Below are 57,671 nucleotides of genomic sequence, written 5' to 3'. Positions count from 1 at the left end.
AAATTCATTGACGATCTGCTGCCGGGTCAGGATTGGCCGCTGATTCTGATTGCCTGCGTTGCCCTGCTCGGGATTTATGCGCTCAATACAGCGATGAACTACGTGGTTACTTACTGGGGGCATATGCTGGGTATTAATATTGAAACCAATATGCGCAAAAAAATGTTCGATCATATCCAGAAGCTCAGCTTCCGCTTCTTCGACAACAACAAAACAGGTCATCTGCTCGGCAGAATTACCAATGACCTGAACGATATCGGGGAAGTCGCGCATCACGGGCCGGAGGATGTGTTCATTGCCGTCATGACGCTGGTCGGCGCATTTGTGCTGATGGCCGATATCAATCTCCAGCTGGCCGTGATCACCTTCATCATCGTGCCGATTATGGCCTGGGTCATTATCCACTTCGGACGCAGCATGACCGAGACCTATCACCGTCTATTCGGCAACGTCGGGAACTTCAATGCCCGGATTGAAGACAATGTCGGCGGAATCCGCGTGGTCCAGTCTTTTGCCAATGAAGAATTCGAGAAAGAGCTGTTCGCCGTGGACAACCAGAAGTTCCGCGAGACCAAGCTGATGGCTTACAAGCTGATGGCCAAAAGCTCGTCGGTCAGCTATATGATGACCCGTCTGATCACCATTGTCGTGATGGTCTGCGGCGCGTGGTTCTTCATCAAGGGAGAGCTGGAAATCGGGGAATTTGTCGCTTTCATTCTGCTGTCCAACGTCTTCTTCCGGCCGATTGAGAAGATTAATGCTGTCATCGAGAGTTATCCGAAGGGGATTGCCGGCTTCAAACGTTATCTGGAAGTCATTGATACCGAGCCGGATATCGCCGACAAACCGGATGCTGTAGAGGTTGGAACGCTTCGCGGGGATATCAGCTTCAGCAAGGTCAGCTTCGGCTATGAAGACGACCGCAAGGTGCTGGAGGATATCAGCCTGAGCGTTAACGCCGGTGAGACGATTGCTTTCGTCGGACCTTCCGGTGCGGGTAAAACAACCATCTGCAGCCTGCTCCCCCGGTTCTACGATGTGACCGGCGGCGCGATCTCCATCGACGGGATCGACATCCGCGATATGAAGCTCAGCTCGCTGCGCAAGCAGATCGGGATCGTGCAGCAGGATGTATTCCTCTTCTCCGGTACGATCCGTGAGAATATTGCCTACGGCAAGCTTGATGCAGAGCTGCCGGAGATCTGGCAGGCTGCCCGTCAGGCCCGGCTGGAGGAGCTGATTAACAGCCTGCCGAAGGGTATGGACACTGTGATCGGCGAACGCGGCGTCAAGCTGTCCGGCGGACAGAAGCAGCGCCTGGCAATTGCCCGGATGTTCCTGAAGAATCCGCCGATTCTGATTCTGGATGAAGCCACCTCGGCGCTCGATACCGAGACGGAAGCGGCGATTCAGCAATCACTGGCCGACCTGTCCGTGGGCCGGACTACACTCGTCATTGCCCACCGCCTGACGACGATCAAGAATGCTGACCGGATCGTTGTCGTCAGCGAGGACGGCATCTCCGAGGAGGGCCGCCACGAGGAGCTGGTCAATGCCGGAGGCACTTACAGCCGCCTGTATCAGGCGCAGTATAATGCTTAGGTGTTTCTATTAATGCCGGAGTGAACAAGTCAGATGCTCATATGTCTCAAAGCTTCAAACGTTAAAAAAGCAGCGATTTTCGTTATTTGAGAATCGCTGCTTTCTGTTTTTGGTTAGAAAGATATGAAGAACCTTTTTCCGCTTAAACAGCGGAGAGGACGGAACGATTGTGGAAAAGCGAATGCGTTCGCCTTGGTCTCCGGATTTTCACCGCTAAGGGGAATGAAAAAAATCTGGAGACCACAGCGATTGTAACAACGGTCCGTTCGCGCAGCGTCCACCCAGGCGCTCACGTTGATGATTGTTCTATCGTATTCCGCTAATCCATTCCTCAGCACGGTCTGCCATTGCCTGGACCTCGTTCATGAACCATCCTGCATGATAGCCGTCACAGACAGCGTGATGGACCTGCAATGACAGCGGCAGGTATATGGAATCGCCTATGGTCGTGAATTTCCCTGCGGTAATAATGGGCAGAAGGTAATTCCCGTTACTGCTGATATTCAGGTTGAATCCGGTAAAGGAAGTCCACGGAATCATAGATACAGAAAAGGTATGCTCGGGTATCGGTGTCTTGGGGAACAATTGCCCGGAATCCTTATAATTCTCCACATCCGACAGGTAAGAATCGTGGAACGCTTGGAAATCCTTCGTGCCAGCCGTCCAAATCGCCGAGAAGGATTCCGAGACACTGTCAGCAATCGTATACAGCGGGTCAAGCTTGTCCCAATACCCTAACTCCCCCGCACTATTGTACCCCGTTCTGAATGCAGTATTGGAGTTGACCACACAGGTCATCAAGAATAGCAGGGCAGGATACAGCTTATATTCCTGTTGTTTTATCTTGCGGTATAAACTGCTAATCTCAATTTCTGCTGTCAGGCTAAAGGTCGTACCCTGGTTCAGGTAATGAGTAAAGATCTCTTGTCTCTTCCAGTTATCCCTGTCAATCAGATTAAATTTCATTGGCTCTGCCTCCTAAATGTTTGTGTAAACCGGATTTAGGAGGCTGACTTGTCTGACTTTTTCATATAAAGTCCATCCTTTAAAAAGAGTTCATATTATTGTATCATACATCACTATTTCAAAAAACGCTGCCACCCCGGCCTTGTTGCCCGTGTGACAGCGTTCGAAACCCGGCTGCACTAGCAGCAGCTCCGGCTTATTTTTTGGCGATATGGCACTTCAGCAGCTTACCCTTCACGGTCGTCTCCTTCATCGCCTGCAGCACAAGTGATCCCTTGCCGTTCAGAATATCGACGTAGGTGACGTTATCCTGGATCGTGATGATTCCGATGTCCGCCGCCGTAATGCCCTCAAGCTTGGCAATGGTGCCGACGAAATCAACTGCGCGGAGCTTCTTTTTCTTGCCGCCGTTGAAATAGAGCTTCATGATGTCCTGGTTCATGACCTCGGTTTTGCCGGCTTTGCGGACCTGCTGCTTGCCCAGCTTCAGATCGAACGCCGGTTTGGCATAAGCCACCGCATCCTCCGAAGGAGCCTTCATGATTGGCAGACTGAAGCCGATATAGCCTTCGATTTCCCTGACCCATTTGTGTTCATTCGGCGTAACGAAGGTGATCGCTTTGCCGCTTTTGCCGGCACGGGCGGTGCGGCCGGTGCGGTGGACGTAGCTCTCTTTTTCCAGCGGGATATCGTAGTTAATGACATGGGTGATGTTCTCGATATCAATCCCTCTAGCAGCAACGTCGGTGGCGATCAGATAACGGAATTGTCCCCGCTTAAAAGCATTCATCACCTCAAACCGCTCGTCCTGCTCCATGCCGCCGTGGATCTTGTCCACTGGATATTCGAGGTCGGCCATCCCGCGGAAGAGGGAATTCACCTGCTCCTGGGTCCGGCAGAAGATAATGCAGCTATCCGGATTCTCCACCGTCAGCAGATCGCTGAGCAGCCCGAACTTGGCAGCTTGTACGACCTCAATCAGGGCATGTTCGATCGACGCTGTCGTAATTCCGCTGGCTTCAATCTCAATATCCACCGGCTCCGTCATATACTTGCGGCACAGATTCTTGATCACATCCGGCAGTGTTGCCGAGAACAGCATCGTTACACGTTCCTTGGGCAGTTGCTTGATGATCTTCTCGATCTGCTCAATGAAGCCCATGCTGAGCATCTCGTCCGCTTCGTCGATCACCAGATATTGTATCCGGCTAAGATTCAGTGTCCCGCGCTCGATATGGTCGAATACACGGCCCGGCGTGCCTACAACCACATGCGTCTTCTGTGTTAACTCGATCTTCTGCGGGGCAAAAGGCTGCTTGCCGAACAGTGCTACCGCCTTGATCCGCTTGAAGCGCCCGATGTTCGTAATATCCTCTCTCACCTGCTGGGCCAGCTCCCGGGTCGGTGTCAGCACCAGCGCCTGGGGTTTGTTCTCCGCCCAATCGGCCAGCTCGCAGAGCGGGATGGCGAATGCTGCGGTTTTGCCGCTGCCGGTCTGCGACTTGACGATCAGATCGCGCGCCTTCAGCGCCACCGGAATCACCTTCCGCTGCACCTCCGTAGGGTCCACGTACTTCAGAACCTCCAGCGCACGGGTAATCTCCTCACTCAGACCATAATCACTAAACTGTACTTGTACTTCACTCATATTATATTCTACCTCTTCTATGCCGATTGTTCCGGTTCAGGCGGGGTCTCCCGCGTTCCATCCATCTTACGCATTATTTCATTATAACACCTACTCTGCCCCTTGATTCCATTCCTTATAAAATTGCTCCAAAAAAACCAGCATAAACTGATGGCGCTCCTCCGCCAGTTGCTTCCCGTACGAAGTGTTCATAAGATCCTTCAGCTTCAGCAGCTTCTCATAAAAATGGTTGACCGCCGTCCCTTTGGAATAATCACGGTATTCTTCCTTCAGCGACTCGTCCCGGGGAGGGATCTTGGGATCATAGACCGGACGTCCCTTCGCTCCGGAGAAAACCATTGTCCGCGTAATGCCAATTGCCCCCAGTGCATCCAGACGGTCCGCATCCTGCACGATTTGTCCTTCCAGTGTAGACATCGGAGCTCCCCCGCCGCCGCTGAAGGACATCGTCTCGATGATCTCCATGATCTGCTTGCAGACAGCTTCATCCGGCAAATGTGCGGCCAGCCAAGTCTGGACTTTGAGCAGGCCTGCTTCCTTGGAGGGATTCAGCTTCTCGTCAGCCACATCATGCAGCAGCGCCGCTATACTGCAGATTACCACATTGGCTCCCTCCATCCCTGCGATCAGAGCGGCTGTATTCCGTACCCGGTCGGTATGAAACCAGTCGTGGCCGGTGGTATCCTGGCCTAATTGCTCTTTGGCGAAATTCTCTGCCGCCGTTATGAGATGTATATAATCCATTCTAATTGCTCCTTTATGACTAATAATGCAGGTCTTGCGCTGCTGCTCCTGATCCGCTATAATGTGCTGTAATCAAAAGCTGAAGGGATTGATTCACATGAACCGCCTGTCCATCATACCGAATCAACTTCATCATCACAAGCAGCGTTAGCACACCTGAATTCATTCAGGGAGGGCTAGCGCATTTCGCGTTTGACCTCCCTGCGGCATATTGAAGCGCGCGGGACCACGGGGTCCGGCGCGTTTTTTATTATACCGAAACTATAGACCAAGGGAGCTGCTAACGATGCAAAATATTAGAGGAACCTACGATTACTTCGGCCGCGAACAGGCCATCCGCCAGAAGGTTAAGACTACCCTTCAGGAGCTGTTCGAGCTATACGGATTCGAGTCGATGGATACGACACTGCTTAATGAGCTGGAGCTGCTGACCTCCAAATATGCCGGGGGCGATGAGATTCTGCGCGAGATGTACCAGCTTACGGATCAGGGCGGGCGCAGGCTGGGGCTGCGTTACGATCTGACGATCCCTTTTGCCAAGGTGATTGCCCTGAATCCGGGGATTACGTTCCCATACCGGCGCTACGAGATCGGCAAGGTGTTCCGCGATGGTCCGGTCAAAAAAGGCCGCCTGCGCGAGTTCCTGCAATGTGACGCTGATGTGGTCGGCATCGCCGGTCCGCAGGCTGAAGCCGAGCTGATGCAGCTGGCTGCGGAGGTCTTCAGCAGACTGGATATCCCGGTGGTGCTGAAGTGGAACAACCGCCGCTTCCTGGGCGAGATTCTCGGAGCGGTCGGCGTTCCGCCACAGGAGCAGCTCTCCGTAATGCTGACGCTCGACAAGCTTGCCAAAATCGGCAGCGGCGGGGTGCTGGCAGAGCTGACGGACAAGAAACTGACTGCTGAGACGGTTCGGCTGATTTCGGAGCTGCTGGAGCTGGAGAATCCGGGGTTCGCGCAACTGGTGGAGAGATATAAGCTGGACGGGCATCCCGGTACGCTTGAGGTAGTAGCCTTGCAGCAGCTGATTGATGCGGTTGGCCTTGCGGATGTGTGCGTCTTCGATCCTTTTTTGTCACGCGGGCTGTCGTTCTACACGGGGACCGTCTATGAAATCTTCGATGCTTCAGGCAGCTATCCCTCAAGTCTCGGCGGCGGGGGCAGATATGACGCTATCATCGGGAAGCTCGTCGGACGCGACGATATAGAGTATCCTACAGTCGGCATCTCCTTCGGGATGGAGTCGATCATGGCCCTCCTGGGCGAACGCCCGGCGGATACGACGGAACGTTCCGGTGTCCTGATTATTCCCGTCGGCGGATATCTGCCGCAGGCTCTGGTTGCTGCCGCTGCCCTGCGGGCCGCAGGCATCCGCACAGGCGTGGACACCGGCACGCGCAAGCTCAAAAAAACACTGGCCGCAGCTTCAGCCAAGGGCATCCGCTATGTCATTATGGTTGGGGAGAACGAAGCCGCTGAGGAGAAGCTGCGGCTGAAGGACATGGAGCTGGGGAGCGAGAGGCTGGTTACAGTGACGGAGGCGGTTCAGCTGATTACGGGGTGACTCCGAGGCCTCTCACCAGTCTCAAGTTATTGATGCCGATAGCTAAATGTTGTACTTTTTGCAGGATGTTTCGTAAGTTTGGCCCCGGGCACGCACATTGTTGCACTTATTGCAGGAATCCCATCCAATTAGTACCTGTGGAACATACATTGTTGCAATTTGGGCAGGAATTCCATCAGATCAGCACCGGGGAATGTTCAATGTTGCATTTTATGCAGGAATCCCATTAGCTCGGGCCCGGGGAATGTGCAATGTTGCATTTTATGCAGGAATCCCATTAGCCCGGGCCCGGAGCGCGTGCATTGTTCCACTCCCCGTTCAAATTCACCCGGTTGCCGCTGATAAATTACTGACCCGGATATTCGCACGTTGTAAATTCCTTATTTAGATCATGCTCTATTGCTTCATCTTAGGTTTCAGCGCCCTTGCTATCCATTGAGGCCGCTTGCACCGCCCGTGTGCTGTCCCTGTATTCTTTGGGCGAGAGACCGCTGCTGTTCTTGAACACGCGGTTGAAGTGGCGCACATTGCCAAAGCCCGTCTCTTCCGCGATGCTGTGGATCTTCTCATCGGTAAAAGCCAGCTTCTTACGGGCTTCTTCCATCCGGATATGTGTCAGAAATTCGATGAAGGTGACACCGGTTCTCTGCTTGAAGAGATTGCTGAAATACACCGGGCTCAGAAACACTTCATCCGCTACCTCCTTGAGGCTAAGCGGACGGTAGTAATGAAGCGAAATATAGCGCTGGGCGGCGGTTACCGGATCGATATCCTTCGCTGCTCTGGATGCCGCTATGCAGCCGGTCAGCGTGATTAACAATCCGCGGCATTTCTCGGCCAGCTCCTGACGGGAAGAGAGGCTGCATACGTCGAACAGCACTTTGCGGATATCCTTGGACCCCAGCCATGACTCGGTAACATCAAGCTCCTCGGACAATTCGTAGTAGTACAGCAGCAGCTTGCAGATTTGCTGGTGAATGCTCTCCGGTGATTCCGCCATGCTGCACAGCTCTTCAATCAGTTGCTCGACAATCGGTCCTATACTGGCGGCCCTGCCGCCGGTAATCGACTTCTCCAGCAGCTCCCAGGACCACTTCAGGGGTCCGCTGCCGGAGTGGGGACGCTCCGTCATTTTAGCATAATCCAGCAGCCTGTCACCGCCTTCGATCAACCGGTACAAGAGCGCGATTCCGGCTTCGTTGTATGCCTTCGGAATCCCCGCAAGCCCTTCCGCCGGATTACTGACCCCGATGGTCACCGTCAGGTTGGACAAGGAACGGATCTGCCTGCGGATCATGTCGCCCAGGCTTCCCGGTGCGGATAAGAACTGCTGCGGGTCTGCTGTATTCAGCACAGCCACCACCTCGGTGTCTGACTGCACGAAGCTAATCCCCTTGGTCTGGCGGTCCATCATTTCCTGGACGACCTGCTGGATATACAGAAGGAACAAAGAGGCATCTCCCCGCAGATAACGCTCCTTCTCCACCGAATATTTATCCAGCTTGATCACCATGCAGATGAAATAGGGGGAGCTGAACAAGAAGCCCATCTCACGTAGCAGCTCAAGGTCACTATCTTTCGTTTTGCCTTTCAGCAGACTCTCCGTCAGATGCGCGGCCACATGCCGCTTCAGCAGGGGCTGAACCTGCCAAGGCTCCTCATTGCGCACCGGTTGCGCTTTACGTTCGGCCAGCTCCCGCCCAAGCCTCTCCAGTACACGGCCCAGCTCCTCCCGTTCAACCGGCTTCATGAGATAATCCTTCGCCCCCTGGCGCATCGACTGCTGCGCGTAGGCGAATTCATCATAACCGCTGACCACGACGGTCATCAGATCCTTGAACCGCCCCCCGGCCAGCTGCTGCAGCTGGATTCCGTCCATTCCCGGCATGCGGATATCGGTGAGCAGCACTTCAGGAGACAGCTCGGCCAGCTTGTCGAGTGCATCATAGCCGTCGCTGGCTTCACCGACTACCTCCCAGTTGCCGTCCAGGCTGGTAATCATTTTGCGCAGTCCTTTGCGGAAGACCGATTCATCGTCAACAATCAGTATTCTAGGCAACTCCGTCATCCCCCCCTGCTCTGCCCTGATGGTTAATGACCGGCAGCTTAAGCACTGCCTTGAAGCCCTGATACGGCATACTCTCCAGGGACAGGCCATATTCCTCCCCGTAATGCAGCACAATCCGGCGGTGAACATTCAGCAGCCCGTTGCCTGAACGTCCGCCGAGCTCCTTCGTATTCCGCAGATGCAGCCGGAGCGCCTCCAGAGCTTCCGCATTCATGCCGATCCCGTCATCCTCCACGGTGATTCTGAGGACCCGGCTGCTGCTGCTTGCGGTCAGCGTAATCTTGCCCCGGCCAATCCCTTTATCCAGCGCATGGTTAATGGCGTTCTCTACCAGCGGCTGGATCATCAGCGGGATAACCTCACAGCCCAGCAGGGAAGGCTCAATGGTCATGCTGAATTGAATCCGTTCCTCATAACGCATCTGCTGGATGGCCATATACCCGCTGACATGGTCCAGCTCATCCTGAAGAGTCACATGCTCCTTGCGTCCGCTCAGACTGTAACGCAGCAGCTTGCTCAGATTGTTGGACATCGTAATAATCTCCGGACTGCCCTCAAGCTCGGCATACATACTGATAGAGCCCAGTGTATTGTATAGAAAATGCGGGTTGATCTTACTCTGGAGCGCGGCAATCTACGCATCCTTCTCCCGGATCTCCGTCTCATAGAGCAGATAGCCCAGTTCGCTCAGCTTGGCAATCATGCCGTTGAACGAATGGCCCAGCAGTCCCACTTCATCCGTACCGCTTACCGGAAAAGCCTTGCTGAGATCTCCCCGCTCAACACCCCGCATCAGCCGGCTCAGCTTGCGCAGCGGCTGGGTGATCCGGTAGGCGATGAAGACATACAGCAGCAGGGCCAGACCTACACAGAGGATGCCAATGAGAATAATGTAGGTGCGCAGAACCTCGGTATCCTGCATTAGACTGGACACAGGCACAACGCCCACTGTAGTCCAGCCTGTAACCTCAGAGGTCACATGAGCGACCAGCAGCCCTTCCCCCTCTGACTTCACATGGCTAACCCCCTCGCCGGCTTGGCCGGGAGTGACGGCAGACGCCTCCAGGGGGAGCCCATGCTCCTTGCCGGTGACAAGATTGCCGGAGTCATCCGTAATATACAGCAGCTCTTTGGCATCCAGCTTGACGTTGGACAGAATCTCCCGGATGAACTTGGGGTCCACATCAATGACAATATACCCCAGGGTCACGCCGTCATCGAAGCTGCGCAGCTCCCGGACAATGGAGAAGGCCTGGTAGACATTCCCGCCGCTTGCACTTAAGTCATGCGTGGCAACATACACCGGCTGCCCGTAGTGACCCTTGAACTTATTCAGCCAGCTAACCTTCTCATCCAGCTTATAGGTTGTCACATACTGGCTCTCGGGCATGACCACATAGGAGGCTCCGCCGGTCCCGTATAGGGAAACACCCAGAATATCCACCCGGCCGTTCAGAAACACCTGAGTGACGAAGCTGTTGAGTCCGCTGATCTCATCCAGTGTTAAGGGTTCACCGGGGGCACGCTTCGTGGCAAGATATTCGGTAACCTTCGGATATTGGTAGGGCATTACGGTCAGCCGGTTCAGCTCATTCATATAGGTATCAATGTTCAGGGTAAGCTGCTTCAGCGTCTGAAGCTGATAATCGCCCACCTTGCGCTCCGTGGTTTCAGTGAAACGGGCGAAGGCGAAATAGCCCGTCAGTCCCAGCGGCAGCACAATGAACACCACATTGATCAGAATAAGCTTACGCGCAAGTGCCAGATTCCTGAACCAGCCGCGAAATGATTTCAACCGCATTCTCCCCTTTGATCCCATTACCGTCATTTCTTTAGTTGAAGGTTAATGCTGTCCACTGCCCGCTGCAGCGTCTGCTCCGGACTTTGCTCCTTGTAGATCATCTTTTCAAACTGCCGGATAATCTCTTCATTGATACTCCACTGCTTCATATTTCTCGGCCAATAGACTACCGAGTTGGCGGTATTGGCATAATCACTGCGGAATTTCAGCGCTGAATAAGCTTCGCTCCCGGTTACTTTAAGCGAACTCGGCACATGGCCGGCTTCCGCCCACATCACTCCATGCTCCACGGCCCAGCGGGCGAAGACCATAGCTGCCTTCCGTTTCTCTGCACTCATCTCACTTTTGGCCGGAATAGCCAGCGTATGCGAATCTCCCCAGACTGCAGGATGGTCATAAATGACCGGGACCGGCACAACCCCCAGCTCCAGCTGCTCATCCTTCTCAAAAGCGCCGGTTCCCCACACCCCGGTAATCAGCACCGCCGCCTGACCGTCGTAGAACAGCTTAAAGGCATCATTAATATCCGGGGGAATAAGCTCCTGCTGATACAGACTGTCCACGAACTTCAGCGCCTGAAGAGAGGCTCTGTTGTTAAAGACCGCCTGCGTGCCTTCCGGGTTGTAAAAGACACCGCCGCCCGGCATCTGATTATACAGGCTCCACCATAACCACACGGAATCAATCCGTGTGCTGGGCAGAGCCAGCGGAGCGACACCGGGCGGGACAACCTCCTTCAGCTTGTGCAGGAATGCGGTAAACCCCTGTTCTCCCTGCCCGATCAACGGTTTGTCTTCAGCATCCAGCAGCCCGGCCTCTCTTAAATATTTCTTGTTATAATAGAGCACCAAGGTATGCGTATCCAACGGTACGGCATAATGGGCGTCTTCGTAGACGGTAGACCCGGCGATTTTGGCATTGAACTGGCCCCAGTCCAGCCCGGTATCCGCAGCGAGTCCGTCCAGCGGTTCGATATATCCGTTCTGCACGAATTGCGGCAGATTGGTGGCATGGATAATAGCCAGATCCGGTGCATTGCCGGACAGAATCGCCGTGCGCAGCCGGGAATAATAATCATCCAGCCGGGAGTTGATCTGATCCAGCCGGATCTCCTGATGCTCCCGGTTAAATTGCTCCACCAGCTCAGTCATGAAGATGTTGTCTCCACCGCTGAACGGTGTCCAGTACTCCAGGATTACCGGCTGGGCGGCAGGTGCCGGCGGCTCTTCTTCCCGCGCTGCACCGCAGCCCCCCAGCACCAGTACAACCGCCAGCAGTATTATTGTAAGCGTAACCAGTCCATTCCGTCTGGGTCCGCCAAAGCGTCCTGTCTCTCTCATATGTTCAGGCCCCCGTCTTGCTCACAATCTATGAGTCTGTCATGTTCATTCACTCTTCTGCCATATATCCATATAATCTATACCGAAGCTGCCTTGTCTGTCAAAAAGAATGATCTCATTCTCTCCGCTCTGTAACTTGAGCTTCAGCTCCATGAATGCGGGCTGGTTCCGTTCCTTCCGCCCGGGGAGAGATATCGTCTCCGGCGCCCCGTTCACGGATACCTCCAGCTTCGCATCCGGCGAAGCATTCAGGACTGCTAACGTCACCGTGTAGGTTCCACTGCGCGGGACCTGGATATTGCCGAAGCGCAGCGCTGCCCCGCTGCCGCTTAAGGCTGCCACCGCACCGCCTGAGGCATACGGGTTGTCTTCAGCAGCAGCTTCCCCCTCCAGCGACTGGGCCTCGCCCTCATACCGCGGAATTTCAATCGCCTGCACTTCAGCCCCTGCTCCCTCCGGCCATTCAATAGCAACTGTATTCTTCCCTGCGGCGAACGGCAGACTCAGATAGGCATAACCCGCCTGGCCCTCGCCGGATGGCGGCAGGTGTAGCGTTGACGGCAGCCCGCCGTTCACTGACAAGAGCGCCTCCACAGCTTCTCCGCCCGAATTCACATAATGCACCAGCAGCGGAGTGCCGCTATCCACTGCGGACGGCAGAGACGGGAACTCCAGCCGGTTCCCGCTGCGGACAGCTGACTCCGCCCGGAACACGCCCGTTCCCGAAGGAACGTTAAGCGCTTCGCTCAGCGGCAGCGGCTTGCCGAACACCGGCAGCCCCTCATTGTCCCAGCTAACCCGCTGGGCCCGTGCCTTGCGGTTGTTCCACCCGTCCGCCGCCCCTGTGGTGGCGTGATAGACAATCCACTGCTCGCTGCCATCCGGCGACACCGTGAATGAGTTATGCCCCGGTCCGTACACTCCGGCGGCTTCGTCCATCGCCAGCAGCGGCTCTTCCGACTTGATCCAGTCTGCCGCTTCCAGCGGATTGCCGCCGGGCTTCAGCGCCAGCATGCCCAGACTATAATGCGGAGTCCAGCTTCCCGCACCGGAATAGACTATGAAGACACGGCCGTCACGCTGAAGCACAGACTGGCCTTCATTGATATAAGGCGGGCCTCCGGCCTGCTCCCAGGGAAGCAGCGGTTCACTAATCAGCACCCTCGGTCCGCTGATCGTCAGCGGGTCACTCATCGGTGCAATATAGGTATTCTGCGCAGCGTTCATCTCCCCTTCCCAGCCGGACCAGACGAAATACAGTTCTCCGTCCGCCTCCATCGCCAGCCCGTCGATCGCCCATTTGTTGGTGCTGTCGGTGACCTGGCCCTTGAAGGTATAGCCGCCCAGCGGATCACCGCTGTCACCCTGCAGCACATACATCCGGTGATTCTCGTTCCTTCCGTCATCTGCGGCGAAATAGATATACCAGCTCCCCCGGATATACTGAAGCTCGGGAGCCCAGAGATTAGCAGAATAGGCTGTTTCCGCCGGGGGATACCACACCACCTTCCGCTCCGCCTGGCGGAAATCGAGGGTGCGTGACTTCATCACCATAATATCCGTTCCGTTATGGGTGAAGGTCATATAATAATACCCCTCCCTGTAAATCACGCTCGGATCAGGCGTATCTATCTCAGCCAGCGTGTTCTTAAAGGTTCCGCCGTGCCCTTTGTAGACCTCATCCGTTACGCCATTGTTGTGCTGTAATAACATATATGCACCTCCCGCCAGTATCAATAGCAGAGCCGCCGCGATGGAGCAGATTATTCTACGCGGGTTCTTACCCGTCCATGCCTTCTGCGATTTCGCTGATATCTTGTTCATTTGCTGCTCCTCTCAAAGTTAGGGAACCCGCTATTTCACACCCGAGCTGGTGATCGCTTTAACGAACGACCTCTGCCCGGCGATGAAGAGGATCAGCACCGGAAGCGCTGCGATGGTCGTCATGGCCATTAATTTCCCGTAGCTCTGGGTGTAGCTTCCGGTAGCCATCATGGCAATTCCTGCGGTGATTGTCCGCATCTCCGGCGAGGTGGTCGCGTACAGCGGCCAGACGAAGTCATTATAGATTCCCATGAAGGTGAAGATGCCCAGCGTCATCATGATCGGCACGGCAGAAGGCAGCAGGATACGGGTATACAGCTTCCATTTGTTCACCCCGTCGATCCGGGCCGCTTCTTCGATCTCCTTCGGGAAGGAGACAAAAAACTGGTACAGCAGAAACACCCCGAACGCCCCGGCGGTAGCGGGCAAAATCAAGGCCTGATAGGTATTGATCAGCCCCAGCGTATTGAACTCAATGTACATCGGCAGAAAGGTCAGCACGCTGGGAATCATCAGCGAGGCAATGAACATGGACAGCAGCGTACGGCGCAGCGGCAGATCCGGCAGCCGGGCCAGGGCAAACGCCGCCATCGAATCAATCAGCAGCACGATTGCCGTACCCGCGATGCCCACCGATAAAGAATTGACGATCCAGCGCAGAATCGGTGTATTCATCAGCTCCCCGCTCAGCCCCTGAACGAAATTATCAAGCGTAGGCTTCTGCGGCAGGAAGTTCATCCGCCCGGAGAGGGCTTCGAAGTCATTTTTGAACGCCGTGGACAACATCCAGACCAGCGGCAGCAGCACGAACAGCGCAATCAGACTGGCCAGCAGCAGCAGGCCTATTCTTCGGGTTCTACCCATTTACACCTTCTCCTTCCGGTTCGTAAGACGGAACTGCACGATAGACACCATCATGATCAGCAGCGCCATCAGAATCGCCATCGCGGAAGCCGAACCGATATCCTTACGCACGAATGCCTGGTCCAGCACATTAATCAGCAGCACCTTGGTGGTGTCTCCCGGACCCCCGCGCGTCAGCAGGAACGGCTGGGCATAAATATTGAAGGACGCGATGGTGGAGGTGATCATGACGAACAGCATGACCGGCCGGATCGTAGGCAGTGTGATCGACATGAACCGGTTCCAGGCACCCGCCCCGTCAATGGCAGCCGCCTCGTAATAATCCTCCGGCACCTCGTTGAGCGCATTGACAAAAATAATCATATTGAACCCGATGGTCCACCAGAGTGTCGTGAGCACCAGCGCCAGCCAGACCCATGGAGTAGCCGTCAGCCACGGAATACCGGTCAGCTCCAGCTTTTGCAGCAGGCTGTTAATGAATCCGGCATTCGTATCGAACATCATCAGCCAGATCACGGCCATTACGGAAGCGGACAGCGCGTAGGGCAGGAAGTAGAACGTCCGGAACAGCCCCCGGAGCTTCGCCGGCAGCGCATTGACCAGCATCGCCATACCCAGCCCTGCCACAATTAACAGCGGTACAGAATATAAGACGAACTGGAAGGTGGTCCACAAGCCGCGGAAGAATATGCTGTTCTCATGCGTGCCCGGGGTGAAAATCGTAATATAATTGCGCAGCCCCACAAAGGGATGAGCGTCAGACAGCAGCTCAAAGTCCTGCAGGCTGATCACAACACCGTACAGAATCGGAAACAGCAGAAACATTCCGAAGGCTGCAAGATAGGGCAGAATGAACAGAAATGAGGTGAAGCGTGAAGTCCATGTGCTTTTCAAAGGAGTCCCTCCATTTCCTCGTATAGGGAAAAGCAGGAAGCGATGATGCGCTCCCCGCTTTCGCTTACCAGAATGATCTCATCATCTCGCTGGTTATTTCATCGCCTGACGGGATTTGGAGACCGCATCATCCATGGCCTGCTGCGGTGATTTTTTGCCGAGGATGGCATTGCTCAGCTCGCTCCACACCGGCTCAACAATAGTGCCCCAGTTCAGCACATTCGGTGCAAACTGTACAGAGGAGAAGCTCTGCGATACCGTACTCTGGAACTCCATCGCCTTGAATTCTGCACTGTCCATAACGGTTTTGGAAGCGACCGCCTGACCGGATTCAGCCCAATCCAGCGAGTTGCCGGAGACATATTTCAGGAAATCACCGATGCCGGCCAGCGTATTGCTGTCTGTCACAGCCTTCGGAACCACAAAGCCGTGGGAGCCTGCATAAATGGCCTGCTTCGCTGTGCCGATCTGCGGCATTACGGCTACGCCATAGTTGAGTCCGGCTTCATCGAACTGTGATTTCATCCAGGGTCCGTTGAACTGAATCGCATTCTTGCCCTGCAGGAACAACGTGTTCTCGCCGTCCTGCTGCACATTGGCCGGGGAGACGCCCTTGTCTACCATATCGCGCAGCCATTGCACCATTTCTACTGCTTCAGGAGAATTGTAGGCTACATCCGTCCCGTTCCAGAGTTCTCCGCCATTCTGCCAGACTAGCGACGGGAAGATGAACTGCTGCGGCCAGAGGGTAGGTACTACATAACCGTAGACCCCTTTGCCTTTATCGGTGAGCTTCAGTACAGTGGCGTCGAATTCAGCACGGTTGGTTGGCGGTGCTGTGACCCCTGCCTTCTCGAACAGATCCTTGTTGTAGTACATGACCACCGGATGAATGTCGAGCGGAATCGTGTACAGCTTACTGTCGATGGTCGCGTATTTAACCGGCGCTTCGGCAAAATCACCCGGATTAATGCCGGCTGCCGCCGCAAGCTCATCCACCGGCTGCAGCTGATCCTTGCTCTGATAGGTCGGCACCTGATCCACATGCATAATCATCAGGTCCGGCCGTTCCTTACCGGTGCTGAGCGCAACATCCAGTTGCTTGTAATACTCACCATTGGGCTGGATTACGAAGTTCACTTTGTATTTATCCTGGGAGCTGTTGTATTTATCTACGATTTTCTTCATGAACGGGCCATCCGAGCCGGAGAAGGGTGACCAGAATAGCAGCTCTGTCTTCTTGCCGCTGCCGCTGTCACTTGCCTGCGTCTCCTTGCCGCTGTTTCCGGCATTAACACCATTGTTCTTAGCGTTGTTTCCGCCGCAAGCGGTTACAACCAATGCCAGCATCATAACCATCAGTAATAGTGATGTTACTTTTTGCATGGATCGCTTCATTTGTGTACTCCCCTTTTATCGGTGATTCAAAGCTGGTCGCTCTTTGATGTCTTCATGTTACCGCTTCGGGGGAGATCACAAAATGTCCTCAGACTAGGATCAATGGACATATTTACAGATTACAAGGCAGGTTCAATCCTCTTGAACAGAAAACGGGAGCCGGCCAGATATTCTCTAAGATAGGCCAGTGCATACGGCTGTTCCTCCCGCAAACCGGGAATTTCAGCCGGATGTACGATGTGATGGCTGTAGTTGCCGATCATGATCATGACGAAAAAGCATTCCAGCTTCCGTTCATAATCCGATTCCATTTCCAGTGTGCGCACACTGCGATAACCTTCAATAAGTCTGCTGCGCTGCTTCGTGGACAGCTCCAGCAGAGCAGCAGCCAGATCATACAGGTAGAAGCCGTAGCCGCAGCGGCCGAAATCAATCGCCCGCGGCTTGCCCTCAGCGAACACCACATTGCCGCTGTGCAGATCACCGTGGATCAAGCCATAATTGCCGGCCTGCGGCTGCATGGCTTCGAGTTCATTCAGGATTTTGTCCGCAGCAGCCTGATAGAGCTTCCATTGTTCTTCAGATACCATAGCCGCGTGATGCTTCTCCAGCTTGGTCCACTCCGCCCTGAAGCTGTCAGCCCCCCAGGCCGGACGGGTGAAATCCGCAGAAGGAACAAACTGTTCGCCCGCTTCATGCATCCCGGCCAGCATGGCTCCCGTGGCGAAGACATGCTCATCCGGCAGATTGCCCTCGGCATGTTCACCTTCCACCCAGCGCATTACGGTTACATAGTGAAGCTGTTCCTCTCCACCAGTCTCCAGGATATAGCTGCCGCTGGAGCTCACCCTTCCTTCTGGAACATCCACACCTGCTGTCTGACTGAGATATCTGAGCCATTCCAGCTCCGACAGAATTTCTGCCCGGCTGCTCCGTTCGCCATGAATCCGCAGCAGCAGCTTCCCCGCCGTTTCCGTCTCAATCTTGAAGGTGACACTATCGGATTGCCCGATATATTCAATCTTGGTCCAATCTAATTCATATTCCTTGAGCGCGCGCAGTACAATATTTCTTGCTGCTGCTAATGTAGATTGTGATGAATCACCTTCAATTCTGCTGCTTAAACCCTCTATCCCCATCTTTTCTTGCCTCCCTTAATATAGCTGTCTGCATATATTATAGGTTCGGCCCTGTCAACGGGCATAGATAATAAACAGGTGTAACCTAACTTTTGCACACAAGTGGAAAAGGCGGTCCCAAAAGTCATGAGATGACTAATTGGGACCGCCCCTTCCAATTCATATCCGCTTGCTTCCATATACAATCTTCTTAATGCTGTCGGCCGACAGGCAGAATTGCCCGGCCAGCTCGGTTACGCTTAGTCCGCTGGCATAGTGCTCACGGATGGACTGGTTGCGGGCGGCCAGATAGGTTCTGCCGCCAGAGTTCTCCCCCCACCGCTTGCGCTGGCCCGCGGGCTTCGGGATATAGAGCATCCCGCCCTGCATATATTTCTGTACTTCCTGCAGCAGCCGCTGCGGCAGTACAAGATCCGCATTTACATATTTCATATAGCTCCGCTCCTCTTAAGTATTGAACTTATAAAGGCAGCAAAGTCTATAGAACAGACGCTTATCCGGCAAATCGTTGCAGCGGAGACTTCCTGTCAGCTCTACACAACAACCACTGCGATGTCGTCCATAGACTTTGCGTAGAGCTGAGCATTAATCTTCTCATGAAGTGTCCTCCTTCCATATTTGACCTGTCTTATATTGACTATAGTATACTTGAACCTCCCGTTTCCCGCAAAAATTCTACGGACGGTGTAGCCATTTCTACTATATAAGACGCACTTAAGTTTTAAACTTGCAGCTTCGTCGTCACTGCGGTGAACATTTGGACTTACGGCCGCTTCTTTTGCTTTTTGTTTATTTCTTTAGTGCTTCTTATATAGAAAAAAAAGGACCCCGCCAGCGTCCGGCGGGGTCAAAGATTATATTAAAGGGGGGTATGTGGCTACTATACCCCCCCAAGCTTAAAATCAGATGAAGCCCAGGTAAAGATCTCCTGAAACCGGCTCAGATTTTGAACTTCTCTACCAATAGCTGCATCTCTTTGGCGCTCTGCGTATTCTCATCGGCCATAGTGGCCTCATGGAAGGTCTTCTCCACAATCTCCGCCGTCTTCTCGGCGATATCCTGCACCCCGATTGCCCCTTCATTCACGGTAGCCGCGACTTCATTAACGGCGATAGCAATGCTGGAGACGGTCTCGTTCAGGTGATCGGCTGACTCCTCGAACTGGCTCATCAGCTCATTAATCGTAGATGCATCACTGTTATACTGCTGGCTGACCTCGGTCAGACGCTCATAATCGCCCAGCACATTCTTATCAATGAATGTCAGCACGGCTTCGGAATGCCGGGTCATCTGCTCTACGGAGGAATATACATTCTTGACTACATCCTGAATCCCGGCTGCCGTCTCGGAGGACTTCTCAGCCAGCTTGCGGATTTCACCGGCCACCACTGCGAATCCCCGTCCAGCCTCGCCTGCCCGCGCCGCTTCAATCGCTGCATTGAGGGCCAGCAGATTGGTCTGGCTGGTAATGGATAGAATCGTATCGGCCAGCAGATTAATCTCGTGGATCGCTCCCGATTGCTCGATCGCCTTCTGCATCTCCCCGCGGACCGAGTCATAGATCTGTTTCGCGTTCTCGGTGGATGTCACCGCATCATGCTGAAGGGCCAAGGCCCGCTCCGTAATCTGGCTGGATACGCCGGAGCCTTCTTTTACCTTGCTGGAGATCATGCTGACAAAGTTCTCAACCTCGTGAATGGCCGCCGTCATCTCCTCGGTAGATGCCGCTGTCTCCTCCATGCCTGCCGACAACTGCTCGGTAGTGGCTGAGTTATCATGCGCATTCTCTCTGACTTCGTTCGACAGCTTCTCCAGGGTCTCCGCATTGTCCAGCACCTTGGAGGAGATCCCGATCAGGCTTCCGGCCATCTCCCGCAGGACCGCACGGGTATGGAACATGGCCTTGGCAATGGTTCCGGTCTCATCTTTGTTTTTGGTCAAATATTCATATTGGTTGTCATACTTCAGATCCAGCTCCGCAGTACGGTTCACCAGCTCTGTGAGCTTGATGATCGGTGAAGAGATCCGGGTGGCCACCGCTGTTCCTATCAGCAGGGTCAGCAGCAGGCTTCCCAAGCCGAGCAGCATAATGAAGTTCGTCATTTCATTCACCGGCTGCAGCACCTCGTCCACATCCCCGGTCAATACCAATGTCCAATTCGTCTCTGGAAGCACGGTGTAGGCGGCTTGTTTCTTGGCCCCGTTGAAGGTGTACTGCACATCCCCATCCGGCACCTTCTCCCCCGCCTTCACCCGCTCTACAACTGCCTTAATGGATTCGTTCTCAACGGCTGTACCGATCTTCTCCCCGTCAGGATGGAACAATGTATTCCCGGTTTCGTCTACCAGATAGGCATAAGAGGAAGGGGCATTGGTCACCTTGGCATCAGCCAGATAGGTGATCAGGCTGTTCGCATTGACCGCCGCACCAACGAATCCGATCATCTGGTCCCCGTTTTTCACAGGATGGACAAAGGCCAGTACGTAAGCCCCGGTTGACTTGGATTTCAATGTCTCACTGATTACAGGCGCACCTGTCTTCAACACATTTTTCGTATAATTTCTATCGCTGAAGTTCGCACCGATCAGCTTGGTATCACTGTCCGCTACTGCCGTTCCCTTCAGATCGACTACAAACAAATGCTCAAGGTTGCCTGCGTCCTTCACCAAGCCCTGAAGCTTCACATTCACTTCATTCCGCAGAGTGTCTCCGCCGGGTAATCCGCCCTTGCCCTCCTGAAGCAAAAGCTGCACAATCTCGCTCTCACCCGCAACCAGCTGTATACTGCGCTTCTCTTTATCAATCATGGCCCCAATGGTCTGCGCTTTGTTGGTATTGACCTGTGCCATGGAAGATTCGGTCAAATTCATGATGGTACCGGTGGATTTGGTATACGTAAAAATCCCCATTAATGCTGTAGAAATAAGTGTAACGACAATCATCATAACCGATAACTTCATACGAATCTTCATTATTCTCAACTTCCTTCCGCCCTGTTCTCAACCAGTATATAAGACGCACTTAAGAGTTTAACTTGAAGCTTCATCGTCACTGCGGTGAACATTTGGACTTCCAGCCGCTGTTGTCTCCAGATTAGTGCCTCTTCTATAGCTACGAAACTTAGAACTATACCTTATATTACAATTATTATCGGATTCCCCCCGAAATTAATGAATGTCTCATGTAGAATACCCAGAAATAATATCGAATTTTGTCGAATGATAGATTAATTTGCATACTAAAACCCGCCGTTCCCTTGGGCCGCATATAACGGCATGAACAGGGAAAAGCGGGTTCGCATAACGGGTTCTATTCTAGAGCGTGCCCCTGCTGCCCTGCCGGGGCTGAGGCAACCAGCGGATCTGCTGACTGGCTGCTCTCTTGCAGGCGTCTGGCTCTGCTGCGGATGAACATGCCGGAGCAGGCGGCCAGAATCTGCTGGAACAGCATGCCGGAGATGACGGGCAGACCAACAGAGGGCGGGAAATACTGAACGGCCAGTACCGCACCTGCACTGAGATTGCGCATCCCGGAGTTGAACTGTACGGCCACAGCGCTCGCATGATCGTAGTGCAGGCGGCGCGAGACTACAGCACCAATGACATAGCCGAGCGCGACCGTAACGAAGGTAACCGCGATAATCAGGGCAAGCTTGCCGTCGGGATGCTTCAGATACCGGGCAATGCTGGCACCGTTGATCGACACCACGATGAACAATCCTACCTTGACCAGAGGGGCAAGCGGCGGGCCGCAGGCCGCGCTGATCTTGCCTTTGCTGACCTGATTCAGCAGCATCCCCGCCACCGAAGGCAGCACAACCATCCAGAGCAGGCCCCGCATCATCTCACCGATCTCAATCTGTACGCTGGCCCCCATCAGAACGTACAGGGTACCCGGCACGATCAGCGGTGAGAGCAGCGTATCAATCAGAATAAGCGCGAGTGTAAGAGCGATATTCCCGCCATGCATGGACACCCAGACCACGCTGACCACACCGGTTGGAATCGCAAAAAGCAGCACGTACCCTGTAACCGTATAAGGATCGCCCGGGAAAAACAGCATAGCCGCCAGCCAGCCGATCAGCGGCATCACGATATGCAGAATGATCAACAGAACCAGCAGCTTCTGTGGCTTGACCAGTACAGCGAGCAGATCCCGGAAATTAGACTTCAGGCTGCCAATCAGCGTCATAGCGGCAAAAGTCCATGGCACCAGCCAGGTTAGCGGGAGCAGCGACGCCTCATTAAGCACACCGACCACAATCGCTGTAGGGGTGAGCAGCGGCATAATCCGCTCAAGCACAACATTGGATGACACTAATCCGCGTCTTACTGCACTGAACATGTCAGGGTTCCTCCTCTCCGGTGAGCCGTCAAGAGCCGGAGCCCGTACGGTCCATTCTTAGATTATGCCCGGCCACCGCCGTAATTCAGGCAGCCGGGCTACACGCCTTGCGGGAACAAGGCATCCAGCGCAGGGCAAGGCCGTTTTTCCAGATACTTTTCAAGCGGTGCGGGCATGTTGCTATATATATCCTTCAATGAGGTACCGCCATAAATATTGCCGATAATGACCGGATGGCACAGCTCGGAGATCAGAATATCACCGTTGCCATGCAGATGCAGCTGCTTCATGCCTTCGATGCAATGCGGGAAGTAGACGCCCGGTTGCTCCTCGAAGCCCATAGCTTCCATGAAACGGTCCATACAGGTGAAGTAGAGCGTGGTATCCTCCGGTTTGCGGGCAATCAGCTCATTGACGGCATTCTTCAGCTGCTCACGGGCCGCAATCGCCTTCCAGCCGGTATGCCCCATAATGATACTGTTCTGGATTTCATGCGTTCTTACGCCCATGGAGTAGACATGCTGACTGATCTCCTGCATATGATCCTGCGTCTCATTGAACAGCAGCGTCTCCAGCACCACATTCACCTTGGTTGTGGCGAACATCGTGATGTTCTTTCTGATCTTGTGATAGACACTCGGATGAATATTATAATACCGCGAGAAGCCTTCGGCGGTGGTGAAATTGAAGGAAATATGGATTGTTGTCAGGCCTGCGTCTACCAGTTGACCAATGCGCTCTTCATTCAGCAGACTGCCGTTCGAGTTCAACTGGGTCTGAATCCCGCGGGAGGTGCAGTATGCCACGATATCCACGCAATCCTGAAATTTCAATGTAACCTCTCCGCCCGAGAGGCGTACGCGCTTCAGATTGGGCAGGTCCTCCAGAATGCGGATGACTTCCTTACCGTCAAGGGTCTGACCATCATTTCTATTATAAGCGCAGCAATAATCACAGCGGAAATTACAGTTCGAGGTTACTCCGACTTCCAGCCCTTCCAGCTCATAGGTCATCGGCTTATCCAGTTCCAGTGCTTTATATTTCGTACTCATCCTCTATAGTCCTCCCTATTTGTTGAAACGTCAATTGTAAGGTCAACCTATAGAATTATACAGGTTTGCTCTCGGGGGTAATGTGACATTTGATATCGCCAGCCTGAATAGCCAGGATGCTGCGTAACAGGCAGACGCCTAAGAGGGACTATGAGGTCATATATTTGACAAAAAGACTGCCGCATGGCCGCAATCACCATACAGCAGTCTTAACTCAGCTTGTAAAATGAAATGAATCTATCCTTGCCTAAAGACTTGCAGCGGATTCTATAATTCCACCGCTTCTCCCATCCGGCTCATCACCGGCTGGCCGATGAGGCCCAGACGCCAGATGGCGATGCCCTTAAGCCCGTAACGTTTGGCTAAACCTATCTTGGCATTGACAGAGGATTCGTTCTCGCTGTATACCGAAATTCCGAGAATCAGCTTGTCCTTGCCGACTTGCTTCAGCGCCAGCCGGATACTCTCATCGACCTTATTCATCGGTTCCGGTCCCGTCTCCCCTTCGTATGCGTACGCCATGATGACCAGATCATCCGCCAGGGAGCCCAGCGTCTTGTAATCATAACCTTTGTAGGAGCTGTTCAGCGGATGCAGAATGACGGTCAGCTTCAGGCTGGCGGCGCGTGCAGCTACGGAGAGATTCTTGACGAATGTATTGTACTGGCTCTGCACAAGCGCTTTGACTCCGGTCAAGCCCAGCCCTTCCAGGTCCAGCCCAATGCCCTTGAATCCCTTCTGCGAGGCCAAATCCACAATACTTGCAATCGTCTGCTTCTGCAGCTGCGGGTCCTCCAGATTCTTGCTCAGCTCCAGAGACGAATCACTGGAATAGACCATCAGATAAGGAGCGGTCCCTCCCGCTGCGGCATTCTGTACAATGGATTCCGGTGTAACCTCACCGGCAGCCTCCGGCCACCAGAAGTCTTTGCCGGTGGTGGTGAATTGGCCGGTGGCGTCAATCCGGGCCCAGCCAAAGGCAACCGTATCGAAGCTTGGAATCAGCGATACTTCGCTGTAGGCCTTCTGCGCATAGAAGCCCATGGTATACATGTCCTTCTTCGGAGAGGTAATGGAGACGGTCTTGGTAGCCTGATTCCAGGAAGCGGCCGCCCCGAACTGCTGGCTGAAGAATTTGAGCGGAATCATCGTGGTACCGCGGATATCCTGCGGGGCTACCTCCAGCTTCACCACCGCACCGTTCACGACGGCATTCTTGCTGCCGAGGGTCAGGACAACCTTTATCGGAGCTGCTCCAGCAGCGGGAGGTTGCGTCGCGGTGATTATGCGGGCAGCCTGATTCCACTGCACTTGAATGCCAAGTGCTTCTGAGATAGCGCGGAAGGGCACCATGGTCGTGCCGTTCATCATAACGGGCTCTACCGGGAACGGCAGCGGATATCCGTCCAGCATGATATTAATCCCGGCAGGTGCAGCTTGGGCAGCACTTGCCGGAAGCGCAGAGTAGCCGCCCAGTGAGATCGCTGCGCATAATACTATTTTGGCCAAATGCTTCATTCATTAGGTCCCCATTCTCTAATAGATAGATTATGAATCTCTTATACCTTACATCCCCTACTATTCTATCAAACTAGATAATTATAGCAATTAAGAGATTGTAACCTATTAGGAGATTCCTCTGTCCGGGGTTCGCCTGCACCTACATGAACGTGTTCAAAAAGACACCTACCGCCCGTTCTGCATCCACCTCCACCGCCACCTCGATGAACTGTCCTTCCTTGGGCTGCGCCCGCAAATCAGCAACCACCATACCGGAGGTGAATGCGCCCTGATGCTCTACACGAACCTTCATCTTGCGGCAGGTCACTAAGTCAGGCTGAAGGGCAGCCATCAGAGCCAGCGGATCATGCAGCGGAGCGCTGTTGATCAGATAGTTGGCCTCTCGGTAAAAGTTGAAATAATATTGCAGCGACTCTTCCATAAAGTCTATCACTGCCTTGTTCTCTTCCCGCCCATGGCGCTTCAGCAGCTCCACATGCTCTGAAGTAATCCGTGTCTGAAGCGTAACATCCAGCCCTATCATCATGACAGGCAGTCCCGAGGTGAATACACGGTCGGCTGCTTCCGGGTCGCCCCACAGATTGGCTTCGGCAACCGGCGTAACATTGCCCGGCTTAAAGACCGTGCCGCCCATCACTACAACCTTCTTCAGCTTGGAGGTCAGCTGCGGGTCCAGATCCAGAGCCAGAGACAGGTTGGTCAGCCGTCCGAGCGTCACCAGCACCAGCTCTCCCGGATTCTCGTCTGCCATCCGCACAATGAATTCTGCCGCCGTCTCCTGCACCGGCACCTGCCGGGCGGGGGGCAGCTCTACGCCGCCAATGCCATTCTCCCCGTGAACATGGGTGGAGAAGCCTGTAAGCTCGCGCACCAGCGCCCGGGAAGCCCCAAGCGCTACCGGGATCTCATATCCCGGGTTGGCCAGGGCAAGCAGCCGCAGCGTGTTATCTGCCGCCTGCTGCACATCAATGTTGCCAAACACCGTCGTAATTCCCTCCACCACCACCTCCGGTGACCGGAGCGCGTACAGAATCGCCAGTGCATCATCTATTCCTGTATCACAATCAATAATCATTCGGGTTCTGCTGCTCATCTCTATCTCTCCCACTCTCTATTTATACTTACTCTTATACATACTCTATCAGCTACTTACTCTATCAGCCGTACTGCCCATCTTATCACGGGTCTGGGGTCTGCTCAATAAGAGAGTATGGAAGATAAGACGCACTTAAGAGTTGAACTTGAAGCTTGGCGTCACTGCGGTGAACATTTGGACTTCCGGCCGCTGTTGTCCCCAGATTTCTTGATTTAAACCACTGTTCGCGGTGGAAATCCGGGGACAAAGGCGGTCGCTACCGCTCCTACAGTTCCAAATTTCCCCTTCGCTTCTCTTGCTTTTTGTTATTTTCTTTAGTGCTTCTTATATAGATGAATATATTAGAAGTGAGGAGCGAGTTGGGGGAGGGAGTTAGAGCAGATTGTTGCAGTTTGTGCAGGATTCCGGCTAGACTGATGCCCCGCAGCATGGATTGTTGCAGTAATTGCAGGAGGTTCCCCTGGCAAAAAACAAAAAAACGCCGCTCCCCCGAACAGAATGTTCAAGAGGAAAACGGCGGTAACTATTAGCGGTACCATTATATGCGCGGCAATATCTATTTCACATAAGCAGCAGCCGCCCGGACGAACCGCTCCAGCGCCTCGGCCAGAAGGGAACGCGGGCAAGCGAGATTAATCCGCAGATGGCCTTGCCCTTCCGTTCCGAACACAGACCCTTCGTTAAAGGCCACCTTCGCCTCACGGTACATCAGCTGCTTTAGCCCGTCCGAATCGAGTCCAAGCGAACGGCAGTCGATCCATAGCAGATAGGTCGCTTCAGGCTTCATCGGCTGCACCTGCGGAAGATGCTCTGCGAGGTAGCGGACGGCATACTCTGCATTGCCGCTGATATGCTGCACCAGCTCATCCAGCCATTCTTCGCCTTCATTATAAGCGGCCTCTACAGCCTCCGGCGAGAAGAACGGGGACATATGCAGGCTAAGCGTCTTCAGCTTGTAGTCGAATTTGCGCTTCAGCTCCGCATTGGAGGTTACGATATACGAGGTCTGCAGACCCGGCAGATTGAAGGTCTTGGTTGCTGCCAGTGTGGTCAGTGTAATATCGGACAGCTCCGGCGACAGGGAAGCAAACGGGATATGCTTGTGTCCCGGCATGATCATATCGCAATGAATCTCATCTGAGATCACCGTTACCCCGTACCGCAGGCACAGCTCTCCCAGACGCAGCAGTTCTTCCCGTCCCCATACTCTGCCGCCCGGATTATGCGGATTGCACAGCAGCAGCAGCTTCGCACCGCCGGACATCAGCTCTTCCAGCTGGACATAATCCATCACATACTGGCCTGCTTCGAGCTTCAACGGGTTGACGGCGACCTTGCGGTCATTCATGCGGATGACATCATAGAACGGGTAGTATACCGGCGACTGCAGAATTACCTGATCGCCCGGCTGACTGAACAGCTCCACGGACAGGCTGAGCGAGGTTACAATCCCCGGGGAATCCGAGATCCATTCCGGCTGAATCTCCCAGTCATGGCGTCTGCGGTACCAGCCCACAATCGCTTCTTTGTAGGAGTCACCCGTCACGCTATAGCCGTATACTCCTTGCTGCACACGGCGCAGAATCGCTTCCTTCACGGCAGGAGGGCTCTCGAAGTCCATATCTGCCACCCAAAGCGGAAGAATCTCCTTGTCTCCGAACAGCTGCTCGGACTGGTCCCATTTGTAGGAACGGGTATTGCGGCGGTCAATGATACGGTTAAAATCATACTTCAACTAAAATCACCCCATCCTTTCTGCTTGTCCGTTTATTGTAACATGGGCGGAGATTTCCGGCACCCTGGTTCCATGCTAGCGGAGATAGAGCCTTCTACAGCGTCCGCTTCAGCCTCCCTTGCGCAGCCGTTCCAGCGACTGGCCCAGCCGGACCTCCTCGAGCGGCTTCAATACATAATCCGCAATATTCTGGTCGAAGGCCCACAGGGCATGCTGCTTGGTCTCTGTGACAACCACGATCTGAATATCCGGCAGCCTCCTTTTCACAAGCTCAGCTACAACGACTCCTTGCTGGCCGGGCAGCTGAAGATCCAGAAACAGCACATCGGGCTGCAGCAGGACAATTTGGTCCACGACATTCTGGGGATAGGCTGACATGCCAATCACAGTCACCTTGCCGGTGTGCTGCAGCATGGATGAGAGCTTATAGAGATCCGTCTGGTTCACGTCCAGCAAATATGCCTTAATCATTAGGGTTCCTCCTCCTTCCATAGCGGGACTTGCCGAATACATCCGTAGACTTCACTCTAAAAAAAGTGCTGTCCCTGCGTTTCCCAAGAAACGTCAGAGGACAGCCACAGTCAATATTATGTTGCAGCCTTAAGGTTCAGCTGCTTCTGGTCTTTCTTAGACTCAGAAGGATGCGGGCAGCAAGCTGCGCAGATCCTCCATATTCACAACCAAATGAATGTTGTTCATGGTCCGCAGGGAGCCGGAGATGATACCGGCAAGCTCGCCATGCGAATCCAGCAGCGGACCTCCCGACATTCCGCTGGCCACCTGGGCCGAAGCCAGTATCCGGCTTCGGCCGTTAATGTCCGCAGCTGGTGTATTGACAATGCCCTCTGTGATGATCGCCGTATTCTTAAGCGGATAGCCAAGGGCAAACACAGCTTCACCATGCTTCACTGCGCTCTTGCGCAGCGGAAGATATGCATAGGCATTGCCCTTTTGCTTCATTGCAGCAGGACCCGGCAGTTCAAGCACCGCCACATCCTTAAGCTCATCGAACTTGGTGACTTTAATCGGACTGATAAGACTTCCGTCCGCCATGACCCCTTCGATCCGCTGCGCGCCTTTGACCACATGATACGCCGTTGCCGCTGTTCCATCCGGGGACAGGATAACTCCTGTCCCGGTGGAGCTGGCTGTACCGTCGCTTTTCAGCACACGCAGATAGAACATGGCCTGACTCGCAATTCCGTAGCTTTGTTCGGCGTTATACACATATGGTGTATCGGCGCTGGTAGTGTCTGAGTAGAAAAGCACCGCCGAGATCAATGAGAAAATCAGGCTTACGGCAAGCAGCTTTGTTTTCATCCGCCAACCTCCTTCACCTATGAATTACTGTTATTTCACAGCCGACATGATGTCTTTGTAAGCCCAGTGGGTAGCCGGAAGATCCTTGAACCGCACAGCCGTAACATTCAGCTTCTTCGTCCCGGCAATCCGGTTGATCAGCACTACCGCCTGCGCACGGGTAATCGGTGTTCCCGGCTTGAAGGTTCCGTCAGGGAAGCCTTGCACATAACCTGCCTGGGACAAGGCATTGACATATTTCTCCGCCCAGTGTCCGCGCATATCCTTCTGCTTCGCAGCTCCGGCCTGAGTAACATCGAGCTTCAGCACCGTAGTCATGATTTTGGAGAATTCAGCCCGGGTCAAGCCCTTGGTTCCGCCAAACCCGCCGTCCGGGTAACCTTCAATAATTCCCGCCGAAGCGAAGAATCCGCTTAGGGACTCATTCTCGGCATTCACATCATTGAACAGGTTGCCCACATTCACTTCTTCCATATCAAGCAGCGGAGCCAGCGACTGGATCAGCTCATATCTGGTAATGGCCGCATTAGGCATGAACAGGCCATTCGGATAAGCTGCGATATACTTAATCTCTCCGCTATTCTGTTTCAGGCTGTACTTGGCATTCTCCACCACATACTCAATGGTAATCACAGTAGCGTCTTTATCTGTGATCGCTTTGATCGTCATACTCTTGGTGATCATCAGCTCACCAGTGTATTTGGTACTCTTGGTAGTCGGAATGCTTCCGTCTGTTGTGTAGTAGATCGTCTGGCCTTCTGGAGCGGTAAGCTTCAGCTTGCTGTTCCTCACGATCTTGACCGGAGCTTCACTGTCACCATTCACCGTCGATCCGCCTGCAATAGCAGTAATCGCCGGGGTTACAGGCTCAAGTGTTGGACTCGGAGCCGGAGCAACAGGTCCAGGGCCCCCGGGGCTGCCAGGACCAGGGCCAGAGCCAGAGCCAGGGCCGGGATTAGGTACTACAAGCGTCCAGGTCCAGGTTGCAGCCGGACTGTATTCTTTGCCTGGAACAATAGTAATTGCTTTAACCGTCGTAGTGCTCTTTAGAACAATAGCTTCGCTGTACAGATTCGATGCTTCGGTAGGATTCGTACCGTCCAGTGTATAGTAGATACTTCCTCCCTGCTCGCCTGTTGCCAGTTCCACCTTCACTTCACTGGTGAAATTCTTATCCGCTGGCGTTGCCGTTGGTGCAGTTGCCAAGCTAGGGTACTGGAGTGCAGCCGTATTGATGGCAATACTTCTGCTCTGTCCGCCTGCTGTTGCCTTCAGTACTGCGCTGCCGCCTGATTTCAGGCTTCCTGCAGCACCGTCCACTTCAGCCTTAGAGTGATCAGCACTCCAGGAGAGTGCTCCGCCGCTGCTCAAGTTAAATGCCGAACCCACGCGGTTAATCAGATCCTGCGGGTTCAGAATTACAGCCGCTGAAGCCAGGGTTCCTTCCTCTGTTCCATCAAAGGCCAGAAGTACGGGATAGAAAGTGCTCTGCGCCTTCCAGATTCCAGATTCCAGACCTGCCGGGAGATTCGCACCGGTCAGCTCGGTGCCCGTAAGCCCCATGGCACTGCTGCTGTTGCCGGCTACCGCCTGTCCATCCAAATTGTAGAAAGCAATATTATTCTTCAGCATTTGTCTGTTGAACAAGGACCCGCTGATGGTTGCCTGGTCCGATTTCTGTCCGGCAATCCCTCCAAAGAAGGCCTGCAGCGGCAGAATCTTGCCTTTCACTCCGGCCTTCACTTCTCCCGTATTCAGGGAAGAAGTAATGGTTCCGCTCTCCGCCAGACCGGCGATGCCGCCAGCCCATGCGGTAGACATGCCTTCTGCGGTAACTGCTCCGGCAGAATAGCTGTTCTTGATCGCTCCCGCGTTCAGACCGCTGATCCCGCCAGCGATAGCCTGGGCCGAAGCCACATGGACATCGCCATAGACCATCGACTCGGTGATTGTCCCTTCCGCACTGTTCTCACCGGCGATGCCGCCGACCGCCAGTGTGGCCGTAGCATCAATATTTCCTTTGGACACGGCCTGGTGAATCACTCCGGCATTACGGCCGGCGATTCCGCCTTTACGGCCCTGTCCCGAGAGAGTAACGCCTTCATTCACAGACTTCTCAATGAGGCCTTGATTCAAGCCTGCTACTCCGCCTGCGGCAGCACTGCCAGTTACGGAACCGCTGGCCTTCACATTCTGGATGACTGCGCCTGTGTGGTTGATTCCGGCAGCAACACCGGAATTCACTGCGCCGGAAACATCCGCTCCCGTAAAGTTAACATTCAGAAGCTGACCGTAGTTTTCTCTAATGAATCCGGCAGTCTGCTGCTCTGAGGATCTCAGTGTAAGTCCGCTGAGCGTATGACCTTGACCGTCCAATACTCCCTTAAAGCTGTCGAACGCAGTCCAAGGGCTTCCGGCCAGATGGATATCCGCCCCGAGCAGGATGGTTGCCAGCTCCGGCTTATCTTCAGCAGTTCTGTTGAACAGCTTGTAATAATTCAGCCCGGTCTCGTTATAGAACAGGACTGCCCCTGCAAGCTGCAGCGGAGTCTGCACCGTAATGGTTGCATCCGTCAGATCGTGCAGGAAGGAGGTATCCACATCCAGATTCCATCGTCCGGAACTCAGCGGATTAACCGCTGCTGTACCTACGGCAGCTGCGGCTGCACCTGCATTATGACCTACGGCAGGCAGCGTGCCTGTGTACGATGAACCAACAATTTTGCCATCCCGGAAGTTGTAGCCGACCAGCGCGCCTGTTAGGACGTTTTTTCCTGCTACATTCACTGAAATCTCCGGAACATTGGCATATACGCCTGTCAGCGTCCCGTCATTATAACCGGCAAAGCCGCCGTTGTAAGAGCGGGTCGAAGACTTCACGCCTACTGTGGAAATCTTGCTCTGCAATGCGTAAGAATTGCTGATGCTGCCGCTCCGCTCCACCGCTGCTGCGAATCCGCCGCTGCGTGTGTCGAAGCCGGTATTGCTGAGTTCACCGGAAGCATAAGAATCCGTGATCGAATAATGATCTGCTGAACCCGCGAAGCCGCCGACATAAGAGCCTAATCTGCCGCTGACATTCAGCTTGCCTGTTGCATAGGATGTCTGAATCTGTCCGGCAACCGTACCGTTCTCACCCAAGAGTCCGGCGAAGCCGCCTGCATAAATCGTATTATCCTGATTGGTATCTGTAATCAATACCGGAATATCCGTATGGCTGTGCGTAATTTTGACTGCATCCCCCATACCGATAACTCCGCCTGCACGAGTCGCAGGTACAGATTGACCTAGTGTTACCGCCGATCCAACAGTAATTTCCTCCCCGGAGCCGGCGATGACTTTACTGTAATGAATCTCGCCGCCAGCTCCCCGGCCAACGAGTCCGCCGACATTATTCACTCTATTGTTATCCGCGTGCATGCCGCTTCTGACAATGGTATCTACAATGATCCCGCTGCTGTAACCGGCAACTCCGCCTGCATTTACTGTGTTACCCCCGGTTACCTTCACATCAGAAGCAACCTCTGAGCTATAGATGGAGGTATTGGTATTCTTACCTGTCAAACCGCCTGCGTAGAGGTCAGCGCTATGGTCTGCTCCAGTAACCGTTATGGTGCCGTTATGAACGTTGGCAATGTAAATGCCCTTGTACAGCGGGTAAGCTTTGCCAAAATCAAAGCCCTGATGGATATCCTCCGCTGAGATTGATCCGGCTATCCCGCCGACCGCAACCTCTCCGCTCTTCGCCGCCGCCTGAAGATCAGGTGACGATTCCGCATGGTAGAGGATAGAATTATCGCTCACTCCCAGAATACCTCCGGCAGTGATCACTTCACCTGCGGCCTGCAAGGATGCCTTGAACCGGACATCATTAATCGCCGTATGGGTAGCCGATCCGGCAATCCCGCCGAGGACAGCCTTCAGACTGTCGCCAGTCGTAGCCAGCTTCACGCCTTCAACGGCTGCATGCTCCATATCGAAGCTGCTGCCGTTATCTGCCGAGCGGGCCAGCATTCCGCCGAGTCTGCCTTTTTTCACGCCTACAACACCACCGGCAGTACCGCCCGACGTCAGTTGTACGCCGCTTCCGGAGCCTGTCACCGTAACCTTACGGATGCTGTTCCCCGCGTCCGATTGGCCGATCATACCGCCAAGGATGGAGTCCAGTCCCCGTGCTTCCAGGGTTCCGTCTGCGAAGGTCACTGTCAGATCGGCTGCTTGTCCAGACTCGTAATGTCCGATGAGTCCGCCAACCGTAGATTCAATTCCCGTAGAGGAAATCCGGTACCGCGAATTCACCTCAAGGGCAAGACCCGTTACATCGCCATTCTGAACACCGACAATTCCTCCGATAATTGCATGGTCGGCTGCGCTGCCGATACTGCCGTCCTTATCGTGAATGACATAAGTTCCTGCTGTAATGTCCGCTGTATTATCGCCGATAATTCCTCCGGCAATGCCGCCTTCAGCTATCGTCTCTATCCGGCTTCCGCCGTCCAGCGTGAGCTGCAGGCCTGTAATACTGCCTGAGTTCTGGCCGATAATACCGCCGACAATTCCGCCGCTGACCTTCACGCCGCCCAGCAGCTTAAGATCCACATTGTTAACTGTCCCCAGGTTCGTCCCGGCCAGTACGCCGGTGTAGCCGTTACCGGCAACCGACAGAGGCTCGAGATTGATGTTCTGCACTACAGCCTTGGCTCCAATCACGCCGAACAATCCGGAATGAGTATACACAGGCTGAAGCGTTAAGCCGTCGATCAGGTGACTGTTCCCTTCAAATGTTCCTTCAAAAGGCTTGGCTTCCTTATCGCCGATAGGTACCCATTGCTTGGACTGGATATGGATCGGATTCATAACCGTCACCGTTCTGTCCGCGAAGTCGAAGGCGTCCACACCGGCAATCGTGCCGTTGACAATACCCGCCAGACCGGCAAGCTCAGCCTCCGAGGTGATCTGGAAGCCGATGGCATCCTTATCCTTCATGTACCAGTTGATATTGGCGTTCACGTTATTGCCGTTATCTCCGCCGGTATTGGCTATCCGGTTGACTTCAGGATACCGGTATACTGCGCTCAGTGAGCCGTATTTCCAGGCGCCTTCGAAGTCCCAGCCTGACAATCCCGGGAAGACGGTTCTGTCCTTCAGCGTCTCCGACAGGATCGTGGTCAGCCGGACATGCACGTTCAGCCAGCGGTGATTGCCCTCCGCGAAATCAGGCAGATCGCTGTTGATATTCAGCGCTTCGTCTTTAATGTAGTAGGATTTATAGAGCAGCTCTTTATTTGCATTATCATACCGTCCGGCGAAACCACCTGCATAAGCACTCTTATCCTTCGCTACAGTAACCTCTGCCGCTGAGTAAGCATTGCTCACCTTACCGTTTGTAATTCTGCCAATGAATCCGCCGGCATAAGAATTATTGTTCGCAGCGTTAACACTTTTCGCCACATAGGAGTTCTTGATCGTACCGCCGGAATGTTCTCCGACCAGACCGCCGACAATGGTATAGACGTTGTTCGCCGTAACCTTGGAGGAGGAATACGATTGTTCCACCGTACCGGCTGTATTTCTGCCGATCAGTCCGCCCAGGTAGACCGAAGCGCCTGCTGTTCCTTTGGCACTGCCGGTAACATCAATATCTACATAAGATCCAATAACCGCACCGGAATTCTCACCGGCGAGTCCCCCGGCATGAGTCCCTGTACCCTCAATGGTCAAGTTGGCATTAGAATACGTGTAATAGAGTATTCCTGATGTTGTATTGACACCGGCCAGACCGCCGATGACGGAAGAATCGCCTCTTGAGATTACCGTGATCTTATCGGTAATACTGTTATTGGCAATCAGACTGCGGTTCTCGCCAACCATTCCGCCCACAATGGCATTTGCGGAAACGGCTGAGACTGTACCCAGCGTCCGGGTATTCTGAATCGTGCTGACTGAGGTCACAGGATTCAATACCGGATCAACACTCTGGGCCGCATTAAGGCCCACAACTCCCCCGACATAAGAGGAGACCGCACCGGCATTAGCCTTCAGATTGAGAGCACTGATATAAGTGTTCGCAATAACTCCTGAAGTACTGCCGTGGTTGTATCCGGCAACCCCGCCTGCCGAAGCGCGTGGGGCGTTAAGTGTCAGACTAACCGCTGATCCTGCCAGACGCTCCAGCCTGGAGGCTTCATTGTAGCCTACAATACCGCCAATATAAGCATCTGTAGCCGCTGGTGCTACCAGAATCAGCATATTTTCCACATTCACAATTTTGCTGTCACTGATGATGCTGCTGTTCTCAAGCGCACCCGCGAGTCCGCCGACAGACGGTTTCGCCGCTTGCGCCTGGATGAGCATCAGAGCACCATCTTCCGCGTTCACTTCTGGAGCTGTAATATCCGTAGTTGCAGCAGCCCCTACAATTGCTCCCGCTTTGGATTCCACAGCGCTCAAGGTAATCATCGGTTCATCCCCGGGAACATTCAGCACAGCCGATGTAATTCCTGCCCGCTCGGCAGCATCCGCTGCCCCTTCGGAATGTCCGGCGATCCCGGCGGCTTCCGCGCGTACACCCTTAGCTTCAATCGAGAGCTGGGTCACTGTAGCGTTAACCAGTTGTCCGGCATTGAGACCGGTATTCCCGCCAAGCTGATTATCCGCACCTGTTGCGGTGATAACTACATTCTCCGCATGATTGTACGGAGAAGCTGCTGCCGAATGATTCTCGCCGAACATTCCGCCCGCTTTTACCGCAGCGCCTGTAGCCTTGATGTCGATACGGTTCGTATGTCCATTGAACTGGGCAGCCGAGTTATGTCCTGCGCCGCCGCCGAAGCTCACCTTATCGGCCTTCAGCTCTGTGCGAAGATCCTGCACTTCCACAGGCACAGCGGCAGACCCGATTACCGCATCAGCGTTCAGCTTGCCTGCTGCGCCGCCGATGATATACCCGCTTCTTCCGGCTTCATTCAGGAAGCTGATGCGGGCAGCCTTGCCGCCAGTCAGAACCAGTGGCTTAGTATTCACGCCCACAAGTCCGCCGAACGTGATATTATCCTGACTATCTGCCGGACCCGCTACCGCAGCCTTGAGAATCAAAGTGCTGTAGCCTGCCGAAGCAGCATCCCCGGCAGTAATGCCGTTCATGGTTCCCTGTGCGTTACCGGCAATCCCGCCGGCAATCCCGCCAGCAGAAGTGACCTGCAGCGTTGCATATTTAATAGAAGAATTATTCAGGCTGCCTTCCAGATAACCCGCGATTCCGCCGATGGTACCATCCGAAGTGATATTCAGATGCTCTCCTTCCGTCTTACCTGTCACTGAAGATGCAATAGTTCCGCCGACTTCGTAACCCACAATCCCGCCGGTGTATACATCCGCAGTACCTTTAACATTCAGTGCACCTGTGGAGGAGGCCTGGGTGATGTTCCCGCCAGCATCATAACCGGCAATCCCGCCGGTATAGACGCCTTTGCCGCCGTTAACCGAGATCAGTTCTTCATTCTTAAATACCCCTGCCGTAGCGTTGCTGGTTACCAGCCCGCCTGCGGCATATCCGACGAATCCGCCGGTAGCTACATTTTCTGATCCTGTTGCAGTTACCTTCTGTGTATTCACATAAGGATTCGTCCAGGTGAATGTGCTGCCGGTATATCCGGCAATGCCGCCCGTATATACGTTCTTGCCGCCGTTGTTGGTAACCGGCGCCGTATTCACAAACGTAATGGAAGCCGCTTCACTTGCTACCGTACCTGTTGCACCTACCAGCGCCCCGGCTGCCGTATTCACTGCCGCTGCTGCATTAACGGTAATTGCACCGTTATTGGTAGTCATATTGGAGAACACGACGGTGTTGTCCACTTTACCGACAATGCCGCCTGCTGCAACCTGATTCCCGCCAGCGATGGTGACAGGCGCCGTATTGATGATTGGAGTATCTTCATCATTTAGACGAAGCGAGCCTGTGGTGTGCCCTGCGATCCCGCCTGCGGTGAGTACAGAACTGTCTGTACCCTGGGCAAGAATGGCTCCATGATTGACCACTTTTTTGATGATGATGCCTCTGGAATCGCCGTAGCCCATAATTCCGCCGATGTCGGCTGAACCTTGCGCTGTAACGGTTCCGTTGTTGATTGAATTAGAGATCATGCCTTCGCCCATTCCGACAATTCCGCCGGTGAAGGAGTGATACGGAGAAGCGTGAGTGCTGATATTGATATGGTTGGTAATGTCAAAAACAATGCTGCTGCCGCTCATTTTACCTACTGCGGAGCCTGCATAGACATCATAAGTAACTCCGGTAACCGTGATCGAGCCTGTGTCAAAGTTCAGCCCGCCTACTGTACCGCCTTCCATATTACCTACCAAGCCCTGGTATGAAAGACTCTGTACTACATTCATCCCGGAGATTGTCTTCATCAACCCGCCTTCCGTGATCAATGTGCCCCGGAACGGATGCTCGGCGGTACCGATTGGCAGCCACTGGTAAGCAGAGAGATTCAGATTGTCCGTGATCTCCAGAATTTTCCCGCTCAGTCCGTTTACGGTGCCTTCATTAACGAGCTTGGCTACACCTGCCAGCTCTTCAGCATTCTTAATTTTGAAGGTATCATTAGTCGGCACATACCATCTGGTATCAGCCGTGCTGTCCCAGGTCTGCGGATCAGCCTTGGCCATGATGCCTCCGGCCACTGCCGCAACGACAATTACCGCCAGCGCTAATAGATAACCTATCCATGATTTTCGCTTCAAAGCCATGTTGACACCACCCGAATTATATTGTGATTTCCCAGCAGAGATGCCCGCCCGCCTGTAAGCGGTACGGGCACATTCTCTTATTGCTTGGCTGTAATGAACTGATCAAGTCTAATGGCAATAGCTGCCGCCTGTTCACGCGTAAGCGGATTGGACGGATTCACCTTGTTGCCTTCCCCAAGGATAATTCCGTTCTTGATGCTCAGAGCCACTGCTTGTCCCGCCCATGCCGGAACCTTGTCCTTGTCAGTGAAGCCGCTGAGGATCGAAGTGACTTCAGCCTCACTAAGTTCACTGCCCGGATTAACTTGATTCAGCAATCTTCCGAGCATCGTCATCGCTTCTACACGCGTAAGTGTATCCTTAGGCGCGTATTTGCCGCCTTCAAGTCCGGTAACAATACCCAGCCCGGCAGCAATGGAGACGCTGCGGTTATACCAGCTGCTGCCGCTGACATCAGTGAAGCCCGCCGAAGCTGCCTGCTTGTTCATCAGACCTGCGACCCGCAGCAGAATCGTTGGATACTCTGCTCTGGTCACTTGGCCTGCCGGATCGAACGTATCTGCCGACTTACCCAAGACGAACAGCTTGGCAGATGCAGCCGCGATACCTGCCTTGCCCCAGCCTGAAGGCATATCCTTGAAGGTCTTCTGGTTGCGGATGAAGAAGAGACTTCCTTCTCCGGTCAGCTGTACATTCACTGCTGTGCCGCTGCTGTCCAGCGTCCATGGCACAGTCGTCCAGTTCCCGTCTTTGTCCTTAAGCACCATAGCCGTAATCTCCTTGGCCGCAAGCGGCGCAGGAATGGCAATCTTGGCTGCAAGCGCCGGAGTCCAGCTGCCCTGCGGCAGGTTCGCCGTAACGGTTACACCTGCTCCTGCCCCCATCAGCGTGAAGCCTTGCTGATCGGCAATAGCCTTCATGGCCTGCTGATCGGCAGCACTATTGGCACCAATACCGATGGTAAGTCCGGCGGTTACACCTGCAAGATTCTCAGGCGCAATGACCAGATGTCCCATTGGAGCTTCAATCACAATCTTCTTCTTCGCTGCCAGTTGCTGCTGTACCACACTCTGATCCACCTGGATACGGAATGCTTTGGCATTCGGATCGGTGGAGTTTACTGTGAGGTCACTGCCTGCTGCAGCTTCTTTATCCGTAATCCGGACGATAGCGGTAAGTCCATCCCACTCTGCTGTCACGGCCTGGCCGTTAACGGTAATCTGGGCTGCCTGCTCCGGTGCTTGTTCTTCAACAACTCCCGGTACGGCACCACCGCCTCCGCCACCACCGCCAGCACCGCCGCCTCCGCCTGAACCGCTGCTGGTCCAGACCGATGCAGGAACACTGCCGGATGCCCTAACCAGCTTGTCCAGGGAGGTACGCTTGGCCAGCACAACGACAGACCCTGGATGAGCGGTCACGATACCATCGAGCGGAAGCAGACTCCATGAACTTACATTGTCATTCCTTTTCAGTTCCACCGGATTGGACGAGAAGACCTTGTAAGCGATCTGCTGTCCGGTCATATCTCCGGCGGAAGTCACCGTAATCTTCGTGCGGTTGCTGTCTCCGCTGATTGGCGAGGAGACGGCTTGCACAGTACCCAATTCATTCGATTCAGGTACAGCTACAGTTGTCACAGCCATGCCCTTGAGCGTAACACCCTCGGACACCTGATACTCTGCCTCAATCAGGCTGGAGCCGGTGGCAAGTGCGGTAATTCCGCCGTCTGCCGACAAAGACACTGCATCGCCTACGGCGACTGTATAAGTCAATCTCTGCAGATCCTTATCTGCAATCGGCTCTTCCTTGAATTTCGGCTTGCCGGTATTCTCGTCCTTGCCGTCCGAGACCTTGAGATAAGCCTGAACTTTGCCTGTTTGCCCTGGCTCCAGGTCCTCTTCCGTTCCCTTCAGAACCAGTGCTACAGGAACCTTGTATCCAGCGTTCGTAATATCCACAACCGCTGTATTCAGATTGCCAGCTTCGTCCTTAGCCACAATATTGAGGGCTACGGAAGGCTCAGCCGAGTCAATCTTCACGGTTCCGTTGAAATCACCGGTTAACGAGTCCACTGTAAGTGGAGCAGAAATCTCAACATCCTTGTATTTTCCATCCGGCTGTAACTGGCTCACGGTATAAACTGCGGCCAGCTTCGTTCCTGTAGTTGTCGTTCCGGCTACACGAACTGCGCCCTGTGCGGTACGTTCGCCCGTTACCGGCTCCGTCAGATACAGGACCGGTGCGATCGTATCTACCGTCAGATACAGCATCGTCACTGAGATATCCTTGGTCACCGTATTTCTGGCTCTCAGTTCAAGAGCGAACGGGCCGTCTGTCTGGAACTGGTCGAGATTCAGGACGCCTTCGCTTCCGCCGCCAGTCTTGTTCGTCAAAGCTAACGTAGCGATGGATTTATCAGCGTTGAATACTTCCACCGTCAGATTGGACTGTTTGGAAGAGAGCGTCAGCTTCTGCTTCGTTTCGCTTGTCAGTACATTAATGTAATTTCCGGTATCTACTGCCGTGCCTTTATCGTTATCTACCGCTACCTCAAGCTTCGGCAGACTCGGAAGCGGCAGCAGCTTCTTGCTGCTGTCCTGGCGCTCGGCATAATGATAGTTCTGATTCTTGTCCGCATCTTCCGTTGGAACTGTTGCAGCAGTAACACCCACCACATACTCCTTGCCAACTTCCAGACCGGTATACTTCACCTTGCTTACATCCATGACCGTTCCTTCAAGGCTGCCCGTATTCACTTCATCCGAAGTGGACAGAGCCTTCCAGCCGCCGATCAGGAGGCCTTCGTATTTACCAGTCGCTGCATTCCAGTAAGGCTGAAGTTCCTGTTCGGTATACAGAATTTCTCCAAACGGCGAGTACGACTCCAGCTTGCCACCTACCTCGCGCTGCGCATCAATGATGAAGCTATGCTCGAAGCCGCTGTGTCCCGCCTTCTTCGCTCCCGGCTTGAAGGAGAGCGAGAACAATCCGTTACCGGCAGGCTCAACCGTGACGTCACTGACCACCTGCGGTGCCAGCGGATCAATGAGCTCGAACCGCTGCGGTGAAGTCTTGGTGCCGAAGGTGGCGCTTGATTTCAGCTCGGCCCGCAGGTAATAGTTGCCTTGTCTGAGCAGCCCGCGGATATCCTCGGGATTGCCCATCAAGGTTACATTCGTTACATCAATTACCTTGCTGCCGCTGGTTACACCACCGCTGACCGATCCGCCTGCACCAACCGGCACATCCTTGGCAATCAGCATTCCCGGATCACCCGGCGATAGCACTTCCTGTCCCTTTACCTTCGTTGTTTCTGTGGTCACCGCATCTTCAGCCAGATACAGGTTCACTGTATCGCCTTCGGCTGCGTTGGCTACTGTCCAGGAAGCTGTGAGTTTATTGATATCCGAGCTGTCCTTCGCCAGATTCACTTCTCCGAGTGTTGGCAGCGTAGGAATATTCATCAGCTTGGTCTCAACTGCAGAGACTGCCGTAAGCGTCCAGGTTCCGCCTTTTTTAGCCTCATTCTCAGGAATAATAATATAAGCTCTGCGGATATCCACCTCATCGTTGAGTCTGGTTGTATCCCCTGACTTATAGCTTGCAGGAATATATTGTGTAAAAGCATTTGCCTTAGGGTTAGGCTTGTCCGGATTGGCAAAGGTCTCGAATACCACCGGATAATCCTTGCCTGCCGCATCCTGCAGCTTGAATTCCGGCAGTTCCTTGCTGCTGTATTCCATCTCAATAATGGCATTGCCCGATGCAGCGCCCATAGGAATCTCGTGGATTCTGCCGCCGTTCTTCACTGTGATGCCGCCTACGCCGACATTCACCGATCCGTTCTCGACATACTTCACGCCTTCTGCTACTTCACGGTAGATAATCTCCTGATCATCCTCCTCGGAAGCAACCTGGGAAGTCGCCAGAGTCTGCACGCCTTCACCAATCACCATCAGACGCGGTCCAAGCTCGGGATCATCCACCACGAGATGGATCATGCCTTCCGGCAGCTGATCGGTAGAAGTACCGAATTCGATGCCCCCGCTCCAGTAGTAGGTAATGCCCAGAGAGATAAACAGCACACCGATACTGCCCCAGACCTTGTCATTATTAACGCCCAGGAACATGCTGGACAGCGGCATTCCGCCGACAATCGGTACATCCTTCGGTATTTGCACTTTGGAACCAATGTAGCCTTCAAAATCAGTGCGGTTCTTCTCCAGATTCTGTCCGACGAAGATTCCCGCCTTACCGATAATGATATCCCAGCCGCCGATATCCATTGCCGCTTCTACGCGCACGAACCATGGGGTCACCCACTGTGCTTCAAGCAGTGCTTTGGTCAGCATCGGGAGCCGGTCATCTTCTTCAGCATCATCCTTTGCGGCAAAATCAAGCTTGCCTTCCACCTTGAGGCCGGTACGTTTCACCGTCAGGTCCACATCCCCGAAGAAGTACGCCGGGGCAATCCCGAAGCGCATACCTACGCCCGCTTCAATGGTCAACGGGAACGGGTCCTGCGCCGTGCCCCCGGCAATGGTATCCGCCAGCTCACGTACCGCACCGCGTATAGCGGTCAGATAGGTCGCCCCGGTGACAAGAATCCCCGGCTTCGGAAGCTCGGCCCCGAAGGCGATGACATCCGGCAGAATCCGGCCGTCCTTGACCTTTTTGAGCGAGAATTCAATTTCCACACCCATCATGTTCTTCAGCTGTGCCGCGAACTCCAGCCCATATTCGTTACCGACTCCGCCATTCTGCACGGCATGCTTGATGGTAACCTTGCCGCTTGGAGCATCCGGGCCTTCCTTCTTATCAGCGTCCTTCTTCTTATCCGGTCCGAACAGGCCCATCTCCTGATTCAGATCGAAACCAAGCGAGGCATCCACGCCATAGAAGCCCGCACTGTTGAATATGACATTCTTAATCTCTGAGTTAATGATCTTCAGGGACAAGGAGCCGCCGAAGGAAATCCCGTTCTCTCTCAGAATGAAATCATTGAAGGAGAAGCCAAAGCCGTCAATCGCGAAGCTTGGAGCCCCGAACAAAGACTGCTTGTTGAAGTACACATCCCCGATCATGACCTGGCGCAGCGGATTCAGTCTGTCGCCCACACCGCCGATGGCCCATTTCAGGCTGCCGTTCTGGCTGTCGTCTTCCGGATTACCGTCATTGCCTTGATCTTCCTTACTGCCTTCTTCCTCTTCCTCCTCTTCCTCTGGTGTCTCCACCTTGGACGGATTGTAGTTCTCATCTCCAAGGGATTTGGAGAAGCCGTTGAAGAAATCCAGCGTCCATTCGCCCTTATGGAAGACGAACCCGCTGCTCGCTACGCTGAGCGTTCCGTCACCCTTGATGAACAAGGTATCCAGGAAGGGAAGATCGCCCGGAAGGCTATTTCCGAAGATGTCCAGCTTGCCGCGTACAAAAGCCAGATCCTTGCCTGTATAGGCCACAGCATCATTAATAATGGCCGGTTCGGTCTTGGTATCCACGATGACCTGCTCTTCATCACCCGTGCCGACCTGCTTGATCATTCCGCGGACCGTAACCAGAATCTCACGGTCGAATTCCGGGTCCTCGGATTCCGCTTCTTCCTGGAAGGCTTCAAAATCCTCTTCGGTTGCAAACAATTTGTAGGCATACAGAGGAGTCTCTTCAAGCGCTTCATCATCCATGAATTCACTGATATCAAATTCAGGATCAACCGCCTTGCTGGCTGCTCCGAACAAGGCTTTGGTCTTCTTATATTCGGTCACAGCAGAGTACAGGAACGAGCCGTCCTTGAAGGGCTCACCCGGGAACAGCGAGTTCAGCTGATCCAGCAATTCATCCTCTACCGAGGAACCGTTCGCGAGACCGCTGATATCCACAGCTTCCCTGTACACCGCCATAACCCCGGCTTCACGGATTCGCGTGTCATTATTATCGGTGACCAGGAACGACTGCGGAGTAGTCATATCATATAATGCGGCTACTTCCTCGTCCCCGCCGGCGTCGCCTTTATAATCAATCTCCACCTGGTATTCACCCAGTGGCAATTCAGGTCCCAGCCCGGCTTCCAGCACATTGCCGCCTTCGTCCACAAGGTCCCCGCCGCGGTACGTAACCCGCATCGACCCGGAGTAGCCATCGTCTGTAGGCTGCATGACTACTGCATCCTGCACATTCACCTTGTAGCGGCTTCCGCTTGCCTTATCTTTGAGGTACAGATCAAAGTTAGGCGCTGTAGTCGCATTGCCCGTATTGTAGGCTTCAATATTTGACAGATTCACCGTCAGATATTTCACATCCGTGCTGTATAATTCCGCCGGTGACAGCGCGTAGGAATACGTAGCGGTTGCTTCGCCTACCGGCGGCAGCAGAATGAAGTTTGTACGGTTAGACTCATACTGGGCTTTGATGCCCTCATCTGCGATGCCTTCGATTTTGCCTTGCGTCTCCGGGCTTCTCGCCGAGATCATATATTCCCGCGTTACCGGCCAAGGTCTGCCCTTAGCCTGAACCCGGAAAGTCGCGGTAATCGCGTCACCCGGCTTGTACTTCGGCTCGATGCCCAGTGCAGCTTCCTCAGGAGAGGCTGACTTTTTGAATTCCAGCATTTTGCTGCGGTCATTCTCCAGGACAGGATTACCGCTCGCGTCTATAATATCCTGTCCCTTCTCATCCTGCCTGACGAAGCTGAGGCCGCTCTCCAGCGTCATCTCCACTTCGATCTTGGAGTGCTCCATATTATATGCCTGCAGATTCTCCACCTCGGCGGTGATGGTGAACACTCCGTTGTCCTTGTACTTCGACGGAACCGTCTCTCCTTCTCCCAGATCAGCCGTAGCCAGCTGCTGAACCTGATCTACATAACGGATCGAGAACACTTTGTCCGGTGCGGTAATTTCACCGAGCCCATATACGGTCTCGAAGCTCTGGAAGCCTCCGGCTGCCAGCTTGTCCGGGTTCCAGTAGAAGGCAACGGCGGAATCCGCTGTACCATAATCATTGGTGTCTCTGGTGAAGTCCAGGTTGGGATGTACCTTGTAATCCCATTTCGTATTCGCCAGGCCGTTCCAGTGCCCGACAATCATCTCATCCACAATATTAATGTTCTGTTCGGCAAAGTTATTGAAGCCGTAAGCAACGACATTGGTTGCCTGCGGATTGGTCAAATCCAGCTTGTCGCGCATAACCCAGTAAGCAGGAATCTTGAAGTAAGCTCTGTCCTCTTCCGGGATTCCGGCATCCTCCTCCGGATTATGCACCAGCTTCCGCTCTACCTGCAGCGGTGACTTATAGGCGGTGCCAATCTGGAACTGCGGTCCATCGTTGCCGCCGACCATGGTATCCAGCAGAATCCGGCTGCCGACCTGGACCTGCGCATTGCTCCGGTTGTTCACTTCATAGCGGATGTTGACATTTCCGGAATTGACAGCATCCTTGCTGTCAGTGTAGAGCATCAGAATCTGCTTAATCTCTACCCCTTTAATCTTCCAGATCATCTCAAGCTGCTTGGTACCATTTGAATTCTCCACCACTTTGGGTGCAGTAGTCTCGGAATAATGGCTGTTGTCGAACTTGTATTTATTCCCGTAAATATAATCAGTTCCGTCGATGCGGAACGTCGTGAACGACGTTTCCGGGTCATCTCCCTGGAACAGCAGATTCACATTGTTATCTTTCTTGCGGATCGGCTGGCCGTCTACGGTGCGAATGCCGTAACGCCCGGTTTCGTTATCCACGGTGACCTTAATAAAGTCATTCTGGATCATGGTTGTCTTAGTACTGCTGGCCGCCTCTACGAGAGCATGAAAGCTCTCGGAGGTGGACAGAAATACCATGATTAGTGTGAGCATTACCGCTACTATGCGTTTCAACAGCTTCACCAAGTATTCCCCCTGTTCTTCTTTCAACTATTTCATATTGCCGACAAAGAAGGTGGCAAATTCGCGGTCCCGCTCCTGGGTTCTCACGACGATGGTATACCAGCCTGTTTTCGGGAAGGTGACCTTAAATTGACTGTTCACCAATTCAGCGTAAGTTAGCTTCTGCTTCACAAGCTTCAGCTGTCCTTCGCGGTACAGACCAGGGTAATACAGGATATCGAAGGTTCCGGCCTGGTTGATCTTGTCTGCTCCGGCTACCTTCATTACGTTATAACCGGTAACCTTGAAGGTGAGTGTATTGGTATTGAAGAGTGCAGACTCACCGGAGGAAGCCGAGATTAAGGTGTCGTTACCGAAGATCAGCAGTCCGCCATCCTTCACGACTACCACATCCTGATATACAACCGTCTTATTTCCTACCTGGTCAACCGCAGTGTACGTAACACGCTGGCGACCAAGCTTGCCGAGATCCAGCCCGCTGATAGCTACCTTCACATTCGCTGCTGCCGACACATTATCGGATACGGTGAAGCCGCCGAGATCAGTGCGGAAGTTAAAGTCCTTCTTGTTCTGGACAATACCTGCTGTTTCGTTATTCAGCGTCAGCTCAGGCGCTGTGTTATCAAGACCCCCTATCGTAACCGGAACCTTGTTCACATTGCCCAGCAGATCCGAGATCGTAACCACCGCTGCTCCGCTGCTCTCAAAAGCACGCCAGTAGCTGAAGGTGCCGTCCGCTGTACTGATCTGATTCGTATAAGCTGCTCCGCTCTGGATGGGTCTTGCTCCGAAGAACATTTTGTTAGGGGCTGCGACACTGCCGCTAAGCGTAACCTTCACCTTGCCCTTGGCATATTTCTGTCCGCCGATCGTAACGATCTGATCTGCCGGAACAGCTTTGCCATCCGCATCTACATAGGTATAGGTAATCTTATCCACCTCAGGCGGCCCGGAGAGAATCGTCGTAACCTTCTCTTTAATGACTGCCGTATTGCCGTACTCATCAACCACTGTGAAGGCGGCTGTTCCATTCTCAGTCAGTGTAACGCTCTTGGCCTCGCTGATGACCTTAATGGCTTTCGCCGAGGCATCTGCCTTCTCTACCGTAACAGTGACTCCCGTGGAGAACAGCACATTACCGCCGTTATCCTTCACGGTGCCAAAGGTCAGGCTTCCGTTCTCGCCATATTGGTAGGAACGGACCACCTTTACCTTCGGCGCTTCTTTGTTAATGTTCTTAACTATGGCTTCGACGGTATTGGTGTTCCCGGCCGCGTCCTTAATCTCAAAGACGAAGGTGCCATTGTCCTTGAAGGTGTACGCATTCTTGCCGCCATTATTCGTAATCGTTACAGGCTCTGAGGTGCTCTGAAGATAAGCGACCACATTACCGTTCGTACGCTCCATGTTGGAGTATTCGACCGTTCCCTCCGGAGCCGTGCCGTCAATATTCTTCACAACCAGATACAGGGTATCTGTCCGGTCCGGATCACTGAGATCAGTCAGATCGAAGCTGTAATAGCCATTCTGATAGATCTTGAATGAGTTGCCGGTCCGCACAGGCACCGAAGGGTTAACCTTCGAAGGGATTACACGGATACCCGGCGGAAGTGCGATCTCAATATCCGCACCAACCGTAGCATTTACCGGACTGTTCACGCTGAGTGTTGCGAGCGCATAGACCGGCTGTACTGTGGTAGGAGTGCCTTCCCCGACATCAAGCTTAGCCGCTGTACTGATCAGACCGCCCGGCGTTCTGTACTTCACCGCCACCTGGAGCAGCTTCGGATCACCAGTCGGAACCTTCACGGCTACGAAGTTGGTGTACGGCTTCCAGTTCAACCAGCTCACACCGTTATCCGGGGAGATGGAATATTCATAGCCTGTCTTGTCCTCAGATTCGAGACTCAGCTTCACAATTGCCGTGTAGCCGTCCTTTTCATCACCGGACAGATAGATCAGAGAGGACTTGGCATTTGACACAGGTGCCTCCGGCTGTGTCGTTGCCGATACTTTGAAGGTTCCTGCGCTTGCCGTCACAGAGCTGTTGCCCGCCCCGTCAACCGCGAGTACATATAACCGGTATTCGGCAATCTCTCCCGCTTTCAGCGATTTGTCGTCTATAGACACCGAACCGCCTGCCGGTACGTCCTTCCATTCTGCAGAAGACTCTGTAGGTACTTCTGCACCCGCTTGTTGTCTGACCCATTTATATTTGCTGACAAGTCCTGTTGTGCTATAGAATTCCGACACGCTTACACTCGTCTTCTGCTGCGGCAGCGGATAAGCAACCGCCTCAGGGCTGAAATACACCACCGGTGCTTCATTGTCAAAATAATAAGCCTTCGAATAGTAATACGTTCTGTCGCTGTGCTTCACCATCAGATGAATGTATTGCGTTCCGTTCAATTTATCGTTAACTGGAACCACATAGCTGTAGGTGGCTTCACTTACAGTAGCACCAAGGCCCTTGGCTGCCAGCTTGGAATCAGTGTTGTCTGCCGCCGGTTCAGTTGCCTCTGGTGAGGCAGCAGGTGTAGCTGCTGGTTCAGTTGCTTCTGCTGAAGCAGCAGGAGTCGTTGCCGGCTCGGCACTGCTATCCGGCGCCGGAGTCTCATCCGCTGCAAGCGGCGTCAGCTCAGGTTCTGCGGGCCCGGAAGCCAAGAACTTAAGGATGGCTACCGGCCCGATGCTTGCGGTGACTTCCGGTTCTGCCGGAGGACCCGGCTCTACTGGAGCAACAGACTCTGCCGGAGCAACTGGCTCAGCAGCTTCCGCTCCGTCTTCATTCACTTTCCTCTCAGCTGAAGGTGAACTATCCGATACCTTGGCAACATCCAGTCCGGTGAACTTACTGTCTTCATTCGGATGAACAGAGCTGTCGGTGATGGCATAACCCACATAATCCGGGTGCACTCCAGTGATCTGGAAGGTAACATCATGACTCTTAACAAAATCAGGATTAGCTTCCGGTGTGAACTGTGTCGGAATCGCAGCCTCTGAGCTCACAACCACTGCTCTTTCCTGCGGTGTCTTGACCGTCTCATTGCCCGCATTATCAATTGCCTTCAGATAGAGCCAATAGGAGCCATCCTCATCAATATCCTCATAGGTGGACCGGGTTACGGTTGAACCGGAGTATGGCGTATCCGCCCACTTCTCGCTCGCCGGGGAATCCCCGTCCTTCACCCATTGATACTTCACGCTATTGACTCCGCTATGCGGGTCCTTCACCAGAGCTTGTACAGTGGTGCTGTCCCCTCCGGCCATGGTAATAGCAGGTCCCTGGTTGTCCAGCTTCAGAACGCCTACCTCATGGGTCCAGTTGGAGTCGTCATTCTTGAAGTCTTCAAGCGGCCAGACACTCTCATCCCCGTATTGTCCAACAGCAGCGAGCGCCTGATTATCGGCATAAAAGATCTTGTCTGCCTCTTCACCCGGTGCTTCTGCGATCCAAGCCTTGTACTGTTCCTCATGTGTCTTCTTATATACATCTTTCTTCTCATCCTGCAGCAATTCTCTGGCTGAATCCCAGCTCATATCGGCTGTCCAGGTATGCAGGTACCATTCTCCGCTGTTTCCTTCCTCGAAGGCTTCCGGTGGAGGGGCAAGCAGGTTCGTCTTGTTGTTCACGACCGACAGCTCTACATTCTCGAATTGTCCGGGATACAACTCTTCCGACGGCTGCTTGGCGGAGAGTGCGTAACGCTTGAGCGCCGCGTAATGATCTCCGGCTACCGTAGCAAACGGATCAGCCTTTTCCTTACTCCACCAGTAGTACACCAGACCCACCGAAGGAGAGGCTTCCGCACTCATATTGGAAGGACGGTAGATTCCGCGGCTCGGCCGCTCGGCACCACGGTCTGCTACAGTCGGATCAAGGTGAGGGACTTTAATCGACGGATCGTTGGCATCAATCGTAACCTTACCTTTTTTCGCGTATTTTGTGGCACTTGCGCCTTCTGCCTCGAACCGGTAACCGATCATCGGCATCGTATTGTCGATGAACAGGTTCGCCCAGTCGATCTTGGAGTTGGCGAGCGAGTCGTCACTGCCGTAAGGCTCAATTTTCTCTTTATGGATTCCATCGTAGTTAGCGGGCTGAATCATCAGGTTGCCTGCGTAATCCTGGATAACATCGGTATCCATCTGGATAGGCTCACTGCCGCCCTTGGCATCATTAGATATGGCTACGGCCTTGAGCAGCGGAGTCTCTACGGCCAGCCCGTCAGGCACAGTCATGCGGAACGTCCAATTCGGTGTATTCTTGCCTATAACATAATAGGCTTTCATTCCGTTATTGAAGAGGATGAAGGTTTTCTTCTCATCCCAGCCGGTTTTGGCAATCGCCTCTTCCGTCATCTGTAGAGTGAAGTCAATGACATCTCCCTTGTTGAGCGTAACCCCGGTCAGAATCTCCGGCTGAATCCCGTTGGCTGTCTTGGAGTACTTCGGACGTACGGCATCGACAATGACGCGGAAGCCGCCCCGGTCGAAGTCAAACGGGTTCCCGCTTTTCCGGTCCAGCCAGGCATTGCTGCCGCTGCTCGGTACAGTGTTGAGATTGACAACCGCTTTGTTCCCTGCCGCATCACTGAGCACAGCTTCTTTCAATTTATTATCCAGCGACAGATCCATCTGCGCCCCGCCGGTGGTACCCCCGGTAATTAACGGTCTCAGCGGAAGATTGCCGCTGTTATGAAAAGGAACTCCCGTATATTTGTAAGCAATTTTCTTCTGGTAGGAATCCAGGGTGTTCTTAGTGAAGCTTGTATTCTGCAGATACTGCTGCTGTCCGGCTGCCGGAAGTCCGGTGTCCGGATCATTAATGAACAGCTTGTGCCGCAGGAAATAATCGGAGTTAGCTTCAACTACCGAAGTCGGTCTGACCGGCTCGTTGAAGTTGTAGCTGAGCGTGATGTTCTCATCTCTTTTGACATACAGCTCTCTCTGATTAATCTTATCGTTCAGCCGTTCTGCACCGTTGCCGGTGAAGGTATAATTGTCGATGACCGGACGCTTGAGATCCTGGAACTTGAGGTAGAATCCGCGCACACCTGCCGCTTCACCGTCGTCATCGCCTTGGCCATACACCATTATATTAATGATTGAGTCAGGTTTGATGATAGCCTTAGCTGACTTATTATATTTCTGACTGCTACCGGTTTTTTCACTGATAATGTCTCTTCCATCAATGCTCACTTTAATTTCCGAACGGCGCGTCCAGAAGACCCCGGAGTGACGCCGCAGCACGGCGAACCCTGTAATCATCTCGGCATGCCCGCTCTCCGCCATATTCTTCAGAAGCGGATTGTCGGCTACCTTCACCTGGAATTGAACCGTTGCTTCATTATCATCGACACCGGCAAAGATATCGCCCTTCGCCCAGTCGTATTTGGCGTCTTTATCTTCCTCTGTCTGCTTGAACCCTGGCACCTTGGTATAAAAGTTGAGAAATGTATTGTCCGCAGGGTAGCTTAGGTTGCCGACATGTTGCCCGTTCGGAAACGTAACCTCAAAATCATCACCCGCAGCCTCTGCCAGTCCGCTTAAGGAACCGGGTAATAACGACAACAACATGCTGAGAATCAAGCTTAGCGAGGTATATCTCTTCAATCTCCTGCTCATTAACAATGTGATGCTCCCCCTTATTCGTTCATCATTTCCTGTCCGGCGTGCAGCAAGCTTCGCTGTAGTCTGGATTCACTCCCTATGCTTCCGCATTCTCCTTTCGCCCTGCCCTCCCGTGGACAAAAAATACTGGTCATAAACTACCTATTTTTTCATATCTGCGTTTATTCTATCAGGCGGCTCTAAACAAACTCTTAACAAATCTCGACAAAATCCGTTTCAAACTGCCCTAAATAGGGTTAATACACTCGGAAAATGAAAAATAGTCCTGATTATCTAAAAAAAATGTCTGAAAACACAAAAAAACCACTCTGCGAGTGGATAATGTAAGAACCTCAGAGGTCCACACAACTCGTATGGCTACCTCTCTTATCCCTCTGCCCAATGCCGGGAATCCGGCACATGCGTAGTCGCACCTGTACATTGTGTTCGGTTTTCCGATTACATTCGGCCTACGCAGCGCGTCCAGTCCAATTGTGTGTCGGTTTTCCGATTACATTCGGCCTACGCAGCGCCTCCAGTCCAATTGTGTTCGGTTTTCCGATTACATTCGGCTTACGCTACCCACCCAGTCTAATTGTGTTCGGTTTTCCGTTGAAATTTGTTAAATAGATGAACAGACGACGTTCTTTTTTAGGCGCGCTGCTCATTTCATGCTGGAGTTGTGCCTTGAAAGACATGTTTGTTTTCGCATACATTTTGCCCATGCTTTTATCCACAACAGACGGATAATATAATTTCCTCTACAACAAAAAAACCGCACTGAGAATGGCTCAGTTGCGGTTAAATCTGATAAAACATTAAAGAGAGGTTTTGGATATCCAAAATAAATTGTATTAAAAAAAGCAGCTCCCAGTTGAACTGGTGCCGCTTCTTCACATCACTATAGCTCATACCCTCTTCTAACCAAACCCCTTACTTCCCCACCGCAGCCCGGCCAATCACCGCGCCTACCTGCTCCAGAATGGCGGACACCGAAGCCGGGTCCTTCACATCATACTCATCAATATTCAGCCGCAGCACCGGGCAGGCGCTGAATTCGTTGATCCACTGCGAATAGCGGCCGTGCATATGCTCCCAGTAGGAGACGTCGGTCTGAATCTCCATCTCGCGTCCGCGCTCATTGATCCGGGTCAGGATCGAAGGCAGACTGCCCTCAATATAGATCAGCACATCCGGGTGCGGGAAATATGGCGTCATGACCATGGCTTCGTACAGGCTGGTGTAGGTTGCATAATCGGTCTTCGACATGGTTCCCTGATCGGCGTGCATTTTGGCGAAAATCCCGGTGTCCTCATAGATCGAACGGTCCTGCACGAACCCGCCGCCCAGCTCGAACATCTTCTTCTGCTCCTTGAAGCGTTCCGCGAGGAAATAGATCTGCAGGTGGAAGCTCCACCGCTCGAAATCATGATAGAACTTCTCCAGGTACGGATTATGATCCACCTGTTCAAGTGACGTCTGGAAATTCAGGCGCTGCGCCAGTGCTGCGGTCAGGGTCGATTTGCCGACACCTACGGTTCCGGCTACCGTGATAATGGCATTGTCCGGGATGTTGTAACTGTTCATTTCATAAGCTCCTTTACTTGTTCAGCGATGGCGGCGAAATCTTCCGGGTTCTCCACGAAATCCACCTGGTTGCCGTCGATGGTAATAATTACAGTGGACGGTTCACGGCGGGCCAGTGAGGCCATCGCCTCGTCATAATCCTCAATTAACTGCTGCAGATAGGCAGGCGCAATGATCTCTTCGAACGTACGGGCGCGCTTGGCAATCCTGGCCAGCAGCGTATCCAGATCGGCCCGGATATACAGAATGATATTGGGCTTCGGAAAATCATCGGTCAGAATATGATAGATCTCCCGGTATTTGTCCCGTTTCGATCCCTTCAGCGTCCGTTCCCCGAAAATCAGGTTCTTATAGATATGATAATCCGAAATGACCGGCTTTCCTTGATCTATGTACTGCGTGGTAGTATCCTCAAGCTGCTTGAACCGGTTGCAGAGGAAAAACATCTCCAGCTGAAAGCTCCAATCGTCCATATTCTGATAGAACTTGTCCAGAAACGGATTCTCATCGACAATCTCTTTGATCACCGGAAGCTGCATTGCATGGGCGAGCATGGTGGCGAGTGTGGTTTTACCGGCTCCAATCGGGCCTTCCACGGCTATAAAGGGTGCATGTGTCATTAACGCTTGTTTCCTCCTCAAATACGGACAATTCCAAAAAACAGACTAAATTATTGTAACACAGGAGCGCCTGCTATGAACTGCTATTTTCAAAGAAACTTTTCGCGCCCATGCAGCGTCTATATGGAAGGAAATATATTCTTATATTTACCTATTTCAGTAATATTCTATGGAGAGTAGAGGATGTCATGATGAAAAAAAGAAATCTGCTATTAAGTATGGTCATGGGTTTGACGGCGTGTCTGACTCTTGGGACTCCCGAGGCTGCAACAGCAGCAGCAAGTACAGGTGCTTCCGACATCTCTTCTTATGGACCCAATCATCTAATTAAGGAGGATGGTTCCTTATGGGTCTGGGGTGGCACGAAGTCCGTCCCTACACAAGTACATGGCGTAAGTGAAATACAAGCTTCTTACCCGCTATGGAACAACGGGGCACTTGTTACCGGGAGGGATGGCTCTGTCTGGAAATGGGAGACCAACGCCCGGACGATGGCCATCGAAGTCACGCCTGTACCGGAATTGAAAAATGTAACCCATGTCCAAAGCAGCTACCGGCGTAACATAGCAGTCACTGGAGAAGGTACGTTATATACTTCAGTAACGTCACCTGGCACAAATACAGTCTCCCCCTTCGCACCAGTCCCGGGTATAGACCATGTTGCTGCTGTCTCGCAATATTACGAGAACAACAAGCTTAACAATAAGGTTAGCTCCTGGCAGCGTTATTTGTTCCTGAAGACGGATGGTACGGTCTGGACCAGTATGGATGAACTTGCCACCTTCAAACCAGTTGCCAATCTGAAGGATATTGTCCAGCTGGAACAGAATTATGCGCTCAGCAAAAATGGCAGCGTCTGGACCTGGCCGGTCCAGAATGAATATGAACCCGAGACCCAAAGTGACCCGGCAGTGGTAACGGCCACTCCATTTTCCGGCCTAACGGATATTCGGGCTCTGTATAACAATGGGCGCAGCCGGCTCGCGGTTGACGTGCAATCCCGTCTATGGTTCTGGGGCTCCACGGTTACCGGATATTCGGATGGAACCACTTATCAGGATGAACCCGTTCCCGTTGTCTTCTCAGGAATCAGCAAGGTGACCGATGCCTACATCGTTGAACAATCTATTGTCGCCCTGACCTCAGACGGCAAGGTCTATGCGGCTTCGATAGCAGCAGAGCTTATGTCCCCGAATGCAAAGTTCACCCTGCTTGCTTCGGGTATCCAGTCGATGCAGGGCGGCGGAAGACACATCATTATGCAGAAGCAGGACGGCACGCTCTGGGGCTGGGGCGTGAACAAAGACGCGGAGCTCGGATACGGCACCTATGAATTCAGCTATAAAGAACCTGTCCCCATGCAGCAGCCGATCTCCGTTACCCTGAACGGCGAATCCATCGCCTTCACGAACGGTGTCATCACCCGGAGCAGCCTGAACTTCATTCCGCTGCGTTCGCTGTTCAGCAAGATGGGCGCGACTGTCGGATATTCCATGGACAAGGTAGTCACCATTACCGGCACCGCTGCTGACAAATCTCCATTATCCATCGTCATCAACACCGTGACCGGAGCGACAACCGTGAATGGTAAAAGTATCCCTCTACCCACGCCACCGTTTGTAGTTAACGGTACGGTCTATCTGCCGCTGCGCTTCATCAGCGAACAGCTGGGGGCGAAGGTCGAATGGCTGCCGCAGGAGGGCAGAATTGCGATCAGCTCGAAGTAAGCATCGCTTTCGCTGATCTAAGAGTCTAAGAGCAGAACAGGAACAGGTATGGTGATATAACCTACTAATTGTTGCACGGATTGCAGGATTTCTAACTAGTCAGGAACCTAATCTGGGTATTGTTGCACATTTTGCAGGATAATCAGCAGGTTGGCAGACCACAGCAGCAGCAATGTTGTATTATGTGCAGGAATCCAAGCAGACGGGCGGATCAGCAGCAGCATTGTTGCCTTTTCTGCAGCATATTGCCCCTATATCATCCGCACCACACACAAAAGCGCCCCAACAGCCAAAGCTGAAGGGGCGCTTCTATATTTTATGACAACCGGCCGCTAAAGTCACTGTATTCAAACTCGCGGATCACCTTGATGCCTTCTTCTTCATTATAAGAAGCAATAGCGGGCAGATTCACGCCGTTGAACATGTGGTTCTTCACCATGGAGTAATGCGCCATGTCGGTGAAGATCAGCTTGTCGCCGTATTTGAGCGGCTCCGGGAAGGAATAATCGCCGATGACATCCCCCGCCAGGCAGGTCATGCCGCCAAGTCTGTACGTATGCGCGAATTCGCCCGGCATTCCGGCACCGATAATGCCCGGACGGTAAGGCATCGCCAGCACATCCGGCATATGGCATTCCGCGGAGGTATCGAGAATCGCAATATCCATACCGTTATGCATCGTGTCGAGTACAGTCGCCACCAGGTATCCCGTGTTAAGGGCAATCGCTTCGCCCGGCTCCAGATAGATCTCCACATTGTAGGTTTCCTTCATATGCAGAATGCACTTGATCAGCGTCTCCAGATCATAATCAGGACGGGTAATGTGGTGACCGCCGCCGAAGTTCAGCCATTTCATTCCGTGCAGATACGGGCCGAACTTCTCTTCTACCACCTTAAGCGTACGCTCCAGCGTGTCCGAGTTCTGCTCGCACATCGTGTGGAAATGCAGCCCGTCAATACCGTCCAGCTCATCCGGCCGGAAGTTCGGCAGGGTTACGCCCATACGGGAGAAGTTGTAGCAAGGGTCATACAGCGGCACTTCAATCTCGGAATATTCCGGATTGACGCGAATGCCGCAGCTGATCTTCTTCGGTGCGTTCTGCACCCGCTCTTTGAACCGGCTCCACTGATCGAACGAGTTGAATACCATGTGGTCGCTGTAGCGAAGCAGCTCATCGAACTCGCGGTCCACATAAGCCGGTGCATAGACATGGACCTCTTTGCCCATCTCCTCGAAGCCCAGGCGGGCTTCAAACAGGGAGCTGGAGGTTACGCCATGCAGGTATTTGCCTACAAGCGGGTACATGGAGTGCATGGAGAAGCCTTTTTGCGCAAGAAGAATCTTCGCTCCGCTCTTCTCCTGCACATAATTAAGGGTCTCCAGGTTCTTCGTCAGCAGACGCTCGTCCACGAGATAGGCAGGTGACGGCAGTGTGCTGATATCAATATCTATATCCGTATTCTTCATGATCTCGCGCCTTAATCCAGCAGCGTCGGCGAGAAATCTTCTTGCCAAGGCAGACCGTGTTTATTAAGGGCATCCATGAATGGATCGGGATCGAACTCTTCGATGTTGTGTACGCCGGGTTTGTTCCAGATGCCTTTGATAATCATCATAGCCCCGATCATTGCAGGAACGCCGGTAGTGTAGGAAATGGCCTGGGAGCCAACCTCTCTGTAGCACTCTTCGTGATCGCAGACATTGTAGACATAATAGGTTTTGGGCTGACCGTCTTTGGTACCTTGAATGATACAGCCAATGTTCGTTTTACCTTTGGTTCTTGGTCCCAGGGAAGCCGGGTCAGGCAGAATAGCCTTCAGGAACTGCAACGGAATAATCTCTTTACCTTCATAATTAATCGGCTCAATCGAAGTCATGCCGACATTCTCAAGCACCTTCAGGTGCGTCAGGTAGTTCTGCGAGAAGGTCATCCAGAAGCGGATTTTTTTCACGCCAGGGATATTCACAGCCAGGGATTCCAGCTCTTCATGGTACAGCAGGTAGATATCCTTCGGACCGATCTCCGGGAGATCGTATACCTTCTTCTCGGACAGCGGCGGCGTCTCAATCCACTCGCCATTCTCGAAGTAACGTCCGTTCGCTGTGATCTCGCGGATATTAATCTCGGGATTGAAGTTGGTGGCAAACGGATAACCATGGTCGCCCGCATTCGCATCCACAATATCAATCGTATGAATCTCGTCAAAATAATGCTTCTGCGCATAAGCCGTGAACACACCGGTTACGCCAGGGTCAAAACCGCTGCCGAGCAGCGCCGTAATTCCGGCCTTCTCGAACCGTTCCTTGTACGCCCACTGCCAGGAATATTCAAACTTCGCGGTATCCTGCGGTTCGTAGTTGGCTGTATCTACATAATGCACTCCGGTAGCCAGGCAGGCATCCATGATCGTCAGATCCTGGTAAGGGAGAGCCACATTAATCACGACATCCGGCTGGAAGCTCTTGATCAGCTCAATGACTTCTTCCGTGTTGTCAGCATCCAGCTTGGCCGTAGAAATCTTCGTCAGGCCCCCGTCCAGCTTCTCCTTGAGCGCATCGCATTTCGAC

At 53.3% G+C, this 57,671-nt stretch carries 31 protein-coding genes (2 of these 31 cut by a window edge); 3 read left to right on the top strand and 28 right to left on the bottom strand.

What is annotated here, in order from left to right:
* Positions 1-1,602 carry the 3' portion of an ABC transporter ATP-binding protein gene (locus tag HQN87_RS25645; protein WP_173139109.1) on the top strand. It extends 114 nt beyond the left edge of the window, so 1,602 of the gene's 1,716 nt are visible here — the last part of the coding sequence; its start codon lies off the left edge, out of view; it ends in the stop codon at positions 1,600-1,602.
* Positions 1,603-1,908: 306 nt separating this feature from the next.
* On the opposite strand, the gene catA is transcribed toward HQN87_RS25645, so the two are convergent.
* From catA to HQN87_RS25630, 3 genes are all read right to left on the bottom strand, one after another.
* Complete coding sequence (catA, locus tag HQN87_RS25640; RefSeq protein WP_173139108.1) at positions 1,909-2,568, bottom strand: type A chloramphenicol O-acetyltransferase; 660 nt, start codon at positions 2,566-2,568, stop codon at positions 1,909-1,911.
* Between the two features lie 196 nt (positions 2,569-2,764).
* Positions 2,765-4,216 carry a DEAD/DEAH box helicase gene (locus HQN87_RS25635; RefSeq protein WP_173139107.1) on the bottom strand — a complete coding sequence of 484 codons (1,452 nt, stop codon included), beginning with the start codon at positions 4,214-4,216 and terminating at the stop codon, positions 2,765-2,767.
* A gap of 90 nt (positions 4,217-4,306) precedes the next feature.
* Positions 4,307-4,960 (bottom strand): HD domain-containing protein, encoded by a 654-nt coding sequence (locus HQN87_RS25630; protein WP_173139106.1) that lies wholly within the window; start codon positions 4,958-4,960, stop codon positions 4,307-4,309.
* Positions 4,961-5,246: 286 nt separating this feature from the next.
* Between HQN87_RS25630 and HQN87_RS25625 the strand changes: the two genes are divergently transcribed.
* Positions 5,247-6,524, top strand: a complete 1,278-nt coding sequence (locus tag HQN87_RS25625) for a histidine--tRNA ligase (protein ID WP_173139105.1) — start codon at positions 5,247-5,249, stop codon at positions 6,522-6,524.
* Between the two features lie 409 nt (positions 6,525-6,933).
* Here HQN87_RS25625 and HQN87_RS25620 read toward each other — a convergent pair whose 3' ends face one another.
* The 23 genes from HQN87_RS25620 to HQN87_RS25515 form a co-directional block, all read right to left on the bottom strand.
* Positions 6,934-8,583 (bottom strand): response regulator, encoded by a 1,650-nt coding sequence (locus HQN87_RS25620; protein WP_173139104.1) that lies wholly within the window; start codon positions 8,581-8,583, stop codon positions 6,934-6,936.
* Positions 8,576-9,226: a sensor histidine kinase gene (locus HQN87_RS33120; RefSeq protein WP_367272804.1), complete on the bottom strand. Its 651-nt coding sequence runs from the start codon at positions 9,224-9,226 to the stop codon at positions 8,576-8,578. The genes HQN87_RS25620 and HQN87_RS33120 overlap by 8 nt, the downstream gene beginning before the upstream one ends.
* Entirely contained in the window at positions 9,227-10,387 is a 1,161-nt protein-coding gene (locus tag HQN87_RS32510; RefSeq protein WP_254075668.1) for a sensor histidine kinase, read from the bottom strand.
* A 29-nt stretch (positions 10,388-10,416) separates the two neighbouring features.
* Positions 10,417-11,733, bottom strand: coding sequence for an ABC transporter substrate-binding protein (locus tag HQN87_RS25610; protein WP_173139103.1), 1,317 nt, complete (start codon positions 11,731-11,733; stop codon positions 10,417-10,419).
* A 45-nt stretch (positions 11,734-11,778) separates the two neighbouring features.
* Entirely contained in the window at positions 11,779-13,446 is a 1,668-nt protein-coding gene (locus HQN87_RS25605) for a family 43 glycosylhydrolase (RefSeq protein ID WP_173139101.1), read from the bottom strand.
* Positions 13,447-13,587: 141 nt separating this feature from the next.
* Positions 13,588-14,421 (bottom strand): carbohydrate ABC transporter permease, encoded by an 834-nt coding sequence (locus tag HQN87_RS25600; protein WP_173139100.1) that lies wholly within the window; start codon positions 14,419-14,421, stop codon positions 13,588-13,590.
* On the bottom strand, positions 14,422-15,315 hold the full coding sequence (locus tag HQN87_RS25595; protein ID WP_254075667.1) for a carbohydrate ABC transporter permease: 894 nt from the start codon (positions 15,313-15,315) through the stop codon (positions 14,422-14,424).
* A 93-nt stretch (positions 15,316-15,408) separates the two neighbouring features.
* Entirely contained in the window at positions 15,409-16,713 is a 1,305-nt protein-coding gene (locus HQN87_RS25590) for an ABC transporter substrate-binding protein (RefSeq protein WP_173139099.1), read from the bottom strand.
* A gap of 119 nt (positions 16,714-16,832) precedes the next feature.
* On the bottom strand, positions 16,833-17,852 hold the full coding sequence (locus HQN87_RS25585) for a phosphotransferase enzyme family protein (RefSeq protein WP_173139098.1): 1,020 nt from the start codon (positions 17,850-17,852) through the stop codon (positions 16,833-16,835).
* A 159-nt stretch (positions 17,853-18,011) separates the two neighbouring features.
* Positions 18,012-18,284 carry a CD3324 family protein gene (locus HQN87_RS25580; protein ID WP_173139097.1) on the bottom strand — a complete coding sequence of 91 codons (273 nt, stop codon included), beginning with the start codon at positions 18,282-18,284 and terminating at the stop codon, positions 18,012-18,014.
* Positions 18,285-18,791: 507 nt separating this feature from the next.
* Positions 18,792-20,825, bottom strand: a complete 2,034-nt coding sequence (locus HQN87_RS25575) for a methyl-accepting chemotaxis protein (RefSeq protein WP_173139096.1) — start codon at positions 20,823-20,825, stop codon at positions 18,792-18,794.
* Positions 20,826-21,162: 337 nt separating this feature from the next.
* Positions 21,163-22,197 (bottom strand): bile acid:sodium symporter family protein, encoded by a 1,035-nt coding sequence (locus HQN87_RS25570; RefSeq protein ID WP_216857454.1) that lies wholly within the window; start codon positions 22,195-22,197, stop codon positions 21,163-21,165.
* A 98-nt stretch (positions 22,198-22,295) separates the two neighbouring features.
* Positions 22,296-23,249, bottom strand: coding sequence for a radical SAM protein (locus HQN87_RS25565; protein ID WP_173139095.1), 954 nt, complete (start codon positions 23,247-23,249; stop codon positions 22,296-22,298).
* Between the two features lie 267 nt (positions 23,250-23,516).
* On the bottom strand, positions 23,517-24,767 hold the full coding sequence (locus tag HQN87_RS25560) for a stalk domain-containing protein (RefSeq protein ID WP_173139094.1): 1,251 nt from the start codon (positions 24,765-24,767) through the stop codon (positions 23,517-23,519).
* Between the two features lie 142 nt (positions 24,768-24,909).
* Positions 24,910-25,863, bottom strand: a complete 954-nt coding sequence (locus HQN87_RS25555; protein WP_173139093.1) for a nucleoside hydrolase — start codon at positions 25,861-25,863, stop codon at positions 24,910-24,912.
* A gap of 559 nt (positions 25,864-26,422) precedes the next feature.
* Positions 26,423-27,601, bottom strand: coding sequence for a MalY/PatB family protein (locus HQN87_RS25550; protein ID WP_173139092.1), 1,179 nt, complete (start codon positions 27,599-27,601; stop codon positions 26,423-26,425).
* 108 nt (positions 27,602-27,709) lie between these two features.
* A complete protein-coding gene (locus HQN87_RS25545) occupies positions 27,710-28,072 on the bottom strand; it encodes a LytR/AlgR family response regulator transcription factor (protein WP_173139090.1) in 363 nt (120 codons plus the stop codon).
* 162 nt (positions 28,073-28,234) lie between these two features.
* Positions 28,235-28,921: a S1 family peptidase gene (locus tag HQN87_RS25540; RefSeq protein ID WP_173139088.1), complete on the bottom strand. Its 687-nt coding sequence runs from the start codon at positions 28,919-28,921 to the stop codon at positions 28,235-28,237.
* 30 nt (positions 28,922-28,951) lie between these two features.
* On the bottom strand, positions 28,952-37,675 hold the full coding sequence (locus tag HQN87_RS25535) for a chitobiase/beta-hexosaminidase C-terminal domain-containing protein (protein WP_173139086.1): 8,724 nt from the start codon (positions 37,673-37,675) through the stop codon (positions 28,952-28,954).
* A gap of 77 nt (positions 37,676-37,752) precedes the next feature.
* Complete coding sequence (locus HQN87_RS25530; RefSeq protein WP_173139084.1) at positions 37,753-45,555, bottom strand: S-layer homology domain-containing protein; 7,803 nt, start codon at positions 45,553-45,555, stop codon at positions 37,753-37,755.
* A 27-nt stretch (positions 45,556-45,582) separates the two neighbouring features.
* Positions 45,583-51,183 carry a hypothetical protein gene (locus HQN87_RS25525; protein WP_173139082.1) on the bottom strand — a complete coding sequence of 1,867 codons (5,601 nt, stop codon included), beginning with the start codon at positions 51,181-51,183 and terminating at the stop codon, positions 45,583-45,585.
* Positions 51,184-52,101: 918 nt separating this feature from the next.
* Positions 52,102-52,755: a deoxynucleoside kinase gene (locus tag HQN87_RS25520; RefSeq protein ID WP_173139081.1), complete on the bottom strand. Its 654-nt coding sequence runs from the start codon at positions 52,753-52,755 to the stop codon at positions 52,102-52,104.
* Positions 52,752-53,375 carry a deoxynucleoside kinase gene (locus tag HQN87_RS25515; RefSeq protein ID WP_173139079.1) on the bottom strand — a complete coding sequence of 208 codons (624 nt, stop codon included), beginning with the start codon at positions 53,373-53,375 and terminating at the stop codon, positions 52,752-52,754. Before HQN87_RS25515 ends, HQN87_RS25520 begins: the two co-directional genes overlap by 4 nt.
* Positions 53,376-53,563: 188 nt before the next feature.
* Between HQN87_RS25515 and HQN87_RS25510 the strand changes: the two genes are divergently transcribed.
* Positions 53,564-55,102, top strand: a complete 1,539-nt coding sequence (locus tag HQN87_RS25510) for a stalk domain-containing protein (RefSeq protein WP_173139077.1) — start codon at positions 53,564-53,566, stop codon at positions 55,100-55,102.
* A 316-nt stretch (positions 55,103-55,418) separates the two neighbouring features.
* Here the strand turns inward: HQN87_RS25510 and nspC are convergent, their stop codons facing one another.
* Entirely contained in the window at positions 55,419-56,555 is a 1,137-nt protein-coding gene (gene nspC / locus HQN87_RS25505; RefSeq protein ID WP_173139150.1) for a carboxynorspermidine decarboxylase, read from the bottom strand.
* A 26-nt stretch (positions 56,556-56,581) separates the two neighbouring features.
* Positions 56,582-57,671: the 3' portion of a saccharopine dehydrogenase family protein gene (locus HQN87_RS25500; protein WP_173139075.1), read on the bottom strand. It continues 110 nt past the right edge of the window; 1,090 of the gene's 1,200 nt are visible here — the last part of the coding sequence; its start codon lies off the right edge, out of view — the gene reads right to left on this strand; it ends in the stop codon at positions 56,582-56,584.

This window comes from Paenibacillus tritici, from assembly GCF_013204885.1.
Taxonomy (GTDB): Bacteria; Bacillota; Bacilli; order Paenibacillales; family Paenibacillaceae; genus Paenibacillus_AQ; species Paenibacillus_AQ tritici.
Note: the sequence above shows the minus strand (reverse complement) of the source record. Positions and strands in the feature narration are given on the sequence as shown.

What these genes read in the sequence shown, in the direction of transcription:
- HQN87_RS25515 (WP_173139079.1), bottom strand. Translation starts at nt 53,375, where the DNA reads ATGACACATGCACCCTTTATAGCCGTGGAAGGCCCGATTGGAGCCGGT.
- HQN87_RS25630 (WP_173139106.1), bottom strand. Translation starts at nt 4,960, where the DNA reads ATGGATTATATACATCTCATAACGGCGGCAGAGAATTTCGCCAAAGAG.
- HQN87_RS25635 (WP_173139107.1), bottom strand. Translation starts at nt 4,216, where the DNA reads ATGAGTGAAGTACAAGTACAGTTTAGTGATTATGGTCTGAGTGAGGAG.
- HQN87_RS25580 (WP_173139097.1), bottom strand. Translation starts at nt 18,284, where the DNA reads ATGAAATATGTAAATGCGGATCTTGTACTGCCGCAGCGGCTGCTGCAG.
- HQN87_RS25590 (WP_173139099.1), bottom strand. Translation starts at nt 16,713, where the DNA reads ATGAAGCGATCCATGCAAAAAGTAACATCACTATTACTGATGGTTATG.
- HQN87_RS25625 (WP_173139105.1), top strand. Translation starts at nt 5,247, where the DNA reads ATGCAAAATATTAGAGGAACCTACGATTACTTCGGCCGCGAACAGGCC.
- HQN87_RS25600 (WP_173139100.1), bottom strand. Translation starts at nt 14,421, where the DNA reads ATGGGTAGAACCCGAAGAATAGGCCTGCTGCTGCTGGCCAGTCTGATT.
- HQN87_RS25570 (WP_216857454.1), bottom strand. Translation starts at nt 22,197, where the DNA reads ATGTTCAGTGCAGTAAGACGCGGATTAGTGTCATCCAATGTTGTGCTT.
- HQN87_RS25605 (WP_173139101.1), bottom strand. Translation starts at nt 13,446, where the DNA reads ATGTTATTACAGCACAACAATGGCGTAACGGATGAGGTCTACAAAGGG.
- HQN87_RS25520 (WP_173139081.1), bottom strand. Translation starts at nt 52,755, where the DNA reads ATGAACAGTTACAACATCCCGGACAATGCCATTATCACGGTAGCCGGA.
- HQN87_RS25540 (WP_173139088.1), bottom strand. Translation starts at nt 28,921, where the DNA reads ATGAAAACAAAGCTGCTTGCCGTAAGCCTGATTTTCTCATTGATCTCG.
- HQN87_RS25610 (WP_173139103.1), bottom strand. Translation starts at nt 11,733, where the DNA reads ATGAGAGAGACAGGACGCTTTGGCGGACCCAGACGGAATGGACTGGTT.
- HQN87_RS25535 (WP_173139086.1), bottom strand. Translation starts at nt 37,675, where the DNA reads ATGGCTTTGAAGCGAAAATCATGGATAGGTTATCTATTAGCGCTGGCG.
- HQN87_RS25510 (WP_173139077.1), top strand. Translation starts at nt 53,564, where the DNA reads ATGATGAAAAAAAGAAATCTGCTATTAAGTATGGTCATGGGTTTGACG.
- HQN87_RS25525 (WP_173139082.1), bottom strand. Translation starts at nt 51,183, where the DNA reads ATGAGCAGGAGATTGAAGAGATATACCTCGCTAAGCTTGATTCTCAGC.
- HQN87_RS25565 (WP_173139095.1), bottom strand. Translation starts at nt 23,249, where the DNA reads ATGAGTACGAAATATAAAGCACTGGAACTGGATAAGCCGATGACCTAT.
- HQN87_RS25555 (WP_173139093.1), bottom strand. Translation starts at nt 25,863, where the DNA reads ATGAGCAGCAGAACCCGAATGATTATTGATTGTGATACAGGAATAGAT.
- catA (WP_173139108.1), bottom strand. Translation starts at nt 2,568, where the DNA reads ATGAAATTTAATCTGATTGACAGGGATAACTGGAAGAGACAAGAGATC.
- HQN87_RS25585 (WP_173139098.1), bottom strand. Translation starts at nt 17,852, where the DNA reads ATGGGGATAGAGGGTTTAAGCAGCAGAATTGAAGGTGATTCATCACAA.
- HQN87_RS25545 (WP_173139090.1), bottom strand. Translation starts at nt 28,072, where the DNA reads ATGATTAAGGCATATTTGCTGGACGTGAACCAGACGGATCTCTATAAG.
- HQN87_RS25575 (WP_173139096.1), bottom strand. Translation starts at nt 20,825, where the DNA reads ATGAAGATTCGTATGAAGTTATCGGTTATGATGATTGTCGTTACACTT.
- HQN87_RS25560 (WP_173139094.1), bottom strand. Translation starts at nt 24,767, where the DNA reads ATGAAGCATTTGGCCAAAATAGTATTATGCGCAGCGATCTCACTGGGC.